Below are 56949 nucleotides of genomic sequence, written 5' to 3'. Positions count from 1 at the left end.
GGCGTCAATCGATGCCTCTGCAGGTTGTTAGTGTTTTGCTCAGGCTTGCTCTTGCCAATCATGGCAAACCATGCTGTTGCGCAAAAAAAAACGCTGCCAAAGCAGCGTTTTTTCAGATTCATGTCTGGGGTTACTGGTTCTTAGAACGCAGGAACGACAGCGCCCTTGTACTTTTCTTCGATGAACTTCTTGGTTTCTGCCGAGTGCAAAGCCTTGGTCAGCTTGGCGATGTCTGCACCGTCCGCGCGGTCCTTGCGGGCCACCACAATGTTGGTGTACGGCGAGTCAGCGTTTTCAATGAACAGCGCATCCTTGGTGGGGTTGAGCTTGGCTTCAATGGCGTAGTTGGTGTTGATCAGTGCCAGATCCACGTCGTCCAGTGCACGGGGCAGCAAAGGCGCTTCCAGTTCCTTGAACTTCAGCTTCTTGGGGTTCTTCACCACGTCCAAGGCCGTTGCGGTCAGGTTCTTAGGGTCTTTGAGTTCGATCAGACCTTGCTTGGCCAGCAGCAGCAATGCGCGGCCACCGTTGGAGGGGTCGTTCGGAATGGCTACAGTCGCGCCACTCTTGAGATCGGCAATGTTCTTGATCTTTTTGGAGTAGGCACCAAAAGGCTCAACGTGTACCTTGCCGTTGGGCACTTGCACCAGGCTGCTCTTGCGGTCTTTGTTGTAGCTGTCCAGATAGGGCTGGTGCTGGAAGAAGTTGGCATCCAGCTGCTTGTCTTCCACGGCAGCGTTGGGCTGCACGTAGTCGCTGAATTCGCGCACTTGCAGCTCAATGCCGTCAGCCTTGAGCTGGGGCTTGATGAAGTTCAGAATTTCAGCGTGGGGCACGGCTGTGGCGGCAACCTTGAGCACGTCGGCAGCGTGGGCGGAAATAGCCAAAGTGGCAATGGCCACGGCAGTCAGAGTCTTCTTCAACATGGTGGATTCAGTTCCTGTGACAGAGAAAATGGTTGCTTGCATCAAGCCTTGTCAGCGCGATGGCGCCTGTATCAAGGTGTAGGGCGAGTGTAGCCTTGGGGCTGCGTTTTGTGTGTAAAAAATGAAGATTTGGTTATAAGGAAAGTGGTTTTTATGCAAAATTTGGACATTCAGGCCCGCCGTGCAAGCTGAAGACCTGGAAAAACTGGTCACTACCCGCATGCCTTTTGGTAAGCACAAAGACCAATTGATCTGCGATTTGCCCGGTAACTACCTGGCGTGGTTTGCCCGTGAGGGCTTTCCGCCGGGGCATATTGGCCAGTTGCTGGCACTCATGCATGAGCTGGACCACAACGGCCTGTCTGACTTGCTGCGGCCACTGCGTCAGCGCCGCTAGCGTGCCAAGCAAAACGCCCTGCGGTGTAAACCGGCAGGGCGTTTTTGGATGCCATGCGCACTAGGCGCCATCAATTACTTGATGGCAGCGCGGGCAGCTTCAGCCTTGGCCTTGGCGGCGTCCAGCTTTTGTTGCAGCTCGGTGGCTTCGGCTTCAGCGGCCTTGGCATCGGCTTCAGCCTTGGCCTTGGCTTCTGCGTCCTTGGAGGCGCCATCACCATTGAAAGCGCCAGCAATGGCGCTGCCAGCCACGGTACCAACCACTGCACCTGCAGCAGTAGCGGCCATGGTGCCCATCAGGCCAGAGCCTGCAGGACGTGCTGTTGCCACAGGAGCGGCTGGTGCTGCGGCAGCAGCAGGTGCAGCTGGCGCGGCAGCGGCTGGTGCAGCCGGTGTGGCGGGCTTGGCCGGGGCCTTGTTGATGGCGGCAGGACGCACCGACTTGCCACCGCCCATGCGTTTGGCGTGGGCCAGCGTAGGCGCAGCCAAGGCGGCAATGGTTACGGCGATCACAGAAGCGGTGGTGCGAAAAGATGTCTTCACTGAGGATCCTGAAAAAAGGGTGTCAATCAACGTGGTCAAAACATGACCACAGCGCACACTGGCGCTGCTGTTAACTACATGGGGCTGAGGGTGGATATTGCAAGCTGGGCAGCCTGTTTGCAGGCGCTGGCTGGCTTGCCGTGCCGGTCACACACGTTGGTATATTGCGTTGTAGGTGTGAGGCGACCATTCTAAGTAATGCACAGACCTGTGCAGATGAAATGACCTTGCCAAGTGATGCCGCGCTGTGCAGATGTGGTGGCTTGTACGGGTTGTGCAGCGCACACCCATGGCCCCGGCAGGCATGGCTGGCAATGCGGGCCTGAGCTTGCAGACTGGCCTTGAAGCGGCTGCACTGAAAATAAAAAAAGAGCTACAAGCGCTTATGTACAAACACTTTCAGATAGTTTTATATCTGAAAGTGTTGCGGTGACTGCGCTAGCAGCTCTTTTTTTGAAAGCGTGGCTGGCTTACTTCAAAATTTCCAGCAAACGATCCAGGCCGCCTTCGTTGATGCACACATTGGCTTCGCCACGCACGCGGGGCTTGGCGTGGAAGGCCACAGACAGGCCCGCTGCCTGCATCATGGGAATGTCGTTGCTGCCGTCACCCACCGCAATGCATTGCGCCGGGGTAATACCCAGCAGGCTGGCCACTTCCAGCAGCGTGCGGCGTTTTTCGGCGCCGTCACAAATGTCGCCCCAGGCTTGCTCGATCAGGCCACCGGTCAAAGTGCCATTTTTTATTTCCAGCACATTGGCACGCACAAAGTCGATGCCCAGCAGGCCACGCACGTGCTCGGCAAAGAAGGTAAAGCCGCCAGAGACCAGCAGCACCTTCAGTCCTGCAGCCTTGGCGGCCTTGACCAGCGTTTCTGCACCGGGGGACAGCTTCAGGCGCTCGGCAATTACGCGCTGCATGTCGGCTTCGGTCACGCCCACCAATTTGTCGACGCGCTGGCGCAGGCTGTCCTTGAAGTCGGTGATTTCGCCGCGCATGGTCGCTTCGGTAATCGCCGCCACTTCGGCTTTCTTGCCGGTAGCGTCGGCAATTTCATCGATGCACTCGATGGTGATCAGTGTGGAGTCCATGTCAAAAGCAATCAGCTGGTAGTCGCTGAGCTTTTGCGGCACGGTGATGTTCTGAATGGTCAGACCGGGGGCGATTTCGGTAGCAGGCATGGACTCGGGGAGGCTGGAGGTTGCAGATCAGCCCCGTAACCGCCGACGGCGAGGGGGCTGACCTGCATTATCGCGGTTTGGCAGCGCTTATTGCGACTGTAAACCTGCGGCCTTCACCAATTGGGCGTGCAGCTTGATGTCGCTGGCAATGTTGGCCTTGAGTTCATCGGGCGTGGAAGGGGCGGGCTCCATCCCGTTGCTGGCCAGCTTGTCTTTGACTTCGCTTTGCAGCACGGCGCGCACTGCCTGGTTGAGCTTTTGCACAATCTCGGGCGGCGTATTGGCCGGTGCCAGCAGACCAACCCAGGCGGACAGGTTCAGGTCGGCAAAGCCGCTTTCCACCATGGTAGGTGTGTTGGGCAAGAGGGCGGAGCGCTGGGGGCTCATCAAGCCCAGCGCGTGCAGCTTGCCCGACTGAATGTGGGGCAATGCCTCGGGCAGCACGGCAAACAGCATGTCGACGTTGCCGGCCAGCGTGTCGTTGATGGCGGGCGCGCCGCCTTTGTAGGGCACATGCAGCATCTGCGCATGGGTGCGCGTTTCAAACATGAGGGCACCCAAGTGCTGGGGGCTGCCGTCGCCCGAGGAGGCGTAGGTCAGCTTGCCGGGCTCTGCCTTGGCCTGACTGATCACGGCGGCCACGCTGGGAAATTTGGTCTTGTCTTTCACCACCAACACCATGGGCTGGTTGACCAGCTTGGAGATGGGTTGAAAGTCGCCCTGCGGGTCATAGGGCAGGGTTTTGAAAATGCTTTTGTTGGTGGTCAAAAACGAGGCAGGTGAGACCGTGAGCATGTAGCCATCGGGGGCAGAGCGTGCCACCTGAGGCATGCCAATCTGGCCCGAGGCCCCCGCCTTGTTGTCCACCACAAACGACTGGCCCAGCTGTTCGCCCAGCTTTTGGCTGACGACACGGGCAATCATGTCTGCACTGCCGCCAGCGGGCAGGGCCACCATCACTTTGACGGGTTTGTTGGGGTAGGCGGTTTGAGCGGTAGCGCTGCTGCACAGTATCAGTGCAAGCCATGCACCAGCGATTGGCGCAACGAGGGGTCGAACGGACATGAAATTTTCCCTTGCAGAGCTTGTGCCTGCCAACATGGCAGGAGACGACACAGTGTCAGGGTCAGAGCAATTTCAGTGCCTGCCGTTAGAGCGGCTATGTTCCAGGCTCGCATGTACCGCTGGTCAGCTATGGGCCATTCGCTGCTTGTGATTGTTGAGGCGTTGTCTGCGCAGCCTGAATGAGCGCTTCAGTCCTTTTTGCCGTAAAGGTACAAATCATCTGACCATGTGGCCAGCCACTGCGGCTTGTAAGCGACGAACACGGCACACATCATGCCGGTGACCACGGCATCGCCCCAGGCCATGAGCCAGCGAGCAATGGTGGTCAGATCTTCATTCACACCGGGAAGCTGGTGTCCCAGCGCCGCAGACAGCATGCCTGCTAGAAACAGGCTGATCACCGAGCCCACAAAGCCGCGACCGAAGATGTAGGCAAACACTTTGGTGCCCAGCCAGCGGCGCACCAGTGCACCCCAGAGCATGGCGAAAGTAGCAGGTACCACGCCGTGCCACACGGTCAGGCGCAGGGCCTCTGCAGCCCCCAGCCCCGGTGACAGCGCATAGGCAATGCCGCCCACCAGGCACAGCGCTGGTACGGCCAGCGGCCAGCCAAGGCACATCATCACCAGGCATGCCCCGGACCACTGCAGTTGCAGCGGCATCTGGTGCAGCGTGGGCAGTGCCCACAGCCAGGGCAGCACAACCAGCGTGGCCAGCAGCGGGGTCCACAGGGGAGAGCTGTCGCCATGGTCTTGCGTGACCAAAGCTTTGCGATTGCTCAGCAGCCGCCAGGGGCGCATGGCCATGGCGGTGGTGAGTGCGACGACAACAAGAGCAACATCCAGCATGCGGCGATTGTGCTTATTTAGCGCGGCACGCGGCACGCCGCCGGAGCGGGTTTGGCTTGAGGTAGATCAAGCTGCACGCACGCAACAGGTGGGTTGCCTGTGCGCAGCGTGCATGCGTGATCAGGCCTTGGCTGGCTGCCCCAGGCTGCGCAGCACATCGCGCACCATCTGCGCGCGGGCTTTGGGGTCAGGCAGCTCGCGCTCAATGCGCAGCTTGTCGTTGCCAGCCAGCTTGATGTGCTTGTTCTTCTGAATCAGGCTGATGATCTGCATGGGCTCTACAGGCGGGTTGGGCTTGAAGGTGATGTTGATGACACCCGGGGCTGCATCCACCTTTTGAACGCCATAGGGCTCTGACAGAACACGCAGGCGGTGCGTGTCAATCAGGGTCTGGGCCTGTGCTGGCAGTTTGCCAAAGCGGTCCACGATCTCTTCCAGCAAGTTATCGATCTGCTCGGTGGTCTTGGCGGTAGCCAACTTTTTGTAGAACGACAGGCGCAGGTGCACATCGCCGCAGTAGTCGCTGGGCAGCAGTGCCGGGGCATGCAGGTTGATTTCGGTGGTGGCAGACAGGGGCGATAGCAGATCGGGTTCTTTGCCGTTCTTGAGGCTGCGCACGGCCTCTGACAGCATTTCGTTGTACAGCTGGAACCCGATTTCCATCATGTTGCCGCTCTGGTTTTCGCCCAGCACCTCACCGGCACCGCGAATTTCCAGGTCATGCATGGCCAGGTAAAAGCCACTGCCCAGCTCTTCCATCTGCTGGATGGCGTCCAGACGCTGCTGTGCTTGCTTGGTCAGACCTTCCAGGTCAGGCACCATCAGGTAGGCATAGGCCTGGTGGTGGCTGCGGCCCACACGGCCACGCAACTGGTGCAACTGCGCCAGACCAAACTTGTCGGCACGGCTGATGACGATGGTGTTGGCCGTGGGCACGTCAATACCGGTTTCAATGATGGTGGAGCACAGCAGCATGTTGTAGCGCTGGGCGACAAAGTCGCGCATGACTTTTTCAAGCTCGCGCTCGGGCATCTGGCCGTGGGCAACGGCAATGCGTGCCTCGGGCAGAATTTCTTCCAGCTGCTGGCGGCGGTTTTCAATGGTTTCCACCTCGTTGTGCAGGAAGTAGATCTGGCCGCCGCGCTTGAGCTCGCGCAGCACGGCTTCGCGGATCACGCCCTGGCTCTCGGAGCGCACAAAAGTCTTGATGGCCAGCCGGCGCTGCGGTGCTGTGGCAATGACCGATAAATCGCGCAGACCTTCCAGCGCCATGCCCATGGTGCGCGGAATGGGGGTGGCCGTGAGCGTGAGCACATCCACCTCGGCGCGCATGGCCTTCATGGCTTCTTTGTGGCGCACGCCAAAACGGTGTTCTTCATCAATGATGAGCAGGCCCAGGTCTTTGAACTTGACTGAGCTGGACAGCAGCTTGTGCGTGCCCACCACGATGTCCACAGACCCTTCGCCCAGCCCTTGCAGCGCAGCGTTGACTTCTTTGGTGGTGCGAAAGCGAGAGACTTCAGCAATCTTGACGGGCCACCTGGAAAAGCGGTCAACCAGCGTCTGGTAATGCTGTTCAGCCAGTAGCGTGGTGGGGGCCAGGAAGGCCACCTGCTTGCCGGCCATGGCCGCAACAAAAGCGGCGCGCAAGGCCACCTCGGTTTTGCCAAAGCCCACATCGCCGCAGACCAGCCGGTCCATGGGCTGGGGGCTGACCATGTCGTGAATCACCGCGTGAATGGCCGCCTTCTGGTCGGCAGTTTCCTCAAATCCGAAGTCTTGTGCGAACTGTTCGTAGTCTTGCGGGTTCAGGCGGAAGGCATGGCCCTGGCGCGCTGCGCGGCGGGCGTAGATGTTGAGCAGCTCGGCCGCTGCATCGCGCACCTGCTCGGCGGCTTTGCGCTTGGCTTTTTCCCACTGGCCGCTGCCCAGACTGTGCAGGGGGGCCGATTCAGGCGTCACGCCCGTGTAGCGGCTGATGTGGTGCAACTGACTGACGGGCACATACAGCACGGCATCTTTGGCGTACTCCAGGTGCAGGAACTCTTGCATGGCGGGTGTGCCGTCGTCGTTCTTTTGTCCAACATCCATATTGATCAGGCCGTGATAGCGCCCAATGCCATGCTGGCTGTGCACCACGGGGTCACCCACTTTCAGCTCGGACAGGTCTTTGATCAGCGCCTCGACATCGCTGACCTGCTCCTGCTTCTTGCGCCGGCGTGTGGTGCCGGTGCTGGCGAACAGCTCGGTTTCTGTGACAAAGTCGATGCCTTCTTGCACCCATGCAAAACCGCGCATGAGGGTGGAGGTGGCAATGCCCAGCTTTTCGCTGGTTTCGCTTTGGAACTCGGCCAGTGAATCAAAGGCCGGCGGGTTCAGCTGCGAAGAGCGCAAAAAGTCCAGCAGGCTTTCGCGGCGGCCATCGCTTTCAGCCAGCACCAGCACACGGCGCTTGGCAGTCTGTACGTGCTGCTGCAGGCGCTGCAGCGGGTCTTCTGCGCCGCGTACGACGGACAGGTCCGGCAGCTTTTGAAAGATAGCGCTGTCTTGTACATCGTCTACGCCGGAACGCAGCGCCAGTTGCTGGTAAGACTTGGCAGCCGCGTAGAACTGCTCGGCACTCAGAAACAAGGTGTCCGGGGGCAGGACGGGGCGCTCGGGGTCGCCCTGCACCAGACGGTAGCGGTCCTTGGTGTCTTGCCAGAAGCGATGAAAAGCAGGCTCCAGCTCACCATGCAGCACCAGCGTGGCGGCATCGCCCAGGTAGTCAAATACCGTGGCCGTGCTGTCAAAGAACAGGGGCAGGTAGTACTCAATACCTGCAGTGGCTACGCCCGCGCCCATGTCCTTGTAGATGCGGCTGCGTGTGGGGTCGCCCTCCAGCAGCTCACGCCAGCGCGAGCGGAACTTGGTGCGTGCATCCTCGTCCATGGGGAATTCGCGCCCTGGCAGCAGCCGCACTTCCTGCACGGTATCCAGGCTGCGCTGGCTATCAGGGTCAAAAACACGGATGGAGTCGATCTCGTCATCGAACAAATCGACACGGTAAGGCACCTCGGAGCCCATGGGAAACAGGTCAATCAACCCTCCGCGCACAGCGTATTCGCCGTGGCTGACCACTTGCGAGACGTGCTGGTAGCCTGCCAGCGTCAGCTGGGCTTTGAGCTTGGCCTCATCCAGTTTCTGGCCTTGCTTGAATTCAAAGGTGTAGCCCGCCAAGAAAGAGGGGGGCGCCAGCCGGTACAGCGCTGTGGTGGCCGGTACCAGCACCACATCAGCGCCGTGCTGGTGGTCGCGCTCACGAATGCGCCACAGCGTGGCCAGCCGCTCACTGATCAAGTCCTGGTGCGGGGAGAACGTGTCGTAAGGCAGCGTTTCCCAGTCTGGAAACAGGGCGCAGCGCAACTGGGGTGCAAAGAACGCCATTTCTTCAATCAGGCGCTGGGCATCGCTGGCGTCTGCCGTGACGATGGCGGTGATGCGCCCTGCCGCGTGCTCTCGCTGCGCCAGTTGCGCCAGCAGCAGCGCATCAGCGCTACCAACGGGCGTGGGCAAGGAAAAACGTTTACCGGGCGTGAGTTTGGGCAAATCCATGGGGCCAGAAATCCTGATGCAGCAGACGCTGGGCCTGCAAAAAGCGCGGAAATGCGGCATGCAGCCGCGTGTGCGAAGCAGACGATTCTAGAATGTTGCGCATGACAGACTTGCTTGCTGCAGCGAATGCGCCCGGGTGTCCGCAGGGTCGTTTCTGGGGACTGATCCCGTGTGCCGGTGTCGGTGCGCGCGCCATTCCTGCCGGAGCGCCAGCGCCCGACTTGCCCAAACAGTACCACCTCGTAGCGGGCCAGCCGATGGTCTTGCACACGCTGGCCGCCTTTGCCGGTGCGCAGCGCCTGGCCGGTACGCTGGTGGCGCTGGCCCCAGGTGACACCTACCTTGACGGCTACCACAGCTCCTTGTGGTTTCATGCGCACTGCGGTGGTGCAACACGGGCCGATACTGTAATTGGAGGCTTGAAAGTGCTGCTCGCGCGAGGTGCTGCGCAGCACGACTGGGTGCTGGTGCACGATGCGGCACGCTGCTTGGTGACCTCGGCGCAAATTGATGGACTGATTGCCGAGTGCGAGCACGACAGCGTAGGCGGCCTGCTGGCGCATAAATTGCCAGATACATTGAAGACTGCCATTACCGGGCCTACAGGGGTGCGTGTAGCTTCTACGGTAGACCGCAGCGACAAATGGCTTGCGCAAACCCCGCAGATGTTTCGTCTGGGCAGCTTGCTGGATGCGCTGAACCGCATGGGTGCCGCTGCTACGGATGAAGCCAGCGCCATGGAGGCCATGGGCCACCGGCCCAAGCTCATACCCGGTGGCGCGCACAACTTCAAAGTGACCTATCCCGACGACTTTGCCTTGGCTGAAGCCGTGCTGATGCAACGCGGCGGCAGTGCCACGCTGGAGCTGTTCAAAGGCAAGCGTGACAATGCGCAGCCAGTGGGCAATCCTTTTTTCTAATTAATAACCTAATGGACCGCTGGCCATTGGCAGGCGGGCATAAATAACTATGAATTTTCGTATTGGTGAAGGCTGGGACACCCATGCTCTGGTCGAAGGCCGCAAGCTGATCATTGGTGGCGTTGAAGTCCCGCATGACAAGGGCTTGCTGGGGCATTCGGATGCTGACGTCCTGCTGCATGCCATCACTGACGCTGTGCTGGGCGCTGCTGGGCTGGGTGATATTGGCCGCCACTTTCCTGACACTGCAGTGGAGTTCAAGGGCGCTGACTCTTTTGTTCTGCTGCAAGAAGCCACGCGCCGGGTGCGCGAAAAGGGCTGGGAGATTGGCAATATCGACAGCACCGTGATTGCGCAGCAGCCCAAGCTGGCACCACACATTCCGTTGATGCAAAAACGCATCGCACAAGCTTTGGGTGTGACCGAAGAGCAGGTGAACGTCAAAGCCAAAACAGCCGAGAAGATGGGCCCTGTGGGTGAGCTGCTGGCGATGGAGGCCAACGCCATCGCCTTGATCTACAAGCAGGCGCTTTAAAAAGCGCAGTTGCAGCGCTGGCTGCAGCAACGCCAGCATCGCTTGGTGGATAAACAAAAAGAGCCCTGATGCGCAAGCAGGCAGGGCTCTTTGGTTGGGGCGATGGTTTACATCGCTTCAGGTGGTAGCTGACGCTTGACCTGTGGGCGCTGCAAACGGTGCTGCGGGTCTTGGCCATCAGGCACGTCGGTGACGCGCTGCAATTGAATATTGGCCGCCAGGCCACCCGCATTGGCATTGGTGATGGAGAAAATTCCACCCATGCGCTGCACGGTTTTATCAACAATAGACAAGCCCAGGCCAGCGCCGGCTGCTGCAGTGCGCGCCGAGTTGCCGCGAAAGAACGGCTGTGTCAGGTTGGGCAGCTGTTCTGGCGGAACGCCGGGGCCGTGATCGCGCAGGCGCATCAGCACCCAGTTCTCCCGGGTTTTGATGCTGATGTCGACAAAAGCTGTGTCGGTATCAACGGTCTTGCCGTAACGGCGTGCGTTTTCCAGCAGGTTGGAAATCACGCGGGCCAGCTCTACCTCATCAGCCATCACATAGATGTCGTCGGGGATGGACATGGAGATTTGCAGCTCGCGGTGGTTTTGTACGGCGTAGACGCACGAGGCCACCACGGCATGCAAATTCACGACCGTCAGCGTGACGTGGTCGGGGCGTGCGTAGTCCAGGAACTTGTCAATGGTGGCGTCGAGCTGAACAATGTCGGCCACCATGTGCTCGCGGGCAATGTCATCTTGCACGCTCATCTCGGTTTCCAGGCGCAAACGTGCCAGTGGCGTGCGCAGGTCGTGCGAGATGCCTGCCAGCATCACGGCACGTTCTTGCTCCAGCTTGGCCAGTTTCTGTGCCATGCGGTTAAAGCCAATGTTGACCTCGCGGATCTCGCTGGTCACCGCTTCTTCATCGAGCTGACTGGCGGCAAAGTCACCATCGCGCACGCGGTTGGCGGCGTAACTCAATTGCTTGAGAGGGCGGTTGATCAGGCGTGCAATGACAGCAGCGCCCGCCAAAGAAAGCAGGCCCGCCGTACTCAGCCAGATCAGCCACGTGCGGCTGCCTGCGGTAACGAAGCGTGATTGATCCAGCAGCAGCCAGTTGGGGTCTTCATCGATGGTGAAGCTCACCCACAGCCCGGCTTCGCCATTGACACTGCGCGCCAAGATGGTGTCTGGCCCCAGGCGTGAGGTCAGCAGCTCATCCAGACGCATGTTCAGCTGGCTGGGCGGCAAAACCTCGAATTTGTCGCCAGGCTCACGCGGCTGAATGCGCACGCCTTCCTGGTCGGCCATGGTCTTGAGGAGCGAGACACGTGCAATGGCATCCGAGTGCTGCAGTGCGGCGCGGCTCAAGTTCACCAAAGAGGCAATTTGCTGCGCGGTCTGCAGTGTGCGTGGTTCAAATTCCAGCGCGCGCAGGGTCTGCAGCCACGCCAAAATGCTGCCCAGCAAAAGCAAGGCCAGCAGAAAGAAGGTGCGCCAAAAAAGATTGAGGCCCACGCGAGAGCGTGCGCCTGCATCATTGGTGGCGCTGGCGGTATGGTGACCGCCAGCATGCTTGGAAGAGCGTGACATGAAAGAAGGGCGCGCAAAGCGCCTTTGCCTTAGGCGTGGGAAAGTCGGTTAGCTGTTGCCATCTGGAACGAAGACATAGCCCACGCCCCAAACCGTTTGAATATAACGAGGCGCAGCAGCATCTTCTTCAATCAGCTTGCGCAGGCGCGAGACTTGCACGTCCAGACTGCGGTCGAAAGGCTCAAACTCGCGGCCACGTGCCAGCAGGGCTAGCTTTTCACGGGACAGGGGCTGACGCGGATGGCGTACCAGGGCCTTGAGCATGGCAAATTCACCTGTCGTCAAAGGCAGCTCTTCACCACTCTTTTGCAGCACGCGAGTGCCCAGATCGAAAGTGAAGGGGCCGAAAGTGACCGTCTCGTTGTCACCAGAGGGCGCACCCGGTGCTTCCACTGGAGGGCGACGGCGCAGCACAGCGTGGATGCGAGCCAGCAACTCTCGCGGGTTAAAGGGCTTGCCCAGATAGTCGTCAGCGCCGACTTCCAGACCCACGATGCGATCTACGTCTTCACCCTTGGCGGTCAGCATGATGATGGGCGTGCGGTCATTTGCAGAGCGCAGACGGCGGCAGATGGACAGTCCATCCTCACCGGGCATCATCAAGTCCAGCACGATCAGATCGACGGTTTCACGCAGCAGGATGCGGTTGAGGGCTTTGCCGTCTTCGGCAATCATGACTTCAAAGCCTTCTTGCGTGAGGTAGCGGCGCAGCAGGTCGCGGATACGTGCATCGTCATCAACGACGAGAATTTTGTCGGTTCGATTGTTGGTCGTGGCCATGGATTCACCCCTTGTCCAATTTGTAACAGAGCCAATTCTGACCAGCTTGGCGCGAAAAATTCCCGTTTTAGCCGATGTTTGACACAGTGTTACATGTCTTTCCTAAAAGTAGAAAACAGCTTTCATCTCAAGTAGTCTCTGTCTGTCATGCTTTGCCCTTTGTTTGCATGCAACTGGGCGTGTATTTCACAGAAAGGAAATTTGATATGCAGCTTCGCAAAAATGGCGCACGTTCCCTGCCTTCTTTCGTAGGGGTATTGCTTTTAGCCACTGGTGCTGTAAGTGCTTTCGGGGTGGCCCATGCGCAGACCCCCGAGCCTTTGCGCAATGTGGTGCAGCTTTCAGCGTCTGGGCAGGTCGAGGTTGACCAGGACTGGCTGCAAATGAACCTGAGCGTGAACCGCGAAGGCACCAATGCCGCAGCAGTGCAAAAGCAACTGCAGCAGAGTGTGGACGCCGCCATGCGTAGCCTCAAGCCTCAGGCACAAGGCCAAGACATGCAGGTGCACAGTGGCAGCTTTGGCGTATATCCGCGCCACGGTAGTGACGGAAAAATCAAAGGCTGGCAAGGTCGTGCCGAGGTGGTGCTGGAAGGCAAAGACTTTGCACGCATCAGTCAGGCTGCAGCGCAGGTGCCCGATTTGACAGTGTCCAGCATGGGCTTCGGGCTGTCCAAAGAAGGAAACATCAAGGTGCAAGACCAGGCCCAGGCCATGGCGGTTGAGAACTTCAAAGCGCGTGCATCACAGCTGACCAAGCAATTTGGTTTTGCTTCCTACAGCCTGCGCGAAGTGAGCGTCAACAGCCAGGATGGCTACTTTATGCCCCGCATGCAGCGTGCCAGCGTGGCCATGGCCGCAGCCCCCAAGATGGACATGGCTGAGCCAGTGCCTGTTGAGGCTGGAAAAACGCAGGTGACGGTGAACGTTTCAGGCTCTGTGCAGATGCAATAAGTTGCAATAACAAGAGCGTTGTACGTTTTCTGTCATTGCCTTTGAATCAAAAAAAGCCTCTGAAGATTCAGAGGCTTTTTTTGTATGAAGATGGCAGCGCTTGGGGTTCGCAGAACGAGCCAGGCAGCCGAAAAATTGCTCTCTTACTGCGCAGCCCAGCCGCCATCCATGTTCCATGCGACACCGCGTACGTTGCTGGCGGCATCGGAGCAAAAGAACACGGCCAATGCACCCAGCTCTTCAGGGGTGGTGAATTGCATTGATGGTTCTTTTTCGCCCAGCAATTGCTTGGTGGCGTCTTCCGTGCTGATGCCCTGGGCCTGGGCTTTGGCATCAACCTGTTTTTGCACCAGAGGGGTGAGCACCCAGCCTGGGCAAATCGCGTTGCAGGTCACCCCGGTTGTCGCGTTCTCTAAAGCCGTGACTTTGGTGAATCCCACAATGCCGTGCTTGGCAGCGACATAAGCCGACTTTTGTGCGGAGGCCACCAATCCGTGCACCGAGGCCACATTGATGATGCGGCCCCAATTGGCCTTTTGCATGGAGGGCAGTGCCAGCCGGGTGGTGTGAAAGGCGCTGGACAGGTTGATTGCCAAGATGGCATCCCATTTTTCAACAGGGAACTCTTGCACAGTGGCGACATGTTGAATGCCGGCGTTGTTGACCAAAATATCTACGCGACCCAATCGCTCAGCGGCAAAGGCCATCATGGCTTCAATTTCGGCGGGCTTGCTCATGTCAGCTCCGTGGTAATCCACGGAGATGCCGTGCGCGTGGCCTGCAGCCGCTACCTGGGCTTTGGCGGCGTCAACATCGCCAAAACCGTTCAATACGATATTGGCACCTTGCGCTGCCAGCGCTTGTGCAATCCCCAGGCCAATACCGCTGGTGGAACCCGTGACTAAAGCTGTTTTGCCCTTAAGCATCTGGATGTCTCCGCTGAAATATGAATTAGGATGGATGAATCCATTATCAATCGGCAAGTACGAGGATACGCACCCATGATTGAACCTACGCTGAACTACGTAACTTGCCCGGGCGCAGCGGTGCACGGTGGCTCAGAGCACCGCATGGCGTATTGGGAGTGGAACCAGACGGGCAATCCCTGGCATCCCCATGTGATTGTGTGTGTCCACGGGTTAACGCGACAAGGTCGTGACTTTGATGTGCTGGCGCGCACGCTGAGCCAGCATGCACGGGTAATTTGTCCCGATATTGCAGGGCGCGGCTACAGCGACTGGCTGGCGCAGCCGATGGATTACGGGCTTGTGCAATACACGGCCGACATGCTTGTTTTATTGCATCACGTCAATGCCACCGCGCCTGTCCAGGTGCTTGACTGGCTTGGCACCAGCATGGGCGGCCTGATTGGCATGAGTGTGGCAGGCAACCCTGCGCTGCCATTGCCTGTGCCTGTTCGCAAGCTGCTTTTGAATGATGTGGGCCCTGTTTTGGAGTGGCCAGCGTTGCAGCGTATAGCCTCTTACGTAGGAAAGCCCGCGCACTTTGACACGGAGCAGCAAGCTGCAGCGGCGTTGCAGGTACTGTCGGCAGGCTTTGGTCCACATACCACGCAAGCGTGGCTGGCGTTGAGCCGGCCTATGCTGCGCGCAGTGCAGGGCGGTGGCTATCGGTTGCACTATGACCCAGCCATTGCGCTACCCATGCAAGGCATGACACAGGAGCAGTCAGAACGTGGACAGGCCGTGCTTTGGGGGCTGTATGACGCAATTCGTGCACAAACATTGCTTGTGCGAGGGGCACAGTCAGATTTGGTGACACAGGACACTGCTCGCAAAATGCAGGAACGAGGTCCTTTTGCACAATGCATAGAGCTTGAAAGTGTGGGACATGCCCCCACCTTTGTGGCGGATGACCAGGTGGCCATCGCACGGAATTTCTTGTTGGGTGATGAATGAAAAAAGAATGTAAGGCCCTGCTGCACAAGCCATATGTGTTTGGCTGGAATCTGCACGAGGAGCTTGTATGCGCAGTGTGACGTCCTTGCCCCCAACAACAGGTGAAGACAGTGCGGTGCCGACGGGGTTGAAGGCGCCGGCTGGGCCGGTGGAGATGCCGCACCTGCTGGCGGCCACAGCAGGCAATATTCCAGATCAGGTGGATGCCTTGCGTCGAGCACGTGCGTTTGCAGAGCCGCTGCTGTCTGGGGAAGAGCTGTCTTCTGGTGAAAACACGCTGGCACACGCGGATGCCACTGCGGCAATTTTGCAGGGCATTGGCGGTTCAGAGGCAATGCAGGCTGCGTGTTACCTGGTGTATGCCAGCATGCACCTGAACAAACCGCTGGAAGTGTTGACCAAGGCGTTTGGTCCTAATTTTGCGGAGCTGGCGGTAGAAACCACCAAGCTCATGCAGGTGCAGCAGCAAGCTCGCGCAGGCGAGAGCAGCGCACAGCGGGTGGATGACCCCGCCACGCAGACAGAAACCGTGCGCAAGATGCTGCTGGGCTTTTCGCGTGACGTGCGCGTAGTGCTGCTGCGCCTGGCATCGCGTTTGCAAACCTTGCGCTGGTATGCCGCCAGCAAGCGTGCGGTGTCGCCCAGCTTGGCGTACGAAGCGCTGCATGTCTTTGCGCCGCTGGCCAACCGTTTGGGTATTTGGCAAATTAAGTGGGAGCTGGAAGACCTGTCTTTCCGCTTTCTGGAGCCAGATACATACCGCAATATTGCCAGGCTGCTCGACGAAAAACGTGCCGAGCGCGAGGTTTACATGGAGCAGTTGCGCTCGCGCCTGGAGTCCGGGCTGCGTGCTTACAGCATCAGTGCCACCGTATCGGGCCGGCCCAAGCACATCTACAGCATTGTCAAAAAAATGCGGGGCAAGTCGCTCAACTTCGATCAGTTGTTCGATATCCGGGCTTTGCGCGTGGTGGTGCCGACAGTCAAAGACTGCTACACGGCCCTGTCGTGGGTGCACGAAAACTTCAGGCCGATTGAGTCGGAGTTTGATGATTACATTGCCAAGCCCAAGCCCAATGGCTACCAATCGTTGCATACGGTGGTGCGCGATGAGCAGGGCCGAGCCATTGAAATTCAAATTCGTACGCAGGCCATGCATGACCATGCCGAGAACGGTGTGGCCGCGCACTGGGCCTACAAAGAAGCTGGAGTCAAAGGCTATGCAGGCGTTAGCGCCACAGGTGATTACGACGCAAAGATTGCCGTATTGCGCCAGCTTCTTGCCTGGGGGCAGGACTTGTCAGAGAACCCCTCGCACCGGGGGCTGTTTGATGACCGCATCTATGTGCTGACACCGGATGCCGCTGTCATTGAGCTGCCTCAGGGGGCAACGCCAGTGGATTTCGCGTACTCAGTACACACTAATTTGGGGCATCGCTGCCGGGGCGCTCGCGTTGACGGCAACATGGTGACGCTCAATACGCCCTTGCAAAGTGGGCAGACCGTGGAAATCACAACGGTCAAAGAAGGGCGTCCATCGCGTGACTGGCTGAACCCAGAGCTGGGTTACTTGGTGAGCAACCGTGCCAAAGCCAAAGTGCGCGCTTGGTTTAATGCACAAGCCATGAATGAAACGGTCATGCGTGGCCGTGAGGCAGTAGAAAAACTGTTGCAGCGGGAAGGTAAAACGGCGGTCAAGCTGGACGATCTGGCCGTGCAGCTTGGCTTTAAATCTGCTGATGCTCTGTTTGAAGTGGTGGGCAAGGATGAATATTCCTTGCGCAATATCGAAACGGTATTGCGGCCTGCTGAGCCCAGCGAGCCTGAGGATGATATCCAGGCCATGGTGCGCAAGCCCCGTGCCAACAATGCTGCCCATAAAGGCGGTGTTCTGGTTGTGGGTGTTGACTCGCTCATGACGCAACTGGCCAAGTGCTGCAAGCCAGCGCCACCGGATGAAATTGGTGGTTTTGTCACGCGTGGCAAAGGAGTCAGTGTGCACCGCGCGGATTGCAGCAATTTCCGGGAAATGGCCGCACGCAACGAAGAGCGCGTTATTGATGTGGCGTGGGGGTTGCCCAAGGCAGAAAAGCTGACAGCGGTTTACCCGGTGGATGTTTCTGTAGAAGCCACCGACCGACAGGGTTTACTGCGCGATATCTCCGATGTTTTTGCCAAAGAGAAAACCAACGTCATCGGTGTGCAGACCCAGTCGGTCAAGGGGACTGCCTGGATGACATTCACCGTGGAAGTCTCTGACTCTGGCCGTTTGAACAAGGTGCTGGGGATTGTGGCCAACGTTTCTGGCGTGCGTTCTGCACGCAGGCGCTAATTTTGAGTGTTCTTGAATTGGCGTCATAACCCGTGCTACAATCGCTGCTTCTGATTAATTTCAGGCGCGTAGCTCAGTTGGTTAGAGCACCACCTTGACATGGTGGGGGTCGTTGGTTCGAATCCAATCGCGCCTACCAAACATATGCAAGTATTTATTGCTTGCAAAAAATGCCCACTAACAAGTGGGCATTTTTGTTTGTGCAGCATGAATTTCTTAAAGGATTCAGTCTCGGTCAGAAGGCTGCAGACCTCCTGCCTGACATTGCCAGCCCATGCTTGGTTTATGCGTATTGCTCAAGACTTGCCCATGCTGGCTGATGGAGTGGGCGCAGGCTCGAAATAATCCACCAGCTGGTTAAGCTCCTGTGCCGTGTGCTTGAGTTCTTCGGATGCTTTCCATGCCCGCTGTGCCTCGGCTCTGTTTTCAACGATCAATTCGGCCACCTGGTGCATGGCACTGGCGACTTCCTCAGCGCCAAATGCTGTTAAACGTGTAGCCGTGGCCAGTTCACGGGCTTCGAATGCCAGGCCCGCAAGGCTGCTGTCAGGCGCTGGCTGATCTGCCAGCAACATCAGTCGTTCTGCGCGCGCGCTGAGATCACTGGTTTCCGCCACGGCGGCATTGAGCGAGCGAATCGCAGAGTACACGCGGTCATGCTGTTCTTCAGAGTGCTCCGTGACTTCATACAGTGCCACATTCAACGTGGCGCAGTGGCGATGAATACGTCTGGCTGCCAGCGCGATTTCATCGAGCATCACTTTCAAATGCAGTTGCATCACTGCGGCTGCGTGGTTGAGCTGGCCGCTCTCGCCGGTGCCGGACAGATCGATATCTCCCTGTAGATCCCCTTGGGCAATGCGGTTCAGGCGGCGGATAGAGGCATTGAGCGGGTTGACAACGCCTCGGATAAACATGTGGCCTACCAGCACGACCACTGCAAGCCCCAGCGCAATACCTGCCATTGCAAAGCTGCGTATGCGGTTGTTGCGCTCCAGTGTGCTTTCGTACTCGCTACGCGCCGCTTGTGTGAGTGCATTGCGCAGTGCCACGGCAGCGGTCATTGCGGCTTGTTCCAGTGGCAGCACCTGCTGCTTGATCAGCTGCTCGGCTTGCTGGGGATCATCGTGCGCCACAGCCTGCTCTACTGGGCGCAGGCCATCGCTGGTGTATTGGGCCAGTGCGTGGGTCAGCATGGATTTTTGCTGAGTGACCTGTGCATCCATGTCGGCCAGCTGGCCCAACAGGGCGTGGATCTCATCACGGTGGGTGCGCAGTTTGCTAATCTGGCCGGCCAGTTGTCCCTGCAGATGGCTGTTTGCACTTTCGTGGCGAGCTAAGCGGATTTCCATCATGGTGGTCCGGCTGTCACTGAGTCTTGCTTCGATCTTGCCAATGGCGGTGATTGGCGCCAGCTGTGCGTGGTAGAGCTGGGTTAACGCGTTGTCGGCCAGCCTGAGGCCTCCAATCCCCAAAGCGCCTCCAGCCAGCATCAGCAGAGCGACAAACAGGCTGCCTGCTCGCATGCCTGTGCGTATGCCAAGCCAGTCTGGCAAACGAGGCTGCGGCTTTGATGTGCCGGCTGCCATGTCGCGGTAGCGCGTCTGTGCTGCATCAATGGCACTGGCTGGAGCGTGCTTGCGCACCGACATGTAGCCAATCACCTGATCGTTGCGTTTGATGGGCACTACACAGGCATCGACCCAGTAGTAGCCGCCGTCCTTGCAGCGGTTTTTGACGATGCCGCGCCAGGGTTTGCCGCTTTTTAGTGTGTGCCACATGTCTTCGAATGCGGCGCAGGGCATGTCTGGGTGGCGCACGATGTTATGGCTGCGCCCCAGCAGTTCGTCGAGCGCATAACCGCTGGCGTTGACAAAAGCCTCATTGGCATAGGTGATCACGCCCTTGAGGTCCGTCTTGGAGACCAGGGTGATGCCTGGGGGGATGTCAGTGTGCCGTGACGTCACGGGCAGGTTCTGCTTCATGGGTGGGCTTTCTCAGGGTTGCGTCCACAGACGCTTGAGCACCAGTGCTGCGGAGCGGCAGTCTTCAACTCGCAGTGAGCCTGTGATGTCGTGGGCAGGGTCGGTTGAATCGCGGTACTGCGGTCGCAAGATGGGCATGCCGTTACTGTCATAGAGGCTCCAAAGGTCAATGGATTCATTGCGCTTTTTTCGTGAGCGCACCACTGCGAATTCACCGTTAGCCAATCGCACCAGCGTGCCCGGGGGATGCATGGTCAGTGTCTTGATTGAAAGTTGTAGCAGCGGGTCGTCATACAGCCGTACCCGGTCTTGAAACAGTGCTTTGAGTGCATCGCGAGGAAACTGCCCGGCACGGTTGGGCCGGGGTGTGACCATTGCTGCATAAGAGTCGGCAATGGCAAGCAGGCGTGCTCCGACCACAATGGCATCGCCGCTGAGCCCCCGTGGGTAGCCTGATCCGTCATAACGTTCATGGTGCTGGCGCACCAGCTCCAGCCAGATAGTGTCTGTGACCCCCATTTCAGCCAGCAATGCGGCAGAGCGATCTGGGTGGCTGCGCACCAGTGCAGCCTGTTGCGGTGTCAGGGCGCCTGCCTGCTGATCCAGCTGTGCCTGCATGGACAGCAGCGACAGATCACGTGTCAGTGCGGCGCATGCCAGTGATAGCCGTTCGGACTCACCCAGCCCTAGCTCGCGTGCCGCAATTTCTACCAGGGTGGCCCCCAGCAATTGCTGGATCACCAGGTAGGGATGCTGGCGATCCAGGTGTAAGGCTGCCAGGAGTGCATCGGCATCCTCGGCACAGGCATCCAGAATGCCGTGGGCCAATCCCAGAACAACCGGGTGCAGTTCAATTCTTAGCGTGGCCGCTTGCAAATGGGTGTGCAGGCGCTTCAAGGTCATTGCCAGCCGATCGGCCCGAACGAACACTGGATCGGCTGTAGACAGCGCTACCGTGCATTCTGGCAACACCAGCGTGGGCTGTTGCGACGGATCGCTGGGTGGGAGCGGGGCATATGCGCCGCGTGTGAGCAAGGTGTTGATGTGGCGTGGAATGCTCAGCACATAGCCTTCACGAAACAGCAAATTGCCGCCCTCGTCATACAGCGGCCACGGTAATGGCTCGTTCAGTACCAAATCGCTTTGGAGGACGCGTCGCATGGTGAGAAGTCAGCCTGTCAATAAATAGTGAGGATCGCTTTTGTATGCGATTCACTACCTTGATGCAGATACATTTAGCAACAAAATGACTAATGTCAATATTGCCACTTATGGCTTATGAGTACTGACTACTGCGCTCGCATATTTGATAGTTAAATTACTTTTCCTGGGCAAAATTCATGACCGCGGTGTCTCGTAATTCCGGATTGTTTTGCAGACAAAATCAGGTTTGGCCATCTACTGTGTACGCTGTGTGCCGCTGCGTCGTCGTTGCTGTTTGGTGATGCATGGCGGCTGGACTGCCATGGGCTTTATGCCTGGGTGCATGTGGCCCAGACTTAGCATGGATGGACAGGGCCATAAAAAAAGGCCGCCACAGAATGCGAAATCTGTGGCGGCCTTTTTGTGTACGGTCACATCTTGTTAGGCAGCGCCGTCACGATTTCTGGGAAAAACCACAAGATAGCCAGTGCCAGCACCATCAAGCCAAAGTAAGGGGCGCACACTTTGGCGATGTAGGTGATCTGCTTGCCGGTCATGCTTTGCAGTACGAACAAGTTAAATCCCACAGGCGGAGTGATTTGGGCAGTTTCCACCGTGATCACCAGGAAGATGCCGAACCACAGCGGATCGATACCTGCAGCCTGAATGATGGGGAGCACAACGCTCATGGTCAGCACGATGGTGGAGATGCCATCCAGGAAGCAGCCGATCAAGATGTAGAAGATACCCAGTACCACGATGAGCATGGCGGGGGAGAGGTTCAAGCTGCCCACATACTCCGCCAGCTGGCGTGGCAAGCCGATGTAGCCCATGGATAGCGTCATGAATGCTGCGCCAGCCAGGATCAGTGCAATCATGCAGTACAGGCGGGTAGCGCCAAACAGGGAGGCCTTGAAGCTGTCCCACGTCAATGCCTTTTGTGAGGCAGACAGTATCAGTGCACCAGTTACACCAATCGCTGCAGCTTCTGTGGCAGTTGCAATGCCGCTGTAAATACTGGCTACCACGCTGGAAATCAGAAGCACCACAGGAATCAGGTGACGCGCCTCATACACTTTTTGCTTGAATGTCAAAGTGGCATCGGCTTTGGGCACTTTGTCCGGGTTGAGCAAAGCCCACACGATGATCCAGCCGCTGAACAGTACCGCCAGCATCAAACCGGGCAGCACGCCCGCCATGAACAGCTTGGAAATGGACAGTTCTGCCGATACACCGTACACAATCAAAATGATGGAGGGTGGAATCAGCAAGCCCAGTGTTGCAGGGCCACCCAGCGAACCGATGATTTGCGCTTCGGTGTAGCCGCGTTTTTGCAGCTCCGGAATGTTCATCTTGCCCACTGTAGCGCACGTTGCGGCGGAGGAGCCGGACACCGAGGCAAAGATGGTGCAGCCAATGACGTTGGTGTGCAGCAGCCGGCCGGGCAGCGCATTGACCCATGGCGCCAAGCCACGAAACATGTTTTCGGACAAGTTGGTGCGGTAGAGAATCTCTCCCATCCACACAAACAAAGGCAAGGCAGTCAGCGTCCAGCTGCTGGCAGAGCCCCAGATGGTCATGGCCATCGCATCACCGGCAGCACGTGCCGTGAAAAACTCCATGCCAAACCAGGCCACTCCGGCCAAAGTCAGGCCGACCCACACGCCGCCACTCAGTAAAACGAGCAGCACTACGATCAGTGCAACGCTGGCGAAAATTTCATTCATGGTGAGCATCCTCAGTTTCTCGGGGCTTGCGCTTGCCTAGCAGTTCCATCACCAATTCATCACAGAACGCAATGAAGAAGATCAACGTCCCCAGTGCCATGAAAATTTGTGGAATCCACAGCGGAGTGGCATCAATGCCAACGGAAATATCATCAATTTCCCAAGACTGCCAAACCAGGCGGCTGGCATAAAAGGCCAGAAAACCAGCCAGCAGCGTGGCGATCGTCAAGGCTGTTACTTCCAGTGCCTTGTAGGCTTTGCCTTTGAGCATGCCCAGCACCAGCGTGACGCGAATATGCTCGCCGGCTTTGAGCGTGCTGGCCAAAGCCATGAAGCCCGCGCCTGCCATGGCATATCCGGCATAGGCATCGGTGCCAGGGGCTGCGAACCCAAAGAAACGGCTGACAATGGTGAGCAGCACCATGAGCAGCACACCTATCATCGAGATGCCTGCCAGCCAAGCGCTGGCGGCATAGAGACCATCAAGCAATCTGCGCATCGCAAATGTCCTTCGTGTTGCCCGTGCAGGCGTTCACGGAAATGCATGGGAAAACAAAAATGCCCTTGAACGGCAAGGCGCTGCAGCAAGGGCAAAAAATACAAGCTGGGTCTAGTTACTTGGATGCTTTGAAAGTGTCCACGATGGTTTTACCGTCAGGGCCGGCTTTTTCCAGCCATTCCTTGATAACGGTATCCCCCACCTTGGCCAAATCTGCCTTCAGTTGTGCAGAGGGCTCTTCTACGCTGACACCGCCAGCTTTGAGGGTGGCAATCGAGCGGGCATCCACTTCGCGCGATTCTTTCCAGCCACGCTCTTCGGCAGCACTGGCGGCTTTCAGCACGGCGTCTTGTTCTGGCTTGCCCAGCGCATTGAAGGCTTTCTTGCTTACGACAACGGCGTTCTTGGGAATCCAGGCTTGCACGTTGTAGTAATACTTCAGGTTTTCAAACAGCTTGTTATCTGCACCAGTGGCGCTGGAGGTGATCAAGCCTTCAACCACACCTGTTGCCAATGCTTGAGACAGTTCAGCCTCTTGAATGGTGACGGGCTGTGCGCCCACCAGTTCACCAATGCGGGCGGTGGTGGGGGAGTAGACACGCCATTTCATGCCCTTGAGGTCAGCGGCTGAGCTGATGGGTTTCTTGGTGTAAATGCCTTGTGGGGGCCATGCGACGGAATACAGCAAAACCTGCCCTTGCTTGTCCAGCAGCTTTTGCAGCAATGGTTTTTGCGCTTGGTACAGCTTGAAGGCTTCGTCGTAGTTGCTGGCCAGGAAAGGCAAACCATCGGCGCCAAAGATCTGTGATTCGTTCTGGAAGCTCACCAAAAAGAACTCACCCATCTGTGCATTGCCAGTTTGCACGGCACGCTTGATTTCAGGCATCTTGAACAGCGACGCGCCAAAGTGCGGCGTGATCTTGAGCTTGCCCTGGGTGGCTGCGTCCACGTCCTTGATAAATTGCTCGTTGTTCTTGGAATGGAAATTGTGGGCTGCATAGGCTGTGGCGAAATCCCACTTGGTCTGTGCAGCGGCTGTGCCGCTAAAACCGATGCTGGCTACGAGAGTGGCTGTAGCACAAAAAATTCGACGCTTCATGGATGGCTCCTTGCAAAGGGTGGCAATGAAGGTGGCTGGGCAGATCTCGGAAAGACGTTGCAGCCCCTTGTCTCAGTGTTATAGGCAAATCGCGTGCCAAAAGTACCACCGTCATTGACAGATGACCATCAGGGATTTCAACAATACAGAGTATTTGTGGGTGATGTAGCGTTACGTTGTTGGTTGTTTTGGTATTAATTGTTCAATCAAACTTGGTGCATTGTTCTTCGTTTGCCCAAATTTGGTGCAATTCATGCTTTGTAATGGTTCAGGGAATGTGCCGTGCGTACACGGCAAGAACCATGCGTTCGGATTGAACAAGGTAAGTCTCCAACTCGCGTGCAGCGGCAGCGGTCTGGCCTTCGATGAACATTTGCAGCAGGCGTGCGTTGAGGTCGACATAGGGGGCGTGCAGGTATTCGGCGTCATCGAGCATGCCGAAGGCCAGACGCAGCTCTGCGGTCAGGTCTTCAAACATGGCGGACAGGCGGTCGCTGTCACTCAAAGCCACGATGGCGGCATGAAAAGCCATGTTGGCAGAGCCCACGCGGCGCCAGTCTTTGGCATCGCGGGCTTGCTGGGCGTCTTGAACAGCCTCTCGCATGCGTTTGTGCGAAGGATGCAGGGGCCATGCTTTTTCCAGTGCAGGGCACTCGATGAGGCGGCGTACGCGGTAGATGTCAATGATGTCTGCAATGGATGGAACAACGACGGAGACGCCCCGATTGGGTTCGTGGCGCAGCAGCCCCTCTTTGATGAGGATGCGAAACACTTCCCGCAAGGTGTTGCGTGAAATGTCCAGCTGCTGGCTCAGTGCCGCTTCTGACAGATGCTGTCCGGCACGCAGCTCGCCGTGGATAAGTTGCTGGCGAATGTTGCTGGCGACGGTGTCAGCCAGGCTGGTGGGGGTGGTGCTGGTAGAAAAGTGCCGAGACTGCATGGTGAAGATGCTGGTAAGGAATTTGCTTTGATTGTTCAACAATCAAGACGTGGTGTTTGAAGAAAGAGGATACAAGATGGACATCAACAGTGATCTGGGTGAAAGCTATGGGGCATGGCGCATGGGTGACGATGCAGCCATGCTGGATATCGTGAGCAGTGCCAATGTGGCATGCGGCTTTCATGCCGGAGACCCCGCCGGCATCTTGCAAACACTCAAGCAAGCCGCTGCACGCGGTGTGGCGGTGGGGGCGCATGTGGCCTATCCCGATTTGGCGGGTTTTGGCCGCCGCAATATGGACCCCAGCAGCGCCGAGCTGGTGGGCGATGTGATCTACCAGATCGGTGCCTTGCAAGGGCTGGCCACGGCTGCGGGCACGCGTGTACGTTACGTCAAGCCCCACGGTGCGCTGTACAACACCATTGCGCAGGACGCCCGCCAGGCGGGGGATGTGATTGAGGCCATTCAGGCGGTGGACCCGCAACTGACACTGATGGCGCTGGCGGGTGCTCCGCTGATTGAGTGGGCCAAGGAGCGTGGCTTGCGCGTGGTGGCAGAGGCCTTTGCCGACCGCGCCTACAACGAAGACGGCTCTCTGGTGTCCCGCCGTCTGCCGGGGGCTGTACTGCATGACCCCCAGCAGGTTGCGCAGCGCATGCTGCAACTGGTGCAAACCGGTGAGATTGAAACCATCACCGGCAAACGTATTCGCCTGCAAGCAGACTCTATCTGTGTGCATGGTGACAGTCCCGGTGCGGTCGAGATGGCGCGCTGCATGCGCGAACGCCTGCTGCAGGCGGGCGTGAGCCTGCAGCCTTTTGTGTCGATGGCGTGAAGGACTGCAGCATGCGATTTTTGCCAGCCAGTGACAAAGCGTTGCTGGTCGAACTGGATGATTTGGCGCAGACCATGGCCTTGTACCGGCACGTGGCTGCGCAGCGCTTGCCGGGTGTGCAGGAGTTGGTACCCGCCGCGCGAACCTTGCTGGTGCACTTTGAGCCGCATGTGATCAGCCCATCGAGCTTGATCGACATCTTGCGAGCGCTCGGCGCGCAAGCGGCGCAGGCGCAGCAAAGCGCAGAGGCGGTGCAGGGGCGTTTGGTGGACATTGCTGTGCGTTACACCGGAGAAGATTTACCCGATGTGGCCGAGCTGCTTGGAATCTCTGTGGCACAGGTGATTGAGCGGCACACCGCGCAACCTTATGACGCAGCTTTCGCCGGCTTTGCCCCGGGGTTTGTCTACCTGTCTGGCGGGGCCAATTTTCAGATGCCTCGGCGCCAATCGCCGCGCACCAAGGTGCCTGCAGGCTCGGTGGCTTTGGGAGGGAACTTCAGCGCCGTCTATCCCAGCGCCAGCCCAGGTGGCTGGCAGCTCATTGGCGTGACAGATGTACCGATGTGGGATCTGCAGCGGCCTGAACCCGCCTATGTGCAACCGGGCTTTCGTGTGCAGTTTGTCGATGCCGCGCGCAAGGTGACGCGGGTGCATTTGCCTGCGCATAACATCATCGAGTCAAAACAGCCTCCAGCGCAATCACAGCAAGCGCTGACAGCGATTGAATTTGTTTCTGCCGGCTTGCAAACGCTGGTGCAGGATGGTGGGCGCCATGGCATGTCGGGGCTGGGCATTTCTGCCTCTGGAGCGCTGGATACCGTGGCCATGCACCAGGCCAACCGGCTGGTGGGCAACCCTGTAGCCACACCGGTGCTGGAGAACGTGCTGGGCCAGATGCGGTTGCGCAGCCATGGTGCAACCACCGTAGCCATCACGGGCGCGCAAGCGTCGTTGACCGTGCACAGTGCCCAAGGTGGCGCATGGCCCGTCGCAGCTTATGCGCCAGTGGCCTTGAATGATGGGGATGTGCTGCAACTGCATGCACCCACCGCAGGTGTGCGCAGCTACCTTGCTGTGCGCGGCGGCTGGCAGGTTGAGCCGGTACTGGGCAGCTGTGCCACCGACACCCTGGCGTTGATCGGCCCTGCACCCCTGCAAAGTGGGCAGCGCGTGCCAGTCGGCAGTGCCGTTGCTCCAGCAGATTTGCGCCCGGTACAGCTGTGCTGCTTGCCAGCCATCGTTTTACCCAAAGCGGGTGATGTGGTGGTGCTGGATGTGGTGCTGGGCCCGCGCACGGACTGGTTCACAGAGCAAGCGCTGCAGACCTTTGCGCAGCAGGAGTGGCTGGTGACGCCGCAAAGCAACCGCGTCGGCATCCGTGTGACAGGGGCGCAAGCTCTGGAGCGCAGCCGCCACGATGAGCTGCCCAGCGAAGGAACGGTTGCCGGGGCCATTCAAGTGCCTATCAATGGGCAGCCTGTACTGTTTTTGGCCGACCACCCACTTACGGGCGGCTACCCCGTCATTGCGGCGGTGGCCAGCTACCACCTGGGGCTGGCAGCACAGATTCCTGTGGGTTGCCGTATTCGTTTCAACGTAGTGGCGCCGTTTTTTGAGCAGCATTGATATTGAGCGCTGACCCAGACACTGGGGGCGCGAAAGGAAGACGATGATTCGCAAAGTTTTGATTGCCAACCGTGGCGAAATTGCCGTTCGCATTGCCCGTGCCTGCAAAGACTACGGCGTGGCTTCGGTAGCCGTGTATGCCGACCCTGATGCTGATGCGCTGCATGTACGCGCTGCCGATGAAGCCTGGGCGTTGCATGGTGTGCGCTCTGCCGAGACGTATCTGGACATTGCCAAGCTGCTGGCTATCGCCAAGCAAAGCGGGGCAGATGCCGTGCACCCTGGCTACGGTTTTTTGTCGGAGCGCGCCGAGTTTGCACGGGCGGTGATGGATGCCGGTTTGGTATGGATTGGCCCCCGCCCCGAAACGATTGAAGCTCTGGGCGACAAGGTAGCGGCACGCAAGATTGCATTGCAGGTTGGTGCGCCTTTGGTGGCCGGCACGGCAGAGCCGGTGCAAAGCGCCCAAGAAGTCGTGAGCTTTGCCAAGACACACGGTTTCCCGGTGGCCATTAAAGCGGCCTTTGGTGGCGGAGGCCGTGGCCTGAAGGTGGCGTGGCAGATGGAGGAAGTGGCCGAGCTGTATGAATCTGCGGTACGTGAGGCCACAGCCGCCTTTGGTCGTGGGGAATGCTTTTTGGAGCAATTTCTGGATCGCCCCCGCCACATTGAGGCACAAATTCTGGCCGATCAGCACGGTCACGTCGTCGTGGTGGGTACGCGCGATTGCTCCCTGCAGCGGCGCAACCAAAAGCTGGTAGAAGAAGCTCCGGCACCTTTCTTGAGCGATGCGCAACGCAGCAGCATTCACCAGTCTGCACGCGACATTTGCGCGTCGGCTGGCTATGTGAGCGCGGGCACGGTGGAGTTTTTGCTCAGTCGTGGCGGGCAAATCTCTTTTCTGGAAGTCAATACGCGCTTGCAGGTGGAGCACCCGGTGACCGAAGAAACCACGGGCGTGGATCTGGTGCTGGAGCAACTGCGCATTGCCGATGGCTTGCCTCTGTCGTTCACCGAAACACCGGCTCCGCGCGGGCACAGCATTGAGTTTCGAATCAATGCGGAAGACCCCGGGCGCGGTTATCTGCCAACGCCGGGGTGTATTCATCGGTTTGCTGCGCCCAGCGGCCCCGGTGTGCGCGTTGACAGTGGTGTCGTGTCCGGCAGTACGGTGCCTGGCAGCTTTGACTCCATGATGGCCAAACTCATCGTCACGGGCGCAACGCGTGAGCAGGCATTGGCGCGCGCCCGCCGTGCCTTGCACGAGTTTGATATTGAAGGTGTTGCCTCGGTCTTGCCGTTTCACCGGGCGGTAGTCAGTGATGCAGCATTTACGGCAGAGCAAGGATTTGGCGTGCATACGCGCTGGATTGAAACCGAGATGCAGCAGTCCTGGGCAGCGGCACCGCGCCCCGATGCAGTGCCTGATGCGCCCCTGCATCGCAGTTGCATCGAAATTGATGGCAAACGGGTGGTGCTGGGTTTGCCTGCAAGCTTGCTGCAAGGCTTGGGCCGCGCTGGCAGCGTGCAAGCCAGCGCTGCACCCCTTGCCCCTGCAGTCCACAGCGGAGACCTTGTGGCCCCTATGGCCGGCAGCTTGGTTGCATGGAAGGTGCTGGAAGGCGCCCAAGTGCGCGAAGGGGATGTGCTGGCGCTGATCGAATCGATGAAGATGGAAACCCCCATTCTTGCAACTGCGCACGGCACGATTCAAATCCAGGTGCAGGCCGGTGCAGTTTTGCAGGCAGGTCAGGTGATTGCCAAAGTAGCTTGATGTGGTGAGCAACGCGAGGTTGGGGTAAAGCGTCGGTGCAAGCCGGCGTACGCTTTGCCTTGTCCATCGCGGGCATTAGAAAAAGTAGCTGTACACAGCAGTGATCCAGGCCCCTGCGCACAGCAGCAGTGCCATGAACACGGCAGCACTGCCAAAGTCTTTTGCTTTTTTGGACAGTGCATGCCACTCCAGACCGATGCGGTCTACTGCCGCTTCCACGGCGGAGTTGAGCAGTTCGACGACCAAGACCAGACATACCGTCGCAATCAGTATGAATGCTTGCACCCAGCTCTGGCCGAGCCAGCAGGCAGCGGGTATGAGCACCACGGCCAGACAGGCTTCTTGGCGAAATGCTTTTTCTTGCCATGCAGCCTGCAGACCCTGCAGCGAGTACAAGGTGGCGTGCCAGATGCGCTGAAAGCCTGTGCGATTTTTCTGAGGATTGGCATCTTGGATCGGTGCCTGCTGTGGTGCAGATGCTTGCAGGCTGCTGCCTGCCTGGGCCAGTGGTGTGTGTGACATCACGGATGGCCTTAACTGAAGGTCTTGGGTGTGGCGGGTCTGCAGTTTTGCAGTGCATCGCGTGCGCTTTGGTAGCTGTTGCTACGCACATCCAAGAGCCCCAGTACGGTGTGATAAAAATTATCATGTGTCAGTGCCTGATCCAGATCCTGGCGCACACACGTCTCATTGACCCTTGTGCGGCTGAGCAAGGAGCCGGGCCACAAAACCCAAGGCACATGTTTTTGCGCTTGCGGCGCGATCACGTAGGGCAAGCCATGCAAGTAAAGGCCGTTTTCACCCAGTGACTCTCCGTGGTCCGAGAGGTAAATCAGGCCAGTTTCGTAGCGGTCTTGCTGGGTTTTGAGCCAATCAATGGTGCGGGCCACGAAATGATCGGTTTCCACCATGCTGTTGTCATACACATTCACCAGCTGGCCGCGGCTGCAGTCTGAGGTGACATTGGTTGTGCACTCTGGCTGAAAGTGCTTGCTGGGCTGCGAAGAGCGGCGGTAATAGGCGGGGCCATGGCTGCCCATTTGGTGCAATACCAAGACGGTGCCTTTGTTTTTGCCATGGCTGTTGACCGTCTGCAGGCGTTCGTTCAGAAGCTCCACCATCAACTGGTCCAGGCATTCACCGTCTTTGCACCAGCGTTCAACCAAGGCTTTGCTCGCCACCTGGTCAGCCTGTGCATGCGAGATGCGATTGCAGACATCTTTGCAGCCCGCCTGGTTGTCAAGCCAGTCCACGTTCAGCCCTGCGGCGTTCAGAACGTCGAGCAAATTTTCATATTCAAACTTGCGTGACTCAAAGCCACTTTTGCCCAAATGCGAAAACATGCAAGGCACAGAAGCCAAGGTGTTGGTGCCACAAGACTGCACGTTGCGCCAGCTGATGACATGGCGTGCTTCCATCTCTGGCGTGGTATTGCGCGGATAGCCATTCAAGCCAAAGTGGTCCGCGCGCGTGGTCTCTCCCACAATCAAAACCAGCAAGGGCGGTTTGTTGCCGGATGCCGCAGCGGGCGCAGATGCGGCAGTCATGCCCATGCCCTGCAGGCCATAGCTGCGGCCCAGAGTGGCATCGTTGCTGATGGCTTGAAATGCCAGCGGTCGCTTGAACAATGGCTTGAGCGTGACATGGCTGAAAGACACAACGCTGGCCAGCGGATTGATGAGGTAACGAATCTCTGTATGGTTGCGCACCAGCGGTGCCATGGGCTTGTACAGCAGCAAGCCACCACCCACCAAGACAGCGATGTTGGTCAGGACCAGCAGTGCTGAACGCCACAGGTCGCGGCGCCATGCTGTGGATTTAAGCTCAACCCAGCCGTACAGGGCCGCTATAGGCAGACCTGCGTACAGCAAAACGTGCACCAGCAAGCCACTGCTCATCAGGGCCAGACTTTCGCTGGTATTGGTTTGCAGCGTATTGCGCACCATGCTGCTGTCCATCACGATGCCGTAGTGCAGCATGAAATACTGCACCGATGCGGCTACCAGCAGCGTCATGCTCCAGCCCACGCGCCGCACTTTGGGCCATGAAAGCAGCATGAACCACAAATAGGTGGCCGCAGTGAGCACCAAAGCGGTCAGAGTCATCTGCCATGCGCTCAGGCTTTGTTCGCTGGAAAGCTCGGCCAATTTTCTCCACCAGGCCTGATTCAAGGCCAGGCTGCACCAGATGGCCAAGAGCAGGGCGGCCCAGCGCGGAGCCACCGAGAGAGCAGGCAGGTGTGGAAGGTGGAAGCTGTGACGGGTACTGGTGGGAACACCAAGAGGGGTAGGGGCGTGCAATTCAGTCATGCTTTGCACTCTAAAAAAGCTGTCTGAATATCCCCTGAAGTTACTGTTCAGACAGCGTTCAGCTTTCAGTGCTTTTTCCGGGCCTTCTACACTGGGCACTTCATTCGATGGGGGCTGAAATTGCGAATCCTCTTGGTAGAAGACGATCGATCGCTTGGGCAGGCGGTATTAAGCTATTTGAAGAGCAAGCAGTTCAGCGTCGATTGGGCTGAAGATTTGCAGCAGGCGCGCGCTTTTGTTGCGACGACACACTATGCGGCCGTGCTCTTGGACTTGAACCTGCCAGATGGGGAAGGGTTGCATTTGTTGCCATTTCTGCATGCCGCTGCCCTAGCAGAAAATGCACGCCCCACGGTGATTGTGGTGACAGCGCGGGACCAGGTCAGTGACCGTATCCGGGGGCTGGACGCAGGCGCAGATGACTATCTGGTCAAACCTTACGACCCCGAAGAACTGCTGGCCCGGCTGCGTGCCATTGAGCGGCGCAGAGGGGCGCAAAACAGCTCCGTGCTGCAATGCGCTGAAGTGACCATTGACTTGGCGCGGGAGTCTGTGCGCAAAGGCATGTCGCCCATCATATTGACGCCCAAGGAATGGGCCTTGCTGCGTGTACTGGCCAGCCGCCCGGGGCAAATCTTCACCCGTGAGCGTTTGCAAGAAGCGCTTTATCAATGGGATGCCAGCAGTGACAGCAATACGCTGGAAGTTTTCATCAGCCGCCTGCGGCGCAAGCTGGGTAGTGCCTTGATTGAAACCGTACGCGGTACGGGCTATCGGTTGCTTGCGCAATGACTGCTACGTTGAAAATGCCCCTCAGTCTGGTGCAGCGCCTGAGCCGCGCGTTGACGTCTGCTGTCCTGGCCGTGTGGTTGCTCAGTACTGCGTTGGTGGCTTGGTATGTGGACAGCCAGATTCAGGAAAATTTTGATGTGGAGCTGATCGAGAGCGCACACCGCCAGCTGTACCCAGCGTTGCTGGAAGTTCAGCTGGCCCACCCCCAGCAAGCCAGTATCCACGAGGCGTTGAGCGACATGGCATCCACCGCTTCGGAAGCGGGGCCGCAAGTGATGGGTGAGTTGCCGGGGTCCAACCATGCAGAAGCTTTGCTGCTGCAGTTGCGCAATGTGACCGGGCAGGTGCTGCTGCGCACACAAGCTACGCCTGCTTCACCTTTTGCGGTGCCTCTGCGGCAAGGTTTTTATGACACCGATGACTACCGTGTGTTCAGCCTCTACGACGAGCAGTACCAGGTGTGGCTGCAGCTTGCCGACCCTTTGAGTGAGCGCCGTGAAACCAGCCAGCGCATTGTTTTGGGGCTGGTCGCCGTGTTGCTGGTGATACTGCCGGTGCTGCTGTGGCTGGTGTCGATGGTTGCACGCCGCGAGCTGGGTGCGGTGGAGCAATTGCAGCAGCAAATCACTTCACGCAGCGGCAGCAATTTACAGCCTTTGTCAGTGCAGGGCATGCCTTTGGAGTTGCGTGCCGTGGGAGAGGGCGTCAATCAGTTGCTTGGCCGCCTTGGGGAGGCGCTGAATGTAGAGCGTTCGCTGGCTGCCAATGCAGCGCATGAACTGCGCACGCCACTGGCGGAGGTGCGGCTGCGTTTACAGACGGCGGTGGACCAAGCCCTGGAGCAGGGTGCAAGCGTGCCGCTGCATGAGGTACGCATGGCGCTGCAGTCGCTGCAAACGCTGAGCCACCGCACAGAGCGACTGCTGCAGCTGTCACGGGCTGAAGGTGGTGACAGTGCCCACTTTGCATGGGTGAACCTGGTGCAGCTGGCGCAAGAAGTAGCCCAAGAGTTCTGGCAGCAAGCGCAGGCCCAGAAACGTCTGGACTGCATCACCCCTGATGCCTGCTGCGCAGTCTGGGTGTGGGGAGATATTGATGGTTTGGCCATTGTCTTGCGCAATTTGATAGAGAACGCACTGCGCCATACGCAGGGTGCGGTTGTGCTGCAAGTGCAACCTGCACCGCATGCCGCGCTGGTGGTCAGGGATAGCGGGGCAGGGTTGAGCGCCGAGGAAATTCAAAAAATTCAGCAACGGCATGCGCGCATGGACAGGCAGCACATTGGCTATGGCCTGGGCATGTCCATTGTGAAAACCATTGCCGACAAGCACGGTGCTGTATTGACTTTTACATCTGCGCCTGAGGGCTTTGCGTGTGGCCTGGAGGTGGCCCTGGCATTTGTACACGCCACGAATGGTGCCAAGCCCCAGCAAGCAGGCCCATAACAAGCAAGGCCCGCACATGCGGGCCTTGCTTGTTATCGGGTTAGTGCATTTGCTCCTGCGCTAAGGGCTTGGGCTCTGAGCCAATTTGCCGCTTATTGCACTTGCTTTGCTGTTGACTGTATTTGGGTTCCGTCAGCGGCTGACCAAGCTGTAGGGGCCAGGGCTGCTGCTCGTTCCAAGGCGTGTAGTGAGTCTGGGGAAGTGGTGACATGTAGGTCTCCTTCCTCCCAGTCAAAATCTCAGCGCTGTTGACTGGGCTGCTGTTTTTGCTGCCCGGGCTGCTGCTGGTTGGGTGCTTGCTGCTGTTGCTGCTTTTCCTTGGCAGTCTTGTCTTGGTCTTGCTGCTGGTTCACATGGTTTTGCTGTTGCTGGGCCATAAGTTACTCCTTCAGGATAGTGACCGACAAACAAATGCTGTTTGCCTGTGGCTCAGTGTGCGCCAGCGTTGGCGCAGCGTGTGTAGGAGACCGACTGTCACAGCCGTCCGTCATTTCTTGGTATTTTTCTGACAGCAATTTCCTGTTATTTTTTACAAATTGTGCGGTTTGTTTTTGGAGAGAAATGCTCGAAAACGTACTGCTCCAGAAAGCCCCTTGCGGGCAAGAAATGCCTGGGTGGTGGCGGTGCGCAGTGCTGCCTGTATCTGACTGGAAATTTCAGAAAAGTGGTCGAGCAAGGCAAGCACAATGCTTGTGGGAAAGCATGAAACATGCTGAAATGCCTGCCGTAAAAGCACTTGAAGCTCATATTTTTACAAGATACATCGTGAGCTTGGCTAGGGTTAGTGCTGCGCTGCGACAAGAAAGCCTTTCCTACAATGGCTGCACGCGCCGACCCCCCTCTTTTCCCCGTTCGCCATGAGAATTTGCCGATGACCGCACAAGAAAACACCTCAACCTCTGCACCCAGCAACCAGCGCGTCATCAAGAAGTACCCCAATCGCCGCTTGTACGACACGGCAACGTCTACCTACATCACGCTGGCAGAAGTCAAGCAACTGGTGATGGAGCGCGAAAACATCGTGGTGAAAGACGCCAAGACAGGCGATGACCTCACGCGCTCTATCTTCATGCAAATCATTCTGGAAGAAGAAGCCGGTGGTGCTCCCATGTTTACCGAGCCCATGCTGGCAAACATTATTCGTTTCTACGGGCACACCATGCAGGGGCATATGGGCAGTTTCATTGAAAAGAACGTGCAGATGTTCACGGACTTTCAGGGCAAGATGGCTGAGCAGGGCGGTGGTGTCGATGCCTGGGCCAAGATGCTGCAGATGCCCAACCCCATGGTGTCTGCAAGCTACACCGAGCAAATGCAAAAAATGCAAGAGCAAATGCAAAAGCAGACGGAGCAGATGATGGGCATGTTTGGCATCAAGCGCTGAGCATTGCCGCGTTCGTGCAGCGGGCCATGTGGCCCGTTTTTTTATGCCGCTGCTGGGCTATGGGCTTGGCTTTGGGCACAAAAAGACGTCACTCGTTAAAATCACCCCTTGATTTCGCCGGCCGGGACTTAGATTTCCCTGCGCAGGTTGTGCGCAGTTGGCGCAATCCCCCACAAGTATTCACACAATGATCACCGAAAACAGCGCCCCTAAAGTGGGCTTCGTCAGTTTGGGCTGCCCCAAAGCCTTGACCGACTCTGAACTCATCCTGACCCAGCTGAGCGCTGAGGGTTACCAGACTTCCAAGACCTTCGAAGGCGCGGATCTGGTGATCGTGAACACCTGCGGGTTTATTGACGACGCTGTCAAAGAAAGCCTGGACACGATTGGCGAAGCGCTGGCTGTCAACGGCAAGGTGATTGTCACGGGCTGTCTGGGTGCCAAGGCGGGCAAGGAAGGCGGCGCCACCATGGTGGCTGAAATTCACCCCAGCGTGCTGGCGGTGACAGGCCCTCACGCGACGCAAGAGGTGATGGATGCTGTGCACACCCACCTGCCCAAGCCGCACGACCCCTTTGTGGATCTGGTGCCTGGCAGCTTTGGCGAGGCGGGGATCAAGCTCACACCCAAGCACTATGCCTACCTGAAAATTTCGGAAGGCTGCAACCACCGTTGCACTTTCTGCATCATCCCGTCCATGCGCGGTGACCTGGTTTCGCGCCCGATTGGTGACGTGCTCAAGGAAGCCAAAGCGCTGTTTGAAGGCGGTGTGAAAGAGTTGCTGGTGATCAGTCAGGACACCTCTGCCTATGGCGTGGACGTGAAGTACCGCACCGGGTTCTGGGACGGCAAACCTGTCAAGACACGCATGCTGGAGCTGGCCGATGAGCTGGGCAAGCTGGCCCAGCAACACGGCGCGTGGGTGCGCATGCACTATGTGTATCCCTATCCGACGGTTGATGCCGTTTTGCCTTTGATGGCCGAAGGCAAAATCCTGCCTTACCTTGATGTGCCCTTGCAGCACAGCCACCCCGATGTGCTCAAGCGCATGAAGCGCCCGGCCTCTGGTGAAAAGAATCTGGACCGCATCCGCGAATGGCGCAAGATTTGCCCGGAGCTGGTGATTCGCTCGACCTTTATCGCTGGCTTTCCCGGTGAGACTGAAGAAGAGTTTGAGCACTTGCTGGACTTCATCCGCGAAGCGGACATTGACCGTGCAGGCTGCTTTGCCTATAGCCCTGTGGAAGGCGCTACGGCCAATGAGCTGCCCGGTATGCTGCCGCTGGAAGTGCGCGAAGCACGCCGTGCCCGCTTCATGGAAGTGGCTGAAGAGGTCTCCACGCAGCGCCTGCAGCGCCGTGTGGGCCAGGTCATGAAGGTGCTGGTCGACAAGTCTGTGGGCCTGGGCAAGAAGGGCGGCGTTGGCCGTACCTATGCCGATGCGCCTGAGATTGACGGTGTGGTGCATATCCAGCCGCCCGAAAAGGCCAGCAAGACCTACAAGACTGGAGAGCTGATCTCCGTGCGTATCCTGGGCGTGCAAGGGCACGATCTGGTGGGCATTCCGGTTTAATGTTGAATTAAAAGTGAGCTGCCAGCGCTGGTGTCTACTACGTTTCAGATAGAAAACCATCTGAAACGCAGGTGGTGTAAGCGCAAGCAGCTACTTAAATTGAAAAAAGGCTTCTATCTGGAAGCCTTTTTTTTGGAAAAACCGTCCCTATTTATTCGCCAAGGGCATCCAGCGCTCGAGCGGAATAGACCATCGCAGCACCGGCATTCAAGGCCACGGCCACGCCCAGTGCTTCGGCTATTTCCTCTCTGGTTGCGCCAGCCGCTTTGGCTGCCTTGGTGTGCACGGCAATACAGCCGTCACAGCGGGTTGTGACGCCCACGGCAATCGCAATCAGCTCGCGCGTCTTGGCATCCAGATGGTGGGTCTTGCTGCCTGCGGTGGAAAGTGCTTTGTAGCCTTCCATGGTGCCGGGGCTGAGGGTGGCAAATTCACCCAATCGGCCTGCAAGTTCTTTGCGGTATTCGTTCCAGTCCAGCATGTGGGGCTCCTGTCCATGTCGTTGGCTGTGAGGGTGAAAATCATGCGCCAGCAACAATACTAATCTGGCAGGCCTTGCACGGGCATGTAGGCAAAATGCCTCAGAAGGCGACTGGCATGCGCCGCAGGATGAAACAAGGTCATACTGAAAAAAACTTATGTCAATGGAGGTGTTATGGGAACTCAGAATCCACAAGCGAGTGCACTGCAACTGACCATCGGCCGAACCTGGTGGGTGATTTTGCTCTTCGGTATCTTGTCCACCTTGTTTGGATTGATGGCCATTTTTGAGCCGGTACGCGCGGGTGCAGGCATTACGTGGGCGATTGGCCTGCTGGCCATTGCCGAAGGCATCGTGAGTTTGATCGCTGTCTTTAATAAGAATTTGCCCATTTCGCGGGGCTGGATGATTGTTTACGCGCTGCTCTCGCTGCTCTTTGGCGTGATGGCTGTAGCCAACCCTGTGTCCATGGCCGCCGCCTTCGTGACGGTGATGGCGGTCTGGTTCATTATTTCGGGTGTGCTGCGCATCATCTTTGCGGTACGCGTTCGCAAAGAAATCGACAACGAATGGATGCTGATTTTGAGCGGCGTGCTGGGCGTGGTTCTCGGCGGCCTGATGCTGGCAGCACCGATTGCCGGGCTGATTGTGGCGGTGATCTGGATTGGCGTAGGCGCTTTGTTCTATGGCGTTCTTCAGATTGTTGCTGCGTTCAAAATCCGAAAACTGGCCGCGTAGCAGGGCTGCATCCAGAAGACAAAAAGGCTTCCCTTGGGAAGCCTTTTTTGCCGGGCGCTGCCAGGCAGCGCATGCTCATTCGCCCAAATAGGCGGCGCGCACTTTCGGGTCGTGCAGCAGCTCGTGCCCGGGGCCCTGCAGCGTGAGCTCACCCGACTCCAGCACATAGCCGCGCTGGCTCACTTCCAGTGCCAGGCGGGCGTTTTGCTCGATGAGCAAGATGGTGACGCCTTGCTTGGAAATGTCTTCGATCACTTCAAAGATCTTGTCCACCATGATGGGCGCAAGCCCCATGGTGGGTTCATCGAGCAGCAGCAACTGGGGCTTGGACAAGATGGCGCGGCCCATGGCCACCATTTGCTGCTCGCCACCGGACAAGGTGCCTGCGGTTTGTTTGCGGCGCTCTGCCAGACGCGGAAAACGCTGGTAGACCTGCTCGACTTCGTGAGCAATCGCGGCTTTGTCGCTGCGACTGTAGGCACCCATGCTCAGGTTTTCTTCAATGGTCAGCTGTGGAAAAATGCCGCGGCCTTCCGGCACCATCACCAGTCCCTGGCGCACCATGGCATGCACGGGCTGGCCTGCCAGGCTTTGGCCTTTGTAGTGGATGGCACCTGCTGCCAGTGGCACCAGGCCACAAATAGCGCGCAACGTGGTGCTTTTACCTGCGCCGTTGGCACCAATCAGCGCAACCAGCTCTCCGGGGTTGACGTGCAAGTTGAGCTTGCGCACGGCGCGGATACCGCCGTAGGCAACGTCAATGCCACGCACATCCAGCATGGGGGTGGGGGCGTTCGCTTCAGTCATGGCGAGGCTCTTGTTGGGTAGGGTGGGTAAGTTCGGGGTGCAGCAGCGGGTCTTGTGCCGCACCTTTACCCAGATAGGCTTCGATCACGCGCGGGTCACGCTGTACATCGTGCGGCAGTCCATAGGACAGCACCTGGCCGTATTCCAGCACCAGTACGCGGTCACACATGTTCATCACCAGTTTCATGTCGTGCTCAATCAGCAGCACGGTGATGCCGTCATCCCGAATCTTTTCGATCAGCGTGCGCAGCACCACCGTCTCAGAGGGGTTCATGCCTGCGGCAGGCTCATCCAGAGCCAGCAGCGCGGGGCTGGTGGCCAGAGCACGTGCAATTTCCAGGCGGCGCTGGTCACCATACGACAGCGATGACGCCACCTCATTGGCAACGTGAGAGATGCCTACGTACTCCAGCAGCTCCAGCGCCCGGGCCTCGGTGCGGGCTTCTTCCTGGCGTGTGGCCTGGTTGCGCACAATGGCACCCCACAGACCGGCCTGTGTGCGCAGGTGCTGGCCAATCATCACGTTCTCCAGCGCAGTCAGGGCAGAGAACAGGCGAATGTTCTGGAACGTGCGCGCCAAGCCCTGTATGGCGATCTCATGCGGCTTCAGGCGGGTGAGCTCTACCCCCTGAAACTGGCAGCTGCCAGATTCGGGGATGTACAGCGCCGTCATCACATTAAACAGCGTGGTTTTGCCTGCCCCGTTGGGGCCAATCAGGCCAAAAATTTCGCCCTTGCGAATCTCAAAACTCACATCGTTCAAGGCTTGCAGGCCGCCAAAGCGTTTGCTCAGGCCTTTGGCAATGAGCAAAGGCTGGCCGGTGGCGATGCCTTGGTGGGTGTGTGGCAATGCGCTCATGCCTTTGTCTCCTTGCCACTGTTCAATTCACGCTTGCGCACCGCAGAGGGCCACAGGCCTTCTGGGCGGAAGATCATCACCGTTACCAGCGCCACTCCAAACAGCAGCATGCGAATGGCGTCCGGGTCTACCACTACGCTGCCAAACAGCGTTTCTTGAACGGGCACCACGATGTTGCGCAAAATTTCAGGAAAGATGGACAGCAGCAGCGCACCCGCCACAACACCGGGTACATGGCCCATGCCCCCCAGCACCACCATGCACAAGATGGCAATCGATTCACTCAGCCCAAAACTTTCCGGGCTGACAAAGCCTTGCATGGAGGCAAACAGGCAACCGGCCACACCACCAAAACTGGCACCCATGCCAAAGGCCATGAGCTTGATGTTGCGTGTGTTGATGCCCATGGCCTTGGCGGCAATCTCGTCTTCACGGACGGCCTCCCAGGCACGCCCCACGCGCGAGTTTTGCAGGCGGATGCAGATGAAGATGATGACAATCACCAGCGCCATCAGCAGGTAGTAGTACTTCTCGGGCCCAGTGATGCGAAAGCCCAGAATGGTTTCCGGGCGACCCAGTGCCCATTCGCCAATCTTGACGGTATCGATGCGGTTGATCCCCTGGGGGCCATTGGTGATGTTCACCGGCGCATCCAGGTTGTTCATGAAGATACGAATGATTTCACCAAAGCCCAGTGTGACGATGGCCAGGTAATCGCCCCGCAGCTTGAGCACCGGAAACCCCAGCGCAATGCCTGCCATGGCCGCCAGTGCGACTCCGATGGGCAGCACGATCCAAAAAGGCAGGTGCAGGTCAAAGTGTGGCGATGCCAGCAGCGCCCAGGCATAGGCACCCACGGCGTAAAAGGCGATATAGCCCAGATCCAGCAGGCCTGCAAAGCCCACCACAATGTTCAGGCCCAGGGCCAGCATCACATACAGCAGTGCAAAGTTCAGGATGCGAATCCAGCCCTGCCCGGCGGTAGCGCCCAGCAAGAAAGGCAGCATCAGCAGCACCGCACCAATTGCAAATGCGCCCAGCCAGACTTTGGCCGGAGTGCGGTGTTTGGAGGTCGAAGCGGTGTGGCTCATGCACGGTCTCCTGAACGCTCGCCCAGCAAGCCAGAGGGGCGGAAGATCAGTACCACCACCAGCACGATGAAGCTGAACACGTCTTGGTAGTGGCTGCCAAATACGCCATTGGTCAGGCTGCCCACGTAGCCTGAGCCCAGTGCCTCAATCAAGCCCAGCAGCAGGCCTCCCAGCATGGCGCCACCCAGGTTGCCAATGCCGCCCAGCACCGCCGCGGTAAACGCTTTCAGGCCCAGCATGAAGCCCATGGTGTATTGCGCCACGCCGTAGTAGCTGGTGATCATTACGCCGGCCACCGCAGCCAGGGCAGAGCCAATCAGGAAGGCAGCTGAGATGACGGTGTTGATGTTCACACCCATCAAGCCCGCGACTTCACGGTTTTGTGCGGTAGCGCGCATGGCCATGCCCAGGCGTGTTTTGTGTACCAGCAGCAGCAAGGCCACCATGATCAGCGCAGAGCCCAGCATGATGGCAATTTGCAGCATGCTCAAGCGTGCATCACCAACCTGAAAGACGGTGGGTTCGATGACATGCGGAAAATTCAGGTAGTTGCGGCCCCAGGCCATCATGGCCACGTTCTGAATGATGATGGACACGCCAATGGCCGTTATCAGAGCCGCCAAGCGGGGGGCACGGCGCAGTGGTCGATAGGCAATGCGCTCAGCGGTCCAGCCCAGTGCCATGCACACAGGAATGGACACTAAAAGTGCCGCGCCCAGAGCCACGAAAACAGAGACGTCACCAAAGTGGCCAACCAGCCCCAGCACTACGCTGGTAGCGGTCATGGCACCGACCATGACCACATCGCCGTGGGCGAAGTTGATCAGACCGATGATGCCGTAGACCATGGTGTAGCCCAGTGCTACCAGCGCATATACGCTGCCAGCAGTCAGGCCGTTGATGATTTGTTGCAGAAAAATATCCATGACGGGCGCGCCGCGCGGCGTGGGCAGTCGGAAAAAAATGAACTTGCTGTGAGTGGCAAGTCCGAGATGTTGCGGTGAAGTCAATCACAGCAAATGGCTGCCTGAGCAGCTGCCACCGCCCATGCAAGCGGGCGGTGGCAGGCTCGCATTACTTGGCCGAATCCACGATGGTCTTGACCTCTTCCCACTTGCCGCCCTTGACGGTGTAGATGGTCACGGCCACTTCGTTCAGATCGCCATTCTTGTCATAGGCAATGTTGGCGCTGGTGGCACCGCTACGCTTCAGACCTGCCAGCTTGGGCAGGTATTTGTCGCCCTTGGCAGAGCCTGCAGCTTGCATGGCCGTGATCATGTTCCATGCGCCGTCATAGGCGTAGGGCGCGTAAACGCCGGGATCGGCCTTGAAGCGGGCCTTGTAGGCTGCGGCAAATTTCTCACCCTGGGCCATGGTTTTCAGGGGTACGCCGGCCAGCGATGCATAGGTGCCGTTGGCGGCGTCGCCAGCCAGACGCAGGAAGGTGTCGCTGCGGGTCATTTCACCCGAGACCAGCGGCTGGGTCAGACCCAGCGTGGCCATCTGGCGGCGCATGGGGCCCGATTGTGCGTCCAGACCGCCAAAGAAGATGGCTTCAGCACCCTTGGCTTTGATGCTGGTGAGGATGGCGGTGAAGTCGCTGGCCTTGTCCGTGGTGTATTCGCGGGCCACGACGGTGCCGCCAGCGCGCTTGACGGCCTGGATGACCTGGTCTGCCAGACCTTGGCCGTAAGCGGTGCGGTCATCAATGATGGCAATCTTCTTGGCCTTCAGATCCTTGACCATGAACACGCCCACTGCTGCACCTTGCTGGGTATCGCTGGTCATCATGCGGAAGGTGTTGTCATAGCCTTGCAAGGTGTACTCAGGCGATGTGGCCATGGCGATCTGGGGAATGCCTGCGTCGTTGTACACGCGCGATGCAGGAATGGTGGTGCCCGAGTTGAAGTGGCCCAGCATGCCGTTGACCTTGGCGTCCGCAATTTGCTGTGCAACCTGCACGGCGGTGCGGGGGTCTGCCTGGTCATCTTTGGAGACCAGCACGAATTTGGCGGTATCACCATCGAGCTTGATGCCCTTGGCGTTGGCCTCTTCCAGCGCCAGTGTCAGGCCGTTGCGCATGTCTTCACCGTAGTGCGCCTGAGGGCCGGTCAAAGGCGCTGCAAAGCCCAGACGCACGGTGGTTTCTGCTTGAGCGGCGCTCATCAGGCCGCCAAAGGCGCAGGCCAGTGCCACGGTGCTGGTCAAAGTCTTGAAAGATGAAGAAGTTTTCATGCTGCGGTGCTCCTAGGGTTGGAAATGAGAGGTCAGAGGGAAAAAGGGACTTTAGAAAGCTGTAGTGGCAAAAGGAATGGGGCTAACCCACCATCATCAGGCTGGCGTTACCACCGGCTGCGGTGGTATTGGTGCTGATGCTGACCTCTCGCAGCAAACGCTCATGGCGGTAGCGCTCGCCACTGCGAATGTCTTCTGTGGTCAGGCCCTGAACCAGCAGCAGGGGGCCGGGGCGTGCGCTGAACTGCTGCTGCAGGGGAAGCAGGGCATCGGTGTCGATTTCCGCCAGCGCGGCCTGCAATGGCAGCTGTGCAATCTCGGCCTCGGTGGCCCATTGCAATGCAGCGTTTTGTGCAGCAGGTGTTTGCTGCTGCCATTGCATGACCAGTGCCCGCAGGCTGTCGCTGTCTTGCAGCAACAGGGCGTTGCCGGTGGCGTGACATGCCTGCCACTGCGCGTGCAGCCCTTCAACGGTGGTGGGCATGCACCAGATAAGGCCGCGTGCAAGCAGCAGGTATTGATTGATCTCGCCAGTGGGGCCATCCAGCATGACGTGCTGGTCAGCGGCAATGGCCAAAGCTTGCGTGCCGCGCGCAGTGCTGATGGGCAGCTGCGACAGCTCGGGCGCTTGCGCCAGCAGTCGGAACAGATACAGCGGGCCACCGGCTTTGGGGCCGGTGCCAGACAGCCCTTCACCGCCAAACGGCTGTACGCCCACGACGGCACCCACAACGTTGCGGTTGACGTAAATATTGCCAGCGTGGATACGGCCAGAGACGTGGGCCACGGTTTCATCAAGGCGCGTGTGCACACCGAACGTTAAGCCAAAGCCCAGGCGGTTGATTTCCTCCAGGAGGGCATCCAGGTCCTTGCGGGCATAGCGCAGCACGTGCAGCACGGGGCCAAACACTTCGCGGCTCAGGTCCTGTACACGGCTCACTTCAATCAGCGTGGGTGCGACAAAGTGGCCGTGGCGGCATTCTGCGGGCAGCTCCAGGCGCGTCACCCGGTGGCCCTGACTGCGCATGGTGTCGACATAGGCTTCGATATCTGCCTTGGCCTGCGCGTCAATCACGGGGCCTACATCGGTGGCCAGCTGGTCGGGGTTGCCAACGCGCAGCTCTTGCATGGCGCCGCGCAGCATGTGCAGCACGTGGCCGGCACTGTCATCTTGCAGGCACAGCAGGCGCAGTGCTGAGCAGCGCTGGCCCGCAGAGTCATAGGCGGACATCAGCACATCGCCCACCACTTGCTCGGACAGTGCGGACGAGTCCACCACCATGGCGTTGATGCCGCCGGTTTCTGCAATCAGTGGCACCGGCTTGCCGTGGCTGCCCAGGCGCTCAGAGAGTGTGCGGTGAATGTGCTGCGCCACAGGGTGCGAGCCCGTAAACACCACGGCTTCTGTAGCCGGATGGGCCACCAGGGCCTGGCCAACGGTCTCGCCGTCCCCGGGCAGCAGTTGCAGCGCATGCTCTGGAATGCCTGCCTGGTGCAGCATGGCCACAGCTTGGGCAGCGATCAAATTGGTCTGCTCTGCCGGTTTGGCAATCACCACATTGCCGGCTGCCAGCGCAGCAGCCACTTGGCCGGCAAAGATGGCCAGCGGAAAATTCCAGGGGCTGATGCACACCACCACGCCCAAGGGGCGGTGGCTGTCGTTGTTCAGGTGCTGCTCGGCCTGCTGCGCGTAATAGCGCAGAAAGTCAATGGCCTCGCGCACTTCAGAAATCGCATTGGGCAAGGTCTTGCCCGCTTCGCGGCACAGCAAACCCATCAACGGCTGCAGTTGCGCCTGCATGCTATCGGCAGCGCGTTGCAGGGCTTGCGCGCGGGCATTGACCGGCGTGGCTTGCCAGATGGGGGCCGCGTGCTGGGCCTGTGCCATGGCCAGCGCCACTTCTGCATGGCCTGCCATGCGCACCTCGCCCAGTACATCGCTGGCATTGGATGGGTTGTGAATGGCTTGTGCGCTCAGGTGCGCAGCGTTGGCGGGCTGGGCTGTCAGCGGTGCCACGCTGCCCAGCAGCGCGGCCGACAAAGAGGCCAGGCGCTGCTCGTTGCTCAGATCGACGCCCGCTGAGTTGCTGCGCGCCTGCGCGGCATACAAATCAGCAGGGGCAGGAATGCGATCATGCGGGCGGCCCAGCGGGGTCAGCGCCTGGGCTGCGGCCACGGGGTCTGCCACCAATTGCTCGATGGCCACGGTTTCATCCCCAATTTGGTGAACAAAAGAGCTGTTGGCACCGTTCTCCAGCAAGCGGCGCACCAGGTAGGCCAGCAAGGTCTCGTGCGTGCCTACGGGTGCATAAATGCGGCAGGGGCGTGCCAGCTTGCCGTTGGCTGTATCGCCCACCACCTCTTCGTACAGGCCTTCGCCCATGCCGTGCAGGCATTGAAACTCGTACTGACCCCGGTAGTAGTTGTTGCCAGCCATGTGGTAAATGCTGGCCAGTGTGTGGGCGTTGTGCGTGGCGAACTGCGCAAAGATGGCCTCCGGTGCACCCAGCAGCTTGCGGGCGCAGGCCAGATACGACACATCGGTGTGCAGCTTGCGCGTGAACACGGGGTAGTCTTCCAGCCCGTCCACCTGGGCACGCTTGATTTCGCTGTCCCAGTACGCGCCTTTGACCAGACGCACCATCAGGCGGTGCTTGCTTCGGCGGGCCAGATCAATGATCCAGTCCAGCACGGCATACGCACGGCGCTGGTAGGCCTGCACCACAAAGCCAATACCGTTCCAGCCTGCCAGTGATGGGGCAAAGCACAGCTGCTCCAGCAGATCGAAAGAGATTTCCAGACGGTCTGCTTCTTCAGCGTCAATGTTCAGGCCAATGTCGTAGTGGCGTGCCAGTTCAGCCAGCTTGAGCAGACGCGGAAACAGCTCTTGCATCACACGATCACGCTGGGAACGGCTGTAGCGGGGGTGCAGGGCCGACAGCTTGATGGAGATGCCCGGGCCTTCGTAAATGCCACGGCCTTGTGAAGCCTGGCCAATGGCATGAATGGCCTGCTCGTACGACTGCAGGTAGCGTGCGGCATCTTCTTCGGTGGTCGCGGCCTCGCCCAGCATGTCGTAGGAGTAGCGAAAACCTTTTTCTTCCAGCTTGCGGCTGTTGGCCAGTGCGGCGGCAATGGTCTGCCCGGTGACAAACTGCTCGCCCATCATGCGCATGGCGGTGTTGACACCCTGGCGAATCAGGGGCTCACCCCCTTTGGCAATCAGGCGACTGAGCGCAGAGCCCAGCTTTTGCTCGCTGTGCACGCTGACCAGCTTGCCGGTAATCATCAAGCCCCAGGTGGCCGCGTTGACGAAGAGGGAAGGGGAGTCGGTGTGCGACTTCCAGTCGCCCTTGCTGACCTTGTCGCGAATCAGTGCATCGCGTGTGGCACGGTCTGGAATGCGCAGCAAGGCTTCAGCCAGACACATCAGGGCCACGCCTTCCTGGCTGGAGAGCGAGTACTCCTGCACCAGCGCTTCGACGCCCGACGTCTTTTTGTGACGTTTTTCGCGCAAGGCCTGTACCAGGCGAGCAGCCAGTGCGTGCACGTCCGCGGGGTGGGTGCTGGTGGCAGGTGCCATCAGCAAGGGCAGGCACTCGGTTTCAGGGCGGCGGTAGGCGGCAGTAATGGCCGCGCGCAGCACGCTTTGTGCTTGCACATCTTGGGCCAGTGCGTAAAACGGTGCATAGGCTTGACCGCCGTCAGGCATTTGCTCGGGTTCTGCAGCATCGCCCTGGCTGGTGCTGCCCAGGTACTGCAGCTCAGGCAGTGGTTTACCTTGTTCAATCGCTTCCAGGTAACTTTGCAGCGCTTGCTTGTGCAACCAATGCGGCGTGCAGCCCAATTGCAGGGCTGCAGCCTTGAGTCTGTCCCGCATCAACTCGTCTACCTTGATGCCAATGGTCGTTGTCGCCATAACCGCCTAGCTCCTGAAGAAGAACCTGTGCCTATTGCAAAGTGGCGCGATTCTAAAAAGATGCAACCCAAACAGATATTGGGGTTTACCTGTTTCCGGATTGGTGCAACCGCATCAATCGGGTGGGTTAACTGCAGGAAGCGTGCCAGGGGCGGGTGGAGAATGGTGTAGATAAAAAGAGAGCTGCTATCGCTTATTAGATAACGATTTCAATATGTTTTGTATCTAAAAGATAGCACTGGTAAGCGTTATGCGCTCTTATTTTTTTATATCAGGCAATAAAAAAGGCTTCCCGCAGGAAGCCTTTTTTCAATGGTGGGCAGCGGCAGGCGCTGCACGGCCATTACACGCGCTTGCGGTATTCGCCAGTGCGGGTGTCGATTTCGATCTTGTCTTCCTGGGCCACGAACAAAGGCACAGCCACTTCAAAGCCGGTAGCAATCTTGGCAGGCTTGAGCACCTTGCCGGAAGTGTCGCCCTTGACGGCTGGCTCAGTCCAGGTGATTTCGCGCACCACAGTGGTGGGCAGCTCGCAGGAGATGGCCTTGCCGTCATAGAACACGACTTCAGCTTCCATGCCGTCTTCCAGGTAGTTGATGGCGTCGCCCATGTTGGCGGCTTCCACTTCGTACTGGTTGAACTCGGAGTCCATCCACACGTACATGGGGTCCGCGAAGTAGGAGTAAGTGCAGTCCTTCTTTTCCAGGATCACGTTGTCGATCTTGTCATCGGCCTTGAACACGTTTTCTGTGCCGAAGTTGCCGATCAGGGACTTGAGCTTCATGCGCACAGTGGCTGCACCGCGGCCGCCACGAGCGTATTCGGTCTTCAGAACGATCATGGGGTCCTTGCCGTGCATGATCACGTTGCCGGCACGGATTTCTTGTGCGATTTTCATAGCTTGCTTAGCTGGTTGGGTTGAAGCCGCTCAACACAGCAGGCAAGCATGTCGCTTTTGAAAGCGTAAAAGCCTGCCGCATGTTCCGCGGCGGGAGCCGTCCAAAACGCCGTAGCTGCACACGTGGGTGGCAGCCGATCAGGAGGGCAAAACCGAGATTTTAGCTTTTTTCTGCCACAAACTGTTGTAGCTGTGCGATCAAGTCGTTTTGTGTCAGTAATTTTTCTCGTGCTTGCAGGGCGCAGGCACGCCATTCCTGCAGTAATGCAGGGGTGATTGTGGGCAGTGTGGCAGCATCTGTCAGGCCGTTCCAGGCATGGTGAAAGCTGCGCAAACTGGCAGGAGCCTGCAGCCAGTCCAAAAAAGCATCGAGCTTGGCATGGTGGGCGTTGTCATCTTGCGGGTAGATATGCCAGACAAAGGGCTGGCCCGCCCACAGTGCCCGGACCAGTGAATCTTCCCCGCGCACCAGATTCAAATCACAGGCCCACAGCATCTCGTCAAAAGCCACTTGCGTGCGTACGGGTAAATAGACGGGATGCAGGCGCTGGGCACTGTCCAGAGCCTTGACGGCAGCCGCAGCACGCCCCGGCGTGACCAGCAAACGTGGCGCGAACCCGGGGCTGGGGGTGGCCAGTTGCTGCAGCAGCGCGGGCAGCGCGGGTGGTTCGTAGCAAAACAGTGAAATGGCATGGTCATCACTGCGCACGTCATGCTGTGCGCGCCATGTGATGCGGTCAAAGTTGGCCTGTCGGGTGTGCAGCTGTTGCTCGCGTATCAAACCGCCTGTGCGGGCGGTAAACCCCGGATAGAAGAACCAGCGGGTCATGCCTGCAGCGGGCCCGGACATGATCAGCGAGGGCAGGCGGTGACAGCGCTCTACATAGTCTTCGGCAGACAGATACTCCAAATTCACCAGCACAGGCAGGCGTGCTCCCACTGCCTGGCATTGCGCATGGCGCTGTGCCAAAGCATGCAGATAAGGTGCAGGCGCTTCACAGCCAAATGCTTCAATGACGACATCAGCGTGCGTGTCGGCGTCGGTTGCTGCGTCATAAGGCAGGATGCAGACATTCTGTGCACCCTGTGGCGCCATCCATGCCAGAGCCGATGCATCGTCAGTGCGCAGCCTGACGTAGGCGCCACGTGCGCCCAGCTCTGCCGCAAGACGCCAGCACACACCAATATCTCCATAGTTGTCGATCACCTGACAAAAAATATCCCAGCGCTGGGCGGGCATGAAGCGGGGTGTTGCAGTGGGCATGGCTGTGTCAAAAAGATCCGCAATAGTGCGGGCGGGCGATGGTAGCGCAGGCGGGTCAGTGCACGAGGCTGTGCGTGATTGCTGCAGACGCGGCATTTGTGTGCATAACAAAGACCGCTGGCGCAGGCAGCTATTTATTTGAAATAGCACAAAGCGTTTTTGTGCGGGCTTTGCACAAGACGCCACAATGCGTGCATGTCTTTTGCTGAGCATTCTCCTGAAATATTGGCCCAGGTTGCGGCTTTGCCGTCGCTGCCTGGCGTGTATCGCTATTTCGATGCGGCCGACCAGCTGCTGTACGTGGGCAAGGCGCGCAATCTCAAGCGTCGCGTCAGCAGCTATTTTCAGAAAGACCATGGCGGCACGCGCATTGGGCACATGGTCAGCAAAATTGCCAGTCTGCAGACCACGGTAGTGCGCTCAGAGGCTGAGGCGCTGCTGCTGGAAAACAACCTCATCAAAACCCAGCACCCCAAGTACAACATTCTGTTTCGGGATGACAAAAGTTATCCCTATCTCAAGTTGACCGGTGTGTCGGTGCGCGATGGCGATGCAAGCGCCCCCCCGGGCCAGCGCTTTCCGCGCATAGCGTATTACCGCGGCAGTACCGACAAGAAGCACCGTTACTTTGGTCCTTACCCCAGTGCATGGGCAGTCAAGGAAAGCATTCAACTGCTGCAAAAAGTATTCAGGCTGCGCACCTGTGAAGACACGGTGTTTGCCAACCGTTCTCGTCCTTGCTTGCTCTATCAAATCAAGCGCTGCTCTGCCCCTTGTGTCAATCACATCAGCCCACAGGACTACGCCACCGATGTGCGCAACGCCGAGGCCATGCTGCGCGGTGAAACGCAGGAGTTGCTGCAGCAAATGGAGGCCCGCATGATGGCGCATGCGCAAAAGCAGGAGTATGAAAAAGCGGCAGAAATCCGCAATCAAATGTCAGCCCTGTCCACAGTGCTGCACCAGCAGGCGATTGAAACCACCAGCGATAAAGATGTCGACATCCTGGCCGTCAAGGTGCAAGGTGGACGCGCTTGCGTGAATCTGGCCATGGTGCGCGGTGGCCGGCATCTGGGTGACCGCGCGTACTTTCCTTCTCAACTGGACGATGCCATGGGTGTTTACCAGCTGGAGGACGAGGTGCTGCAGCAATCGGTAGAGGTACGTGTGCTGGAGGCCTTCTTGGCGCAGCACTACATTGATGTGCCCATCCCGCCTGTGCTGGTCATGAGTGAGTCAGTCGATGTGCTGTTGATTCAGGCGCTGTCAGCCCAGGCTGGCTACAAGATCACGGCGGTGCAGCAACCCCGTGAGCAGCGTCGCATCTGGCTGGAGATGGCAGAGCAAAATGCCGCCATTCAGCTGGCACGTTTGCTGGCCGAAGAGGGCTCGCAGCAGGCGCGTACGCGCGCACTGGCCGAGGCACTGGATTTGCCGCAGGAACGCCTGGATGAACTCACGATCGAGTGCTTTGACATTTCGCACACGGCAGGTGAGAGCACACAGGCTTCGTGCGTGGTGTTTCACCACCACAAGATGCAAAACAGCGAATATCGCCGCTTCAACATCACAGGCATTACCCCAGGAGATGACTATGCCGCCATGCGCCAGGTGCTGACGCGGCGTTACCAGCCTGTGGCAGAAGCCTTGCAGGCCGCCGGCGGTGCAGAGCCTGAGCGCGGTGCACCCCGTTTGCCTGATCTGGTCTTGGTGGACGGAGGTAAGGGGCAGGTCAGCATGGCGCGCGAAGTATTTACCCAGCTGGGGCTGGACTTGTCCCGGATTGCGGGTGTCGAAAAAGGTGAAGGCCGCAAAGTCGGCCTGGAAGAGCTGGTGTTTGCCGATGGCCGACCGAAAGTCTATTTGGGGCACGACTCGGCAGCCTTGATGCTGATTGCCCAGATTCGTGACGAGGCACACCGGTTTGCCATTACGGGCATGCGTGCACAGCGCGCCAAGGTGCGTACAGGGCAAAGCACTCTGGAGGACATTGCAGGTGTCGGCCCCAAGCGTCGCGCCCGCTTGTTGCAGCGATTTGGCGGGGTGCGTGGTGTGACCAACGCCAGCATTGAAGATCTGATGACGGTAGACGGTATTTCTGCCAGTTTGGCCGATGATATTTACCGCGCATTGCACTGATGCTTGGCTACCTACGCAGTTTTACCAAGTGCACGCTTGCGTTCAAAGTGCGTCAGGCGTGACACAATCGCGCCCATGTTCTTCACCATTCCCACCTTGATGACCTGGACGCGCATTGTCGCGATCCCCTTGATCGTCGGGGTGTTCTACGCGCCATTCCCGCCCGAAACCCGCAACCTGATTGCGGCGTTGATGTTCATCGTCTTTGCGGCGACAGACTGGCTGGATGGCTTTTTAGCGCGGCGCTTGAACCAGACTTCCTCGTTTGGAGCCTTTCTGGATCCTGTGGCAGACAAGTTTCTGGTGTGCGCTTCGTTGCTGGTGCTGGTGCATTTGCAGCGTGCCGATGTATTTGTGGCGTTGATCATCATTGGCCGCGAAATCGCAATCTCTGCTTTGCGTGAATGGATGGCACAGATTGGCGCCAGCAAGAGTGTGGCTGTGCACATGCTGGGCAAGCTCAAGACGACGGTGCAAATGGTGGCAATTCCCTTCATGTTGTATGACGGCGTATTGTTTGGCGTAGTGGATACCCGCTTGTGGGGGCAAATCCTGATTTGGATTGCCGCTGTGCTGACCGTTTGGTCCATGGTGTATTACTTGCAAAAAGCAATTCCAGAGATTCGCAGCCGCGTCAAGCACTAGCTCGCATCGCACAACGCAAGAGCGCCAAGGACACACCTTTGGCGCTTTTTTGTTGCCTCTATCTGCAGGGCCGTGTAAAAAGTGAACGCTTGCCGCAGATGAAGCGGTAGATGCATTTGTCAATGCGGAAAGTCACTTCGCGCAAAAGCGGTAAAAAAATCGCTTTTTCGTCAAAATGCCTGGCAAACCTGACTAGAATCTCGCCTAACGCTGACAAGCACCATGCGGTGTTGAGTTTCCAACTCTGTCACAAAGGCGCTCCAACAACCATTTCTCGAGAGGCATCTTGTGAATAAGACTGAACTGATTGAGCACATTGCTAATAACGCCGACATCTCCAAAGCTGCTGCAGCTCGCGCGCTGGAGTCGACGATTGATGCAGTGAAGAAAACCCTCAAAAAGGGCGGTACAGTTTCTTTGGTAGGTTTTGGTACTTTTGCAGTTGGCAAGCGTGCTGCACGCACTGGCCGTAATCCACGTACCGGTGATGCCATCAAGATCAAAGCAGCTAAGGTGCCTAAATTCCGTCCAGGTAAGGCACTGAAAGACGCTTTGAACTGATCAAGGTTTTAACAGTGGGGTGCTTAGCTCAGTTGGTAGAGCGGCGCCCTTACAAGGCGTAGGTCAGCGGTTCGACCCCGTTAGCACCCACCACTTCCCACTGTAAAAAGCATATAGAGTGATCTAGATGCTTTTTTTATTTCACAGCGGGTGCTTAGCTCAGTTGGTAGAGCGGCGCCCTTACAAGGCGTAGGTCAGCGGTTCGACCCCGTTAGCACCCACCATTCGCTGTGTGAACATTCTGGCAATCGGATGTTCTGTTTTTTTAGATTGCAGTGGGTGCTTAGCTCAGTTGGTAGAGCGGCGCCCTTACAAGGCGTAGGTCAGCGGTTCGACCCCGTTAGCACCCACCACTTCAATCCCCAAAAGCACCTTTGGCATAAGCCGAGGTGCTTTTTTGTTGTCTATTTGCAGTCTGTGATCGCTGCTACGCAGAGTTGATGCAACTGCTGAATGCATGGAAGGGTTGAGCAGGTAGAATCTTTGAGTTTCCTTATTTGGTTTGCGTGCTGCAAAACGTTTGCGTCTGCGCTATTCCATTAAAAAGGCGAGCGTGGGTTCGCCTTTTTTTATGTATCCTCAGAAAGATTGACTATGCTCGAATCAATCCGCAAGCACTCCAAGTTCGTCATGATCTTGCTGTTCTTGCTGATCATTCCCTCGTTCATTTTTGTCGGTATCGACCAGAGTTACTTCTCGGGCTCCAGCCCGACAGTTGCGCGTGTTGATGGGCAAGACATTACCCAAAATGACTGGGACAACACGCATCGCTACGAGAGTGACCGGCTGCGTGCAGAAAACCCAGGAATGGATTCCAAGCTATTGGACTCGCCAGAAGCGCGCTATGCCAGCTTGGAGCGGATGGTGCGTGACCGGGTATTCCAGATCGCTGCACAGAAGATGCACCTGGTGACCAGTGATGCAGCGCTGGCGCGCACACTGCAGGGCATTCCTGCGATTGCCAGTTTGCGCAAAGCTGATGGCAGTTTGGATGCGGATGGATACCGTGCTTTGCTGGCTGCTCAGGGCATGACGCCAGAAGGTTACGAGGCTTCGCTGCGCCGTGATATGTCCTTGGGGCAGGTCGTTGGCAATGTGATGAATACTGCATTGGCAACCCCCGTGGTGGTGAATGCTGCGATGGACGCTTTTTTGCAGCGTCGCGAAATTCAAGTCGCACAATTCATGGCCAAGGATTTCGTGGGCCAGGTCAAGGTGAGCGATGAGGATCTGAAGGCTTATTACCAGGCGCATCTGGCGAAGTTTCAGCAGTCAGAGCAAGCGAAGGTGGAGTACGTGGTCTTGGATTTGAAGACGGTGCGTGACGGCATCGAGCTCAATGAATCTGATCTGCAGACCTACTACAAAGAAAATGCAGCCCGTTTGGCGGGTGGCCAAGAAGAGCGTCGAGCCAGTCATATTTTGGTAAACGCTCCTAAGAGCATGCCTGCGGCTGAGCGTGAGGCAGCCAAAGCCAAAGCGCAAGCCATCTACGACAAGGTCAAGGCCAACCCTGCCAGTTTTGCCGAAGTTGCAAAAACCGAGTCCCAGGACACGGGCTCTGCAGCGCAGGGTGGCGATTTGGGATTCTTTGCACGTGGTGCCATGGTTCCTGAGTTTGAGCAGGCAGCCTTTTCTATGGAAAAGGGCGCCATCAGCGCGGTTGTGGAGTCGGAGTTTGGATTCCACATCATTGAACTGACAGATGTGAAGCAGCCTCCTGTTCCAAGTTTTGCATCGGTACGCGAAAAGATTGCAAATGATCTCAAGGATCAGCAGGCGCAACGTAAATTTGCCGAAGTTGCCGAGGTGTTTGCTAATACGGTGTATGAGCAAGCGGAAAGTCTGCAGCCTGCGGTAGAGAAGCTGGGCCTGAAGTTGCAAACTGTGGATGGCGTTACGCGTGAGCCGCGTCCTGATGCCCAAGGGCCTCTGGCCAGTCAGGCTTTCCTGGATGCTTTGTTCTCCGCAGACAGTATTGACAACAAGCGCAATACCGACGCAATTGACCTGGGTGCCAACCAAATGGTCGCTGGCCGTGTAGTCAGCTATCAACCCACGAAGCAGCTGTCATTTGATGAAGTGACAGAGCGCGTGAAAACTTTGTATGTGGACCAGCAGGCCGTCGTACTGGCGCGTGAAGCTGGTGAAGCCAAGCTCAAAGAGTGGCGCGCTGATCCAGCCAAGGCGCAAGGGCTGCTGCCAGCCGTCGTAGTTGCGCGTGACAATCCATTGGGCATGCCGCGTCAGGTGCTGGATGCAGCGTTGCAAGCTAAAACCGATGCTTTGCCTGCTTGGGAAGGTGTTGGTCTGGGTGATGCAGGGTATGCCATCGTGAAAGTGAATAAAATTCTGCCCTCCACGGACAGAAGTGCTGATTCAGCCCGCCAAGCCTCGCTGCAGTATGTACAATTGATAAGTACTGCAGAGGGCGCTGCTTACTATGAATTGCTCAAGAAGAAATTCAAGGTTCAGTTCAAGGTTCCGCGCCCCTGAGTGAAAAAATCATAGCTGGTTCCCATAAGGGGTAAATAAACCAGCTATAATAATAATCTCTTCCGGTGGCTGTAGCTCAGTTGGTAGAGTCCAGGATTGTGATTCCTGTTGTCGTGGGTTCGAGCCCCATCAGCCACCCCAGTTTAAGTGTCCAGGTCGCTTTTTAAAGCGGGCTAGATGCACAAGTTACGGCGGTCATAGCTCAGTTGGTAGAGCCCCGGATTGTGATTCCGGTTGTCGTGGGTTCGAGCCCCATTGATCGCCCCATAAAAAAGCCCTAGCAGCAATGCTGGGGCTTTTTGCTTTTCCACAGCAGGTTCATTGTTGGTATGTGGCTTGGGATAGCTGCTCACCCCCCGAATGGGCTATGGATGCCTTGCAACTTTTCACCCTGCACAGTACGGAATTTTTTCTCCTGCGATGCAGTTCGGCGAGGCATTCTGCGGGCTCATGCTGCATGCAATCCCAGTGAACTATGGCGATGCATTCCTGCAAAAACACACTGCAAGCCTCCGTTGTGCTTTTGATGATGAGAGCGTGATCTCTGAGTCGCGTGTGAAATGCGTTGGTCACGGCTGCTTGCAGCCGGATCGCTAAACATGCATGCCGACTTGACATTGATGCGCAGCCCCGGTGGTGCTGCGCAGGCGACTTGCACACAGTAAAAACTTGCCACTGATTTTTACTGTGTGCACTGATTAGGCGATGGAGCCTATTTGAGATTGCAGGTAGTTGGCTAGACCCATCATGCGAATAAGCCCAAGTTGCTTTTCTAGCCAGTAGGTGTGGTCTTCTTCGGTATCTTTAAGCTGCGCCAGCAACAAATCTCGCGATTGGAAATCATGGTGTTTTTCGCATAGCACCATGGCATTGCGCAGATTGTCACGCACCTGGTACTCCACAGCCAAGTCTTTTTGCAGCATTTCTTCGACGGTATTGCCCGCCGTAAATGGGTGTGGGCGCATATCAGGCTTGCCGCCTAAAAATAGGATACGGCGCAAGATCATGTCCGCATGAGAGGTTTCCTCTGCCATTTCATGATCGATGCGCTGATACAAGCGCATAAAGCCTTGATCTTCATATTGGCGGGAATGGATGAAGTACTGATCGCGGGCCGCCAACTCGCCGCGCAACAATTCGTTCAGGCAGGTGATGACTTCAGGATGACCTTGCATAGTTCTGTTTTCTTATGGGTAGCTGAAGCCACAAGTATGGTGGGGTGTTTGGTTTACTCCAAATTGCAGATTTATAAACCCTAGCCTGCCGCATTGCATGCATGCGAAACGCAGAATCATTCGCGATTGGTTCTTTATGGCACGCATGTGTCATCGCGGTGTTACCGGCTGCGGCACAATGCATAGCATGCTGATGTACCCACAGATTGATCCCGTAGCCCTGCAGTTGGGGCCGATTGCCATCCATTGGTATGGCTTGACATATTTGGCCGCCTTTGGCTTGTTCATGTGGCTGGGCATATGCAGGTTAAAGCATCCTCCTTTCAATCGTTTGCAAGGCAATGCTGCGTGGACGCGCAGGGATGTAGAAGACTTGCTGTTTCAAGGCGTAATCGGCGTGATTGTGGGGGGGCGCTTAGGCTATTGCCTGTTTTACAAGCCTGCTTACTACCTGAGTCATCCTTTAGAGGTGTTCGCAGTGTGGGAAGGTGGAATGAGCTTTCACGGTGGCTTGTTGGGCGTGATCGGGGCTATGTGCTGGTTTGCCTATTCGCGCAAACGCTCGTGGCTGTCGGTTGTGGACTTTGTCGCGCCGTGTGTGCCCACAGGTTTGGCTGCAGGGCGTATTGGTAACTTTATCAACGGTGAGCTGTGGGGGCGTTTCTCGAACCCTGATTTGCCCTGGGGGATGGTCTTTCCACAAAGCGGCTCAATGCTGCCGCGCCATCCTTCGCAGATTTATCAGTTTTTACTGGAAGGCGTTTTACTCTTCTTGCTGCTATGGATATACGCGCGAAAGGAGCATAGGCCAGGTCAGGTTGCTGCTGCATTCTTGATCGGCTACGGGAGCTTCCGCTTTATCGCAGAGTACTTCCGGGAGCCTGATGCATACCTGGGTATCCTGTCTATGGGTATGAGCATGGGTCAGTGGCTGTGCAT

At 57.8% G+C, this 56949-nt stretch carries 48 protein-coding genes and 6 tRNA genes (1 of these 54 running past the window's edge); 25 read left to right on the top strand and 29 right to left on the bottom strand.

What is annotated here, in order from left to right; all coding sequences use genetic code 11:
* Nucleotides 1–140 precede the first annotated feature (140 nt).
* Nucleotides 141–926, bottom strand: coding sequence for a MetQ/NlpA family ABC transporter substrate-binding protein (locus IB213_RS16090; RefSeq protein WP_192407808.1), 786 nt, complete (start codon nt 924–926; stop codon nt 141–143).
* Between the two features lie 181 nt (nt 927–1107).
* Between IB213_RS16090 and IB213_RS16085 the strand changes: the two genes are divergently transcribed.
* Nucleotides 1108–1323, top strand: coding sequence for a DUF3820 family protein (locus tag IB213_RS16085; protein ID WP_191721328.1), 216 nt, complete (start codon nt 1108–1110; stop codon nt 1321–1323).
* Nucleotides 1324–1397: 74 nt separating this feature from the next.
* Here the strand turns inward: IB213_RS16085 and IB213_RS16080 are convergent, their stop codons facing one another.
* The 5 genes from IB213_RS16080 to mfd form a co-directional block, all read right to left on the bottom strand.
* Complete coding sequence (locus IB213_RS16080) at nt 1398–1865, bottom strand: ABC transporter substrate-binding protein (protein ID WP_191721329.1); 468 nt, start codon at nt 1863–1865, stop codon at nt 1398–1400.
* Nucleotides 1866–2335: 470 nt separating this feature from the next.
* Nucleotides 2336–3046, bottom strand: coding sequence for a phosphoserine phosphatase SerB (gene serB / locus IB213_RS16075; protein ID WP_191721330.1), 711 nt, complete (start codon nt 3044–3046; stop codon nt 2336–2338).
* 87 nt (nt 3047–3133) lie between these two features.
* Nucleotides 3134–4111 carry a tripartite tricarboxylate transporter substrate binding protein gene (locus tag IB213_RS16070; protein WP_225561161.1) on the bottom strand — a complete coding sequence of 326 codons (978 nt, stop codon included), beginning with the start codon at nt 4109–4111 and terminating at the stop codon, nt 3134–3136.
* 188 nt (nt 4112–4299) lie between these two features.
* Nucleotides 4300–4959 (bottom strand): hypothetical protein, encoded by a 660-nt coding sequence (locus IB213_RS16065; protein WP_191721331.1) that lies wholly within the window; start codon nt 4957–4959, stop codon nt 4300–4302.
* A 120-nt stretch (nt 4960–5079) separates the two neighbouring features.
* Entirely contained in the window at nt 5080–8553 is a 3474-nt protein-coding gene (gene mfd, locus IB213_RS16060) for a transcription-repair coupling factor (RefSeq protein WP_192407807.1), read from the bottom strand.
* Between the two features lie 101 nt (nt 8554–8654).
* Between mfd and IB213_RS16055 the strand changes: the two genes are divergently transcribed.
* Both IB213_RS16055 and ispF read left to right on the top strand, forming a co-directional pair.
* A complete protein-coding gene (locus tag IB213_RS16055) occupies nt 8655–9473 on the top strand; it encodes a 2-C-methyl-D-erythritol 4-phosphate cytidylyltransferase (protein WP_192407806.1) in 819 nt (272 codons plus the stop codon).
* A 49-nt stretch (nt 9474–9522) separates the two neighbouring features.
* Entirely contained in the window at nt 9523–10008 is a 486-nt protein-coding gene (ispF, locus tag IB213_RS16050; RefSeq protein ID WP_192407805.1) for a 2-C-methyl-D-erythritol 2,4-cyclodiphosphate synthase, read from the top strand.
* Between the two features lie 107 nt (nt 10009–10115).
* Here the strand turns inward: ispF and IB213_RS16045 are convergent, their stop codons facing one another.
* Entirely contained in the window at nt 10116–11585 is a 1470-nt protein-coding gene (locus IB213_RS16045) for a sensor histidine kinase (RefSeq protein ID WP_191721335.1), read from the bottom strand.
* Nucleotides 11586–11633: 48 nt separating this feature from the next.
* A complete protein-coding gene (gene ompR / locus IB213_RS16040; protein WP_191721336.1) occupies nt 11634–12365 on the bottom strand; it encodes a two-component system response regulator OmpR in 732 nt (243 codons plus the stop codon).
* Between the two features lie 206 nt (nt 12366–12571).
* Between ompR and IB213_RS16035 the strand changes: the two genes are divergently transcribed.
* Nucleotides 12572–13318, top strand: coding sequence for an SIMPL domain-containing protein (locus IB213_RS16035; RefSeq protein WP_191721337.1), 747 nt, complete (start codon nt 12572–12574; stop codon nt 13316–13318).
* Nucleotides 13319–13461: 143 nt separating this feature from the next.
* On the opposite strand, the gene IB213_RS16030 is transcribed toward IB213_RS16035, so the two are convergent.
* Entirely contained in the window at nt 13462–14244 is a 783-nt protein-coding gene (locus IB213_RS16030; RefSeq protein WP_192407803.1) for a 3-hydroxybutyrate dehydrogenase, read from the bottom strand.
* Between the two features lie 75 nt (nt 14245–14319).
* Here IB213_RS16030 and IB213_RS16025 point away from each other — a divergent pair, with 75 nt between their 5' ends.
* From IB213_RS16025 to IB213_RS16015, 3 genes are all read left to right on the top strand, one after another.
* Nucleotides 14320–15237: an alpha/beta fold hydrolase gene (locus IB213_RS16025; RefSeq protein WP_192407801.1), complete on the top strand. Its 918-nt coding sequence runs from the start codon at nt 14320–14322 to the stop codon at nt 15235–15237.
* Between the two features lie 154 nt (nt 15238–15391).
* A complete protein-coding gene (locus IB213_RS16020; RefSeq protein WP_192407915.1) occupies nt 15392–17569 on the top strand; it encodes a bifunctional (p)ppGpp synthetase/guanosine-3',5'-bis(diphosphate) 3'-pyrophosphohydrolase in 2178 nt (725 codons plus the stop codon).
* A 62-nt stretch (nt 17570–17631) separates the two neighbouring features.
* Nucleotides 17632–17708: transfer RNA gene (locus IB213_RS16015), tRNA-Val, on the top strand.
* A gap of 157 nt (nt 17709–17865) precedes the next feature.
* Here IB213_RS16015 and IB213_RS16010 read toward each other — a convergent pair.
* The 6 genes from IB213_RS16010 to IB213_RS15985 all read right to left on the bottom strand — a co-directional run bounded on the left by IB213_RS16010 (nt 17866) and on the right by IB213_RS15985 (nt 24962).
* Nucleotides 17866–19554 carry a PAS domain-containing protein gene (locus IB213_RS16010; RefSeq protein ID WP_192407799.1) on the bottom strand — a complete coding sequence of 563 codons (1689 nt, stop codon included), beginning with the start codon at nt 19552–19554 and terminating at the stop codon, nt 17866–17868.
* 12 nt (nt 19555–19566) lie between these two features.
* The gene (locus IB213_RS16005; RefSeq protein ID WP_192407797.1) at nt 19567–20715 is read right to left on the bottom strand and encodes an HD-GYP domain-containing protein; all 1149 of its coding nucleotides are present in this window, start codon (nt 20713–20715) and stop codon (nt 19567–19569) included.
* 413 nt (nt 20716–21128) lie between these two features.
* On the bottom strand, nt 21129–22424 hold the full coding sequence (locus IB213_RS16000; protein WP_191721342.1) for a TRAP transporter large permease: 1296 nt from the start codon (nt 22422–22424) through the stop codon (nt 21129–21131).
* Nucleotides 22417–22923 carry a TRAP transporter small permease gene (locus IB213_RS15995; protein WP_192407795.1) on the bottom strand — a complete coding sequence of 169 codons (507 nt, stop codon included), beginning with the start codon at nt 22921–22923 and terminating at the stop codon, nt 22417–22419. The genes IB213_RS16000 and IB213_RS15995 overlap by 8 nt, the downstream gene beginning before the upstream one ends.
* Nucleotides 22924–23038: 115 nt before the next feature.
* The gene (locus tag IB213_RS15990; protein WP_191721344.1) at nt 23039–24022 is read right to left on the bottom strand and encodes a TRAP transporter substrate-binding protein; all 984 of its coding nucleotides are present in this window, start codon (nt 24020–24022) and stop codon (nt 23039–23041) included.
* Between the two features lie 268 nt (nt 24023–24290).
* Nucleotides 24291–24962 (bottom strand): GntR family transcriptional regulator, encoded by a 672-nt coding sequence (locus tag IB213_RS15985; protein ID WP_191721345.1) that lies wholly within the window; start codon nt 24960–24962, stop codon nt 24291–24293.
* A 76-nt stretch (nt 24963–25038) separates the two neighbouring features.
* Between IB213_RS15985 and IB213_RS15980 the strand changes: the two genes are divergently transcribed.
* Genes IB213_RS15980 through IB213_RS15970 form a run of 3 tightly spaced genes read left to right on the top strand, consistent with a single transcriptional unit; the run spans nt 25039 to nt 29199 of the window.
* The gene (locus IB213_RS15980) at nt 25039–25797 is read left to right on the top strand and encodes a LamB/YcsF family protein (RefSeq protein ID WP_191721346.1); all 759 of its coding nucleotides are present in this window, start codon (nt 25039–25041) and stop codon (nt 25795–25797) included.
* An 11-nt stretch (nt 25798–25808) separates the two neighbouring features.
* Nucleotides 25809–27425, top strand: a complete 1617-nt coding sequence (locus tag IB213_RS15975; protein WP_192407793.1) for a 5-oxoprolinase/urea amidolyase family protein — start codon at nt 25809–25811, stop codon at nt 27423–27425.
* A 46-nt stretch (nt 27426–27471) separates the two neighbouring features.
* A complete protein-coding gene (locus IB213_RS15970) occupies nt 27472–29199 on the top strand; it encodes a biotin carboxylase N-terminal domain-containing protein (protein ID WP_192407913.1) in 1728 nt (575 codons plus the stop codon).
* Between the two features lie 75 nt (nt 29200–29274).
* On the opposite strand, the gene IB213_RS15965 is transcribed toward IB213_RS15970, so the two are convergent.
* Both IB213_RS15965 and IB213_RS15960 read right to left on the bottom strand, forming a co-directional pair.
* Nucleotides 29275–29721 (bottom strand): diacylglycerol kinase, encoded by a 447-nt coding sequence (locus IB213_RS15965; RefSeq protein ID WP_192407791.1) that lies wholly within the window; start codon nt 29719–29721, stop codon nt 29275–29277.
* A gap of 11 nt (nt 29722–29732) precedes the next feature.
* On the bottom strand, nt 29733–31508 hold the full coding sequence (locus tag IB213_RS15960; protein ID WP_192407789.1) for a phosphoethanolamine transferase: 1776 nt from the start codon (nt 31506–31508) through the stop codon (nt 29733–29735).
* 120 nt (nt 31509–31628) lie between these two features.
* Here IB213_RS15960 and IB213_RS15955 point away from each other — a divergent pair, with 120 nt between their 5' ends.
* A complete protein-coding gene (locus IB213_RS15955; protein ID WP_192407787.1) occupies nt 31629–32300 on the top strand; it encodes a response regulator transcription factor in 672 nt (223 codons plus the stop codon).
* Nucleotides 32297–33745: a HAMP domain-containing sensor histidine kinase gene (locus tag IB213_RS15950; RefSeq protein ID WP_192407786.1), complete on the top strand. Its 1449-nt coding sequence runs from the start codon at nt 32297–32299 to the stop codon at nt 33743–33745. Before IB213_RS15955 ends, IB213_RS15950 begins: the two co-directional genes overlap by 4 nt.
* Nucleotides 33746–33984: 239 nt before the next feature.
* Here IB213_RS15950 and IB213_RS15945 read toward each other — a convergent pair whose 3' ends face one another.
* Nucleotides 33985–34122 carry a transcription initiation factor TFIID subunit D10 gene (locus IB213_RS15945; RefSeq protein WP_191721351.1) on the bottom strand — a complete coding sequence of 46 codons (138 nt, stop codon included), beginning with the start codon at nt 34120–34122 and terminating at the stop codon, nt 33985–33987.
* A 152-nt stretch (nt 34123–34274) separates the two neighbouring features.
* Complete coding sequence (locus IB213_RS15940; protein WP_192407784.1) at nt 34275–34421, bottom strand: hypothetical protein; 147 nt, start codon at nt 34419–34421, stop codon at nt 34275–34277.
* A gap of 195 nt (nt 34422–34616) precedes the next feature.
* On the opposite strand from IB213_RS15940, the gene phaR reads away from it, so the two are divergent.
* Complete coding sequence (gene phaR, locus IB213_RS15935; protein WP_191721352.1) at nt 34617–35129, top strand: polyhydroxyalkanoate synthesis repressor PhaR; 513 nt, start codon at nt 34617–34619, stop codon at nt 35127–35129.
* Between the two features lie 187 nt (nt 35130–35316).
* Nucleotides 35317–36702, top strand: a complete 1386-nt coding sequence (rimO, locus tag IB213_RS15930; protein WP_191721353.1) for a 30S ribosomal protein S12 methylthiotransferase RimO — start codon at nt 35317–35319, stop codon at nt 36700–36702.
* 151 nt (nt 36703–36853) lie between these two features.
* Here the strand turns inward: rimO and IB213_RS15925 are convergent, their stop codons facing one another.
* A complete protein-coding gene (locus IB213_RS15925) occupies nt 36854–37183 on the bottom strand; it encodes a carboxymuconolactone decarboxylase family protein (RefSeq protein WP_191721354.1) in 330 nt (109 codons plus the stop codon).
* A 174-nt stretch (nt 37184–37357) separates the two neighbouring features.
* Between IB213_RS15925 and IB213_RS15920 the strand changes: the two genes are divergently transcribed.
* A complete protein-coding gene (locus tag IB213_RS15920) occupies nt 37358–37921 on the top strand; it encodes an HdeD family acid-resistance protein (RefSeq protein WP_192407782.1) in 564 nt (187 codons plus the stop codon).
* A 75-nt stretch (nt 37922–37996) separates the two neighbouring features.
* Here the strand turns inward: IB213_RS15920 and IB213_RS15915 are convergent, their stop codons facing one another.
* From IB213_RS15915 to earP, 8 genes are all read right to left on the bottom strand, one after another.
* Nucleotides 37997–38728, bottom strand: a complete 732-nt coding sequence (locus IB213_RS15915; protein ID WP_192407780.1) for an ABC transporter ATP-binding protein — start codon at nt 38726–38728, stop codon at nt 37997–37999.
* Nucleotides 38721–39587 carry an ABC transporter ATP-binding protein gene (locus tag IB213_RS15910; RefSeq protein WP_191721357.1) on the bottom strand — a complete coding sequence of 289 codons (867 nt, stop codon included), beginning with the start codon at nt 39585–39587 and terminating at the stop codon, nt 38721–38723. Before IB213_RS15910 ends, IB213_RS15915 begins: the two co-directional genes overlap by 8 nt.
* Nucleotides 39584–40678 (bottom strand): ABC transporter ATP-binding protein, encoded by a 1095-nt coding sequence (locus IB213_RS15905; protein WP_191721358.1) that lies wholly within the window; start codon nt 40676–40678, stop codon nt 39584–39586. Before IB213_RS15905 ends, IB213_RS15910 begins: the two co-directional genes overlap by 4 nt.
* Nucleotides 40675–41604, bottom strand: a complete 930-nt coding sequence (locus IB213_RS15900) for a branched-chain amino acid ABC transporter permease (RefSeq protein ID WP_191721359.1) — start codon at nt 41602–41604, stop codon at nt 40675–40677. The genes IB213_RS15905 and IB213_RS15900 overlap by 4 nt, the downstream gene beginning before the upstream one ends.
* A 148-nt stretch (nt 41605–41752) precedes the next feature.
* Nucleotides 41753–42913: a branched-chain amino acid ABC transporter substrate-binding protein gene (locus tag IB213_RS15895; protein WP_192407778.1), complete on the bottom strand. Its 1161-nt coding sequence runs from the start codon at nt 42911–42913 to the stop codon at nt 41753–41755.
* Between the two features lie 82 nt (nt 42914–42995).
* Nucleotides 42996–46832, bottom strand: coding sequence for a trifunctional transcriptional regulator/proline dehydrogenase/L-glutamate gamma-semialdehyde dehydrogenase (gene putA / locus IB213_RS15890; protein ID WP_192407776.1), 3837 nt, complete (start codon nt 46830–46832; stop codon nt 42996–42998).
* Nucleotides 46833–47175: 343 nt separating this feature from the next.
* Complete coding sequence (efp, locus tag IB213_RS15885) at nt 47176–47730, bottom strand: elongation factor P (protein ID WP_191721362.1); 555 nt, start codon at nt 47728–47730, stop codon at nt 47176–47178.
* 160 nt (nt 47731–47890) lie between these two features.
* Nucleotides 47891–48994: an elongation factor P maturation arginine rhamnosyltransferase EarP gene (earP, locus tag IB213_RS15880; RefSeq protein ID WP_192407774.1), complete on the bottom strand. Its 1104-nt coding sequence runs from the start codon at nt 48992–48994 to the stop codon at nt 47891–47893.
* 195 nt (nt 48995–49189) lie between these two features.
* On the opposite strand from earP, the gene uvrC reads away from it, so the two are divergent.
* The 9 genes from uvrC (at nt 49190) to IB213_RS15835 (ending at nt 55102) form a co-directional block, all read left to right on the top strand.
* A complete protein-coding gene (gene uvrC, locus IB213_RS15875) occupies nt 49190–51133 on the top strand; it encodes an excinuclease ABC subunit UvrC (protein WP_192407772.1) in 1944 nt (647 codons plus the stop codon).
* A gap of 75 nt (nt 51134–51208) precedes the next feature.
* Nucleotides 51209–51778, top strand: coding sequence for a CDP-diacylglycerol--glycerol-3-phosphate 3-phosphatidyltransferase (gene pgsA, locus IB213_RS15870; protein ID WP_191721365.1), 570 nt, complete (start codon nt 51209–51211; stop codon nt 51776–51778).
* A 288-nt stretch (nt 51779–52066) separates the two neighbouring features.
* Nucleotides 52067–52339 (top strand): HU family DNA-binding protein, encoded by a 273-nt coding sequence (locus IB213_RS15865; protein ID WP_182327378.1) that lies wholly within the window; start codon nt 52067–52069, stop codon nt 52337–52339.
* Nucleotides 52340–52356: 17 nt separating this feature from the next.
* Nucleotides 52357–52432, top strand: a tRNA-Val gene (locus tag IB213_RS15860).
* Between the two features lie 55 nt (nt 52433–52487).
* Nucleotides 52488–52563 (top strand) — tRNA-Val (locus IB213_RS15855).
* 53 nt (nt 52564–52616) lie between these two features.
* Nucleotides 52617–52692: transfer RNA gene (locus IB213_RS15850), tRNA-Val, on the top strand.
* A 241-nt stretch (nt 52693–52933) separates the two neighbouring features.
* On the top strand, nt 52934–54835 hold the full coding sequence (locus IB213_RS15845) for a SurA N-terminal domain-containing protein (protein WP_192407770.1): 1902 nt from the start codon (nt 52934–52936) through the stop codon (nt 54833–54835).
* Between the two features lie 65 nt (nt 54836–54900).
* A tRNA-His gene (locus IB213_RS15840) sits at nt 54901–54976 on the top strand.
* Nucleotides 54977–55026: 50 nt separating this feature from the next.
* Nucleotides 55027–55102 (top strand) — tRNA-His (locus IB213_RS15835).
* 431 nt (nt 55103–55533) lie between these two features.
* Here IB213_RS15835 and bfr read toward each other — a convergent pair.
* On the bottom strand, nt 55534–56010 hold the full coding sequence (bfr, locus tag IB213_RS15830) for a bacterioferritin (RefSeq protein WP_192407767.1): 477 nt from the start codon (nt 56008–56010) through the stop codon (nt 55534–55536).
* Between the two features lie 187 nt (nt 56011–56197).
* Between bfr and lgt the strand changes: the two genes are divergently transcribed.
* Nucleotides 56198–56949, top strand: partial view of a prolipoprotein diacylglyceryl transferase gene (gene lgt / locus IB213_RS15825; protein ID WP_192407765.1) — the 5' portion only. It continues 61 nt past the right edge of the window; the window shows 752 of its 813 coding nt (coding positions 1–752); its start codon is at nt 56198–56200; its stop codon lies beyond the right edge, outside the window.

Origin of the sequence: Comamonas sp. CMM02 (assembly GCF_014851485.1) — a bacterium.
Classification (GTDB): domain Bacteria; phylum Pseudomonadota; class Gammaproteobacteria; order Burkholderiales; family Burkholderiaceae_C; genus Comamonas; species Comamonas avium.
Note: the sequence above shows the minus strand (reverse complement) of the source record. Positions and strands in the feature narration are given on the sequence as shown.

Coding starts and splice junctions, on each gene's coding strand:
- IB213_RS16090 (WP_192407808.1), bottom strand. CDS start 926: ATGTTGAAGAAGACTCTGACTGCCGTGGCCATTGCCACTTTGGCTATT.
- serB (WP_191721330.1), bottom strand. CDS start 3,046: ATGCCTGCTACCGAAATCGCCCCCGGTCTGACCATTCAGAACATCACC.
- IB213_RS16070 (WP_225561161.1), bottom strand. CDS start 4,111: ATGTCCGTTCGACCCCTCGTTGCGCCAATCGCTGGTGCATGGCTTGCA.
- IB213_RS16065 (WP_191721331.1), bottom strand. CDS start 4,959: ATGCTGGATGTTGCTCTTGTTGTCGTCGCACTCACCACCGCCATGGCC.
- mfd (WP_192407807.1), bottom strand. CDS start 8,553: ATGGATTTGCCCAAACTCACGCCCGGTAAACGTTTTTCCTTGCCCACG.
- IB213_RS16055 (WP_192407806.1), top strand. CDS start 8,655: ATGACAGACTTGCTTGCTGCAGCGAATGCGCCCGGGTGTCCGCAGGGT.
- ispF (WP_192407805.1), top strand. CDS start 9,523: ATGAATTTTCGTATTGGTGAAGGCTGGGACACCCATGCTCTGGTCGAA.
- IB213_RS16045 (WP_191721335.1), bottom strand. CDS start 11,585: ATGTCACGCTCTTCCAAGCATGCTGGCGGTCACCATACCGCCAGCGCC.
- ompR (WP_191721336.1), bottom strand. CDS start 12,365: ATGGCCACGACCAACAATCGAACCGACAAAATTCTCGTCGTTGATGAC.
- IB213_RS16035 (WP_191721337.1), top strand. CDS start 12,572: ATGCAGCTTCGCAAAAATGGCGCACGTTCCCTGCCTTCTTTCGTAGGG.
- IB213_RS16030 (WP_192407803.1), bottom strand. CDS start 14,244: ATGCTTAAGGGCAAAACAGCTTTAGTCACGGGTTCCACCAGCGGTATT.
- IB213_RS16025 (WP_192407801.1), top strand. CDS start 14,320: ATGATTGAACCTACGCTGAACTACGTAACTTGCCCGGGCGCAGCGGTG.
- IB213_RS16020 (WP_192407915.1), top strand. CDS start 15,392: ATGCCGCACCTGCTGGCGGCCACAGCAGGCAATATTCCAGATCAGGTG.
- IB213_RS16010 (WP_192407799.1), bottom strand. CDS start 19,554: ATGAAGCAGAACCTGCCCGTGACGTCACGGCACACTGACATCCCCCCA.
- IB213_RS16005 (WP_192407797.1), bottom strand. CDS start 20,715: ATGCGACGCGTCCTCCAAAGCGATTTGGTACTGAACGAGCCATTACCG.
- IB213_RS16000 (WP_191721342.1), bottom strand. CDS start 22,424: ATGAATGAAATTTTCGCCAGCGTTGCACTGATCGTAGTGCTGCTCGTT.
- IB213_RS15995 (WP_192407795.1), bottom strand. CDS start 22,923: ATGCGCAGATTGCTTGATGGTCTCTATGCCGCCAGCGCTTGGCTGGCA.
- IB213_RS15990 (WP_191721344.1), bottom strand. CDS start 24,022: ATGAAGCGTCGAATTTTTTGTGCTACAGCCACTCTCGTAGCCAGCATC.
- IB213_RS15985 (WP_191721345.1), bottom strand. CDS start 24,962: ATGCAGTCTCGGCACTTTTCTACCAGCACCACCCCCACCAGCCTGGCT.
- IB213_RS15980 (WP_191721346.1), top strand. CDS start 25,039: ATGGACATCAACAGTGATCTGGGTGAAAGCTATGGGGCATGGCGCATG.
- IB213_RS15975 (WP_192407793.1), top strand. CDS start 25,809: ATGCGATTTTTGCCAGCCAGTGACAAAGCGTTGCTGGTCGAACTGGAT.
- IB213_RS15965 (WP_192407791.1), bottom strand. CDS start 29,721: ATGTCACACACACCACTGGCCCAGGCAGGCAGCAGCCTGCAAGCATCT.
- IB213_RS15960 (WP_192407789.1), bottom strand. CDS start 31,508: ATGACTGAATTGCACGCCCCTACCCCTCTTGGTGTTCCCACCAGTACC.
- IB213_RS15950 (WP_192407786.1), top strand. CDS start 32,297: ATGACTGCTACGTTGAAAATGCCCCTCAGTCTGGTGCAGCGCCTGAGC.
- IB213_RS15945 (WP_191721351.1), bottom strand. CDS start 34,122: ATGGCCCAGCAACAGCAAAACCATGTGAACCAGCAGCAAGACCAAGAC.
- phaR (WP_191721352.1), top strand. CDS start 34,617: ATGACCGCACAAGAAAACACCTCAACCTCTGCACCCAGCAACCAGCGC.
- rimO (WP_191721353.1), top strand. CDS start 35,317: ATGATCACCGAAAACAGCGCCCCTAAAGTGGGCTTCGTCAGTTTGGGC.
- IB213_RS15925 (WP_191721354.1), bottom strand. CDS start 37,183: ATGCTGGACTGGAACGAATACCGCAAAGAACTTGCAGGCCGATTGGGT.
- IB213_RS15920 (WP_192407782.1), top strand. CDS start 37,358: ATGGGAACTCAGAATCCACAAGCGAGTGCACTGCAACTGACCATCGGC.
- IB213_RS15915 (WP_192407780.1), bottom strand. CDS start 38,728: ATGACTGAAGCGAACGCCCCCACCCCCATGCTGGATGTGCGTGGCATT.
- IB213_RS15910 (WP_191721357.1), bottom strand. CDS start 39,587: ATGAGCGCATTGCCACACACCCACCAAGGCATCGCCACCGGCCAGCCT.
- IB213_RS15905 (WP_191721358.1), bottom strand. CDS start 40,678: ATGAGCCACACCGCTTCGACCTCCAAACACCGCACTCCGGCCAAAGTC.
- IB213_RS15900 (WP_191721359.1), bottom strand. CDS start 41,604: ATGGATATTTTTCTGCAACAAATCATCAACGGCCTGACTGCTGGCAGC.
- IB213_RS15895 (WP_192407778.1), bottom strand. CDS start 42,913: ATGAAAACTTCTTCATCTTTCAAGACTTTGACCAGCACCGTGGCACTG.
- putA (WP_192407776.1), bottom strand. CDS start 46,832: ATGGCGACAACGACCATTGGCATCAAGGTAGACGAGTTGATGCGGGAC.
- efp (WP_191721362.1), bottom strand. CDS start 47,730: ATGAAAATCGCACAAGAAATCCGTGCCGGCAACGTGATCATGCACGGC.
- earP (WP_192407774.1), bottom strand. CDS start 48,994: ATGCCCACTGCAACACCCCGCTTCATGCCCGCCCAGCGCTGGGATATT.
- uvrC (WP_192407772.1), top strand. CDS start 49,190: ATGTCTTTTGCTGAGCATTCTCCTGAAATATTGGCCCAGGTTGCGGCT.
- pgsA (WP_191721365.1), top strand. CDS start 51,209: ATGTTCTTCACCATTCCCACCTTGATGACCTGGACGCGCATTGTCGCG.
- IB213_RS15845 (WP_192407770.1), top strand. CDS start 52,934: ATGCTCGAATCAATCCGCAAGCACTCCAAGTTCGTCATGATCTTGCTG.
- bfr (WP_192407767.1), bottom strand. CDS start 56,010: ATGCAAGGTCATCCTGAAGTCATCACCTGCCTGAACGAATTGTTGCGC.